Raw genomic sequence first — 56,834 nt, forward strand, 5'->3', positions numbered from 1 at the left:
ACAGGGCCCGGGCCCGTTCTTCAAGCACCGGGTCGTCCAGGACCTCATCGGGGGCAACTGCCAGGGCCGGGCCATTCAACAAGAACACCACAAGCATCAGGCCGGAAAGAAACGTGCGCATGGTCACTACCCTACTCGGCCGGCGCGGGCTGCGCCGACTTGCGCTTCGCCGCGGGTTTCGGCGCGCCGATCCGTAGCCGGCGGTCGGCCATGGAGAACACCGCACCAATCGACATGATCACGCAGCCGATCCATATCAGTGTGATCAGTGGCTTGAAATAGACGCGCACATCCACCGCTCCATCGCCCCGGCTTTCGCCGAGGGAAAGATAAAGCTGCGAGAAACCGAACGTGTGGATCCCCGCTTCCGTCGTTGGCATCTGCCGTGCCGTATAAACCCTCTTGGACGGCTCCATGTTCGTGACGAACGCGCCACCCTGGCGGACGGTGAAATGGCCGACCTCTTCGGTAAAGTTGGGCCCCTGTCTCGGAACCGCTCCATCGAACGTCACGCTGTAGCCATCGACCTCGACCGTATCACCCGGCCGCATCGTTTCGATCCGCTCTTCCTGAAAGGCCGATGCCGTTACAATACCGAGCACCGTGACACCCACACCGAAATGGGCAAGCGCTGTTCCCCAGGCAGACCCGGGCAGTCCGACCAGTCGCGAAAACGCGCGTTTCGGACCGATCTCAAAGAATTTCACCCGCGTCACGATTTCCGAAACCGCACCGGCCATCACCCAGACCGCCAGTCCGACCCCTAAGGGTGCCAGAACCTTTTCCATGCCCCAGAGCCAGAAGGTGAAAAGCGTGAACACCAAAGCGAGACCGAAGGCCGCATAGAGCCGCTGGCATGCCGCAAGGAGATCGCCGCGTTTCCAGGACAGGATCGGACCGAAGGGGATCGCCATCAAAAGCGGGATCATCAACGGGCCGAAGGTCAGATTGAAGAACGGTTCGCCGACAGAGATCTTTTCGCCCGTTACCGCGTCCAGCGCGAGCGGATAGAGCGTGCCCACAAAGACCGCAGTGCAGGCAGCCGTCAGGAACAGATTGTTGAGCACCAACCCGCCTTCACGGCTGATCGGCGCGAACAGTCCACCCTGCTTGAGCATCGGCGCACGCCACGCATAAAGCGCGAGAGAGCCCCCGATGAAGAAACACAGAAGCCCGAGAATGAAAACGCCGCGCGCAGGGTCCGTCGCAAATGCGTGGACCGATGTGAGAACCCCGGAGCGCACCAGAAACGTGCCCAGCAGCGAAAGCGAAAAGGTGAAAATCGCGAGGAGGACGGTCCAGACCTTCAGCGCCTCGCGCTTTTCCATCACGATCGCGGAATGAAGCAATGCGGTTCCGGCGAGCCAGGGCATGAAGCTGGCGTTCTCAACCGGATCCCAGAACCACCAGCCGCCCCATCCGAGTTCGTAATAGGCCCAGTACGACCCCATGGCGATCCCCAGCGTCAGGAAGCACCAGGCGAGCAGGGTCCAGGGCCGCACCCATCGTGCCCAGGCCGCGTCGGTCCGACCGAGGATCAATGCGGCGACCGCAAAGGAGAAAGTGATCGAGAACCCGACATAGCCGACATAGAGAAGCGGCGGATGGATCGCCAGGCCGATGTCCTGAAGGATCGGGTTGAGATCCGCGCCTTCCAGGGGCGGGTTGGGCACGCGCGCGAAGGGATTGGACGTTGCCAGAAGAAAAAGAATGAAACCACCGGTCACCCAGGACTGGACGGCAAGGGTTGCCGCCTTCAGATCCTGAGGCAGGTTGCCGCCAAACAGGCCGACAAGCGCACCGAAAAACACAAGGATGAGCACCCAGAGCAGCATGGAGCCTTCATGGTTGCCCCAAACACCGGTGAACTTGTAGAGCAGCGGTTTTGCCGAATGGGAATTCTGCACCACGTTCAGGACCGAGAAATCAGACGCCAGATATGCAATCGTCAGCGCGACGAACGAGATCAGGATCAGCACGAAAAGCGTGACTGATATCGGCGGCGCGACAGCCATCAGCCTGCTGTCACCCGACAATGCCCCCCACAACGGCAGCACGCACTGAACCAGTGTCAGCGCAAAAGCCAATACAAGTGCGTAGTGTCCCAGCTCTACGATCATGTTCGCGTCCCGTGTTCCCCCTCAGGCCCCAGGTTCCTAGTTCGCTTCCCCTTCACCGCCTTGCCAGTGTCCCTGGTCTTTCAGCGCTTCGGCGACTTCCTTGGGCATGTAGTTCTCGTCATGTTTGGCCAGGACGCTGTCGGCAACGAACACGCCGTCCGTGCCGACAATTCCTTCCGTCACCACGCCCTGCCCCTCGCGAAAGAGGTCGGGTAGTATTCCTTTATAGGTAACGGCAACCGCGTTCGCCATGTCAGTCACCCGAAAACTCACCTCGGCATTGTCCGAACGCACCACGGAGCCTTCTTCCACCAACCCGCCAAGGCGGATCCGCTGTCCGGCGGGGATATCCTTTTCGGTGATGTCGGTGGGGCTCTGAAAGAATACGATCTGGTCATTGAGCGCAAAAAGGATCAAGCCGAGCGCGACTGCGAGCACAGCTCCCGCCGATCCAATCAGGGTCAATCTTCTCTGCTTCCGTGTCATTTTATTGCGTCCACTCATACGCCTGTGCAGACCTCGTCCGTTCAGGCTTTTCTCTCCGTCAGGACCCGCTTAACCCGAGTGCGCTGGCCGTGTCCTTGATCAGTGACAAATCGTCCGGTTTTCCGGCATATGCTGCCTCCGCGGATTTCAGCGCTTCCTGTGCCTTTTGCGGCTCCCCCAGAACCACATAAGCCCGGATCAGGCGGCTCCACTCGGCCGCGCTGCCGCCATCGGACGCCAATCTTTCTGCGAGCCCCGCGACCATTCCCGTGATCATCGCCTGTCGGTCCTCGGACGACATATCCTGCGAGGCGGCAACATCTTCCGCAGACGGACCACTCAGGGAACCCGCCGCAGACGGTTCTTCCAGTCTTGCCAGTTGCTGTCTCGCAGCAGTCACCCAGGGGGCTTCTTCATCCGCGCCCTCAAGAAGCTTGTTCCAAGCCTCGACAGCTTCGTCCCTGTTGCCGTCCTGCCCAAGGGCAATTGCAAGAAAGAAGCGCGGTTTGACGGCGGTTGGTTCGAGCGAGACGGCCTCTTCGAAAGCCCGCTTGGCGTCGGCCGTGACCAGACCCTGGTTCGCCATGGTCAGGGCTTCACCCATATCGGTGAGCCAGTCGGGCCTTGGCCCTAGAATACGCAGCGCATTTGCATAGGCACGCGCGGATGCCTGCGGTTGACCCATCGACAGATAGACCGGTGCGACAACGGCCCAGCCTTCCCCGTCCTGCGGGTTTTCAGACAAGTGGCGCTCTACGCGCGCAACAAGCAACTCGACAGACTGCTCCTCCGCCGGTGCGTTCAGCCGCGTGATCAACGGCTGATCGGGTTTTTCAGGTGAACCGAGCGCAAAATAGGTTGCAAGCGAGACAAGTGGAAGCGCGGCAAGGGCAAGAACCTGGGCCGTTTTCAGCCGGAATCCTGAAGATGAGCCTGTCTGCTTGCCTTCGTTCTTGTCGTGGGCTGCCAGCAACCGCCGCGCGGTTTCCGTCCGGGCTGCCTCTGCGGCTTCGGGGTCGATCAGGCCACGTTCGAGTTCGCTCTCGATCGCGGCAAGCTGTTCCCGGTAAACGGCCTCGTCGGCACTGCCGATCGTCTCAGCCTGCGACCGCCCCGCCCGCGCCAACGGAACGAGGACCGACAACGCGGCGATCCCTGTCATCAGTGCGAGTAAAATCCAGAATATCATGGCCGCACTATAGAGCGTGCAATGCCGGCAATTGCAAGACGAACCGGATGTGACCCGCCGTCGCGCCACTCACAATCGTGTTGGTGCACCCCTTGGAAAAAAGGTGCGCGTCAATATCTGGAGAGGACGCTCGAAACCAGTTTGCGTTCCGGTGCCGGTTCGCTCGGCGTTTCCTGGTTCGAAGCCTTGGCAAACGCAGCCTCCCGGCTGCGGCGCAACTGCGCCGCATAGTCCGCGCCGAAATAGATTTCCGAAAGCTTGATTGCCACGTCGGCGGCCGATGCATGCGCCGCGACCTGGTGACCTTCGGCTTTGCCGAGGTCGGTGATCAGCGACCGCGTCACGATTTCAAGCGTCTGCTCGACCGCCTGGCGCGTCTGCTTGCCGATTTCATTCACGGCAAACGTTTCCGAAGCCGTGCGCGCCATCGTTACGACGCGAAGTGTCCTCACCGCATCGTCTACGGCTGTCTGATCCGTCTTCAACACGCCATCCGCATCGAATTTGGGGACCTGCAGCGCCCGGCGGATCGCGCCGCTCGCCCCTTTCAGTTCCCGCGTGACTTCACCGGAAATATTGCGTTTGGTGTCTGCAAGCCGCTTGTGCCACCGCCCTGACATCGACAGGTCCATATCGCGTTCAACCCCGCGTACAAGCGCATGGTAGTCGGACAAGGCTTCCGAAAAGGCGGCAGGGTCGTTGCTGTTGTGACGGTGATCCAGTGCCCGGATCTGAAGGCGCTCGGCTTCGCTCATCACAATGTCCACGAAGGGAGCAAATTGCGACCCGGCGATTGTTCTCGGATCCTCATCGCCGGCCAGCCGACCGGCGAATGTGCACAAGGCTGAAGGCGTATCGGACCGATCCACCAGGGCGGCAGCGATGATCGGAACGTGATCGGGAAAGCGGTTCGAACACTTGTCCACCAGACGCAGCACGTCGTGATCCTGCTTGAGACGATGCTCGTTGACACGTTCGGGAATGCTCTGGAGAAAAGGGGCAAGCCAGCGCTCGGCAGCAAAGACTTTCTGGATGTCCTTCAATTCGGCGATGCCGCGTTCGCCGCCGAGTTCAACACCGATAATGCGCCTTTTCTTTTCGGAGATTTCGCTCGCTTCCAGGGCTTCTCCGAACGCTTCGACCGCGCGGGTCCTGAGCGCCTGTACAAGTGCATCGACCCTTTCACCGCTGACGGCCGCGTTGCCGGCCTGGTCGAGAACGGTCTTGACCTCGTTCGGCATTACATCGCGGGCAAACCACTTCCAGACCCTGTCGAGCATTGGACGATGGATGCGGCCTTCCTGCCGTAGCGGCAAGGCTTCATCGATCAGGAAGTCTTCGAGCGGCGAGAAAAATTGTTTGTGAACCTGTGCGCGTCTCAGCTCGGCGTTCGGTGCGTCGATCGCGGCCGGTTGAGGCTTTTGCACCAAAGCAGCGGCGGCCGTCAGGATCAGATCGAGATGCGGTTCGGTGCTTTCCTTGCGCTTGGAATTTTCCAAGTTTCTGACCAGCGACCCCAGCGCTTTCGGACTGAGACTGCTCAGATAAGTTCTTATTTTGATTTCAAGCTCGTTTGAACGGGTCATCCAAGGGTTCAGCGCAAAATCTCGATCCGGCCAATAATACCCGCACAAGGATTAAGCAATTATTGAAAGAAAACGCAGCGCCATCAACGGTTTTGGGGCTCGAAACCTATCCGATTACCAGCCAGTTGCCGCGGTCTGTTTCGCAGGCGGTTCCCCGTGCCTGAAGCGTACGTCCACGCAACACCATTTCATGCGTGAACTCCCTGCACCTGGTGTCATTGACCGTGTAGACCGGCCCGGGGCGAACCTGACCGCTGCGGCCTGTACGCTCGTTCTGCCAGGCAACCGCCGCACCCAGGCCGCGTGCCCGCAAGGCGCGGTTCTGGGCATCTTCAGCTGCCCGGCGGTCAGAGGGATCGAGAGCATCGCCGAACTCGTTGTTCACAAGAACCGAGATCGCGGTGTTGGCTTCAGAGCCCGCAACGTTCTGGGACGGGTCACCGAAGAAGGAGCCCAGACCTTCCGTGTTCGTTGAGCCGGACGTCATCGAGCATCCGGCCAACGCGGCGGCAAGGGCAACAATGGCGATATCGCGCAGTCGCATGCTCGGAAGCTCCCAGGGTGTTCGGAAGCCGGACTAAACCCGGCGACGAACAATTGATATTTTCAATTTGTGGCCGAACTTGGCCACAAGAATGTCTTTTCGGTGCGGCGTTCGTTCACTTCCTATCACAGCTCTTCGACCTGATTCTTAACAAGAACTTGAAAATTATCAGTCAGGTGACAGGGCGGGAAGGATCAGACTTGCCTTCAGTCCGCCAAGAGGTGAACCGGCGAGCTTTAACCCCCCTCCATAAAGCGCTGCAAGATCAGCAACAATTGACAAACCCAATCCCGTTCCAGGCACGGTCTCATCGAGCCTGCGTCCCCTCTTCACTGCCTCGGCACGTTGCTCGGGAGACAAGCCCGGGCCATCGTCTTCCACAGTCAGGGCGAACATCTCGCGATTGCTGTCCGGCCCGCTCAGAGGCTCGATCCTGACCTTCACGCGCGAAGACGCCCACTTGCAGGCGTTGTCGATCAGATTTCCGCTCATTTCCTCAAGATCCTGGCTTTCTCCCCTGAACCGCAGGTCCCCGCCGGGTTGAAACGAAACCGTGATCCCCTTGTCCTGATAGATCTTTCCCATCGCGCGAATCAATCTGGCAAGCACGGGTTCGGTTTCACAGGAAACACCGATCACCCGTCTTTGCGCCGCCATGCGCGCACGCTCAAGGTGATGCTGTATCTGTGTCGACATGATCGCCGACTGTTCAGCAACCTTGTCCGCCAGGGCCCCATCGGACGCCCGCGCCTCGTTGGAAATGACCGAAAGCGGCGTCTTCAGACCGTGGGCGAGATTTCCCACATGCGTGCGCGCCCGTTCGACGATTTCCTTGTTGGAGACGATAAGGGCGTTCAGTTCGACAGCCAGGGGCGCGATTTCGGTGGGCAAGGCCTCGTCTATCCGGTCCGCCTCGCCCAGGCGGACAGCGGAAAGCGAGGCCCGCAGCCTCGTCAGAGGCTTCAAACCGAACCGGACCTGAAGAAAGATCGCCAGGATGAGACCCAGGCCAACGATGCAAAGCGTGAGTGTCACCATTCGGGAAAACTCGGCAACGTCTGCCCAGAACCCTGCCGTGGCCGCGCCGACGGCGATCACATAAGGCGTGTCTCCGATCGAAATACGCTGCTGCAGGACACGTACTTCATCACCGGTCGGGCCGGCAATGAAGCCGACGCTGTCATCCATGTCGGCGATTGGCGGGGTGTTCAGGGGATCGCCCACCAGGGATTCAGATGCGTAAAGGATGCTTGGACTGTCCGCGCGCCGCACGGTCCAGTACCAGCCGGACAAAGGCAGCGAGAACCTCGGATCGCCGCGGTAAACCGGTTCCCTGACGCTTTGAACCCGAGGCTGTTCGTCGCCGCTGTTGCCTTGCCCGGTGTCGAGCATCTCGGCGATGAGTGCCTTGATGTGGATTTCAAGCTGGGCGTCGAAGGCGCGCTCGCTGGCATTGCGGTAAAGGCCGACGAGAAAGATCCCGGCAAGGGCAAGCGTTATCGCAGACCAGAGCGCGGCAACGAACACAAGGCGTGTTGCAAGGGACCGCTGCGGTTTGGCGGTTGCCTGCGCCGCCGGGCCGGCACCGGTCTCAGTCGTCACCTGCTGCTCCAAGGCGATAGCCGAGACCCCGGATCGTCTCGATCATGTCCGAGCCGATTTTCTTGCGCAGCCTGCCGACGAAAACCTCGACCGTGTTGGAATCGCGATCGAAATCCTGATCATAAAGATGCTCGGTCAATTCAGTGCGGGAAATCACCTTTCCCTGATGGTGCAGAAGATAGGACAGCAGGCGATATTCGTGCGAGGTCAGCTTTATCGGGCTGCCGTCCACGGTCACCCGCCCGGCCCTCAGATCCAGCCTGACTGGTCCGCAGGTCAACTCGTTGGAGGCGTGGCCCGCTGCCCTGCGTACAAGCGCGCGTACACGTGCGAGCACTTCTTCCATGTGAAAGGGCTTGGCGACATAGTCGTCGGCACCTGCGTCAATGCCCGCAACCTTGTCGGACCAGCGGTCGCGAGCCGTCAGGATCAGGACAGGCATCGTGCGGCCATCGCGCCGCCAGCTTTCCAGAACCGAAAGGCCATCGAGGGTCGGCAGGCCCAGATCGAGCACCACGGCATCATAGGGTTCGGTGTCACCGAGAAAGTGGCCATCTTCGCCATCGGTCGCACTGTCCACCACGTAGCCCGCCTCTTCGAGAGCGGTCACGAGCTGACGGTTCAGATCTGTATCGTCTTCAACTACGAGAATGCGCATGTTGGCCAACTTCCTGGATGATCGGGCATTGCCTCGGCAACCGGCAAAATGGTTCGTGACTTTCGGCGGCTATATCAGTTACCGGTTGGCGTTGACTGTGACCTTTGTCACCTTGCCACCTTTCAGGACGGACAGAACATAGACATAGCCGCCCCCCTGCTGACACAGCTGCGCCTTGACGATCTCGCCACCGGCCCTGCCGGCGACGGAGCCGAGCGGTGCGGCCTTGCCGCTGGCGACCGCCTGCCGCGCCTGGGACTGGGACAGGCAGGCTGCATGAGCGGGCTGGACCATCGTGAGGGTCAGCAGCAATATCGCAAATATCCGTGTCACAGTGCCTGTTCCGGGTTTGTGTTTCGCTTTCATGCGCAAGGTGTAATCAATTTTTCCTGAACGCAAGCTGAACCCGGCGTTTAGAAACGTTTTTGACAGGTTCGGGAAGCCGAAGCCGATTGCTCTGAGAATTCGACCTGCTAATCTCTCTCAATGTTCAGGTCACAACGATTGCCAGCGGTTGATGCACTTGTTTCAGCAGGGCTGCCTCGTTTTATCGAGCTTCTGCGGGCTGCCGCCGTCTGCCTGGGACTGGCAGCCGTGCCCGCGCCCGCAGCGGCCTGTTCGCTGTCACTCGTTCTCGCGATGGACGCATCATCCAGCGTCGATCATCTTGAACACGACCTGCAACTGAACGGGCTGGCGAATGCGCTCAGCGATCCTGAAGTGGTTCAGGCGATCGAAGCCGTCGGCGGGATCTGGATCATGAGCTTTGAGTGGAGCGGCCAGCGCCAGCACTTTTTGCAGTTCGGCTGGCGTTACCTTGAGGGCGCAGCCGACGCCGAAAAAGCCGCTGAAGAACTGCGTTCGTCCCACAGGGGTTTCATCGGTTTTCCAACCGCGATCGGTTACGCCCTGGGCTATGCTGCTGTGCAGATGGGCCGGGCACCGGCCAACTGTGCCCGCAAGGTCATCGACGTGGCCGGAGACGGCATCAACAATGACGGCTTTCCCCCTTCCAGCGCCTACAAGGCATTCGATTTCGAGGGCGTCACCGTCAACGGGCTCGTGATTGCGGACCAGGACACGACAACGATCAACTACTACCGGGAACACGTCATCAGTGGACCCGGTGCCTTTATCGAGGTCGCTGCCGACTATGAGGACTATGCCCGCGCGATGAAGCGCAAGCTCATTCGCGAAATCATCGGCAACGGCTACGCGTCGGCAGAGTGAACGCTTATGCCTGGCGCCGTGCCGACTGCACCGCGAGCGCCTTTGCAAACTCTTCCGGGGACATCTCCGCGCGAAGTGCTTTCAGAAACAGCTGTTTCTGCGTTTCCGGCGCGAGACCTCCGATCGGAGGATCCGTATCGAGGCTGGTCGGGAACGAATAGCCTTCAGCGCAGGCAGAGACTGCCGCCTCGATTTCGGCCCTGCTCCAGACGCCGGAGCGGGTCTTTTCCAAAAGGACCGGGTAGAGCAGCCTGGACATTCCCTCCCGGTCGATATTTTCCATGGCGCGGCAGAACGCGGACGATATCTGAAGCAGGTTGGCCATGCGTTGAATGTCCGCGCTCCTGTTCTCGCCGGCGGCGTGAAACAGCGCGGGATTGAAGAAGATCGCGTCGCCTTTCTTCAATGGCAACTGCACATAGGCACTTTCAAAAAAGTCCTGAAACACCTGCTGGCGGTAGGCCATGTAACCGGGCCGGTAAAGCTGCGAAAAAGGCAGCAGCTTGGTCGGGCCGCTCTCAACGGGCATGTCGGCATGGGCGATCCCCCCCTGCAGGGTCATGACCGGAGACAGATTGTGGACATGAGTGGGATAACCGGCGCAGGTTTCCGCGTCCTGAAATCCGAGATGATAATCCCTGTGCGCCTGCTGGGCCGCGCCCCCCGGCCGCACGACATTGACCTGCGCCGTCATCTGGTAGTTCGGCCCGAGCCATGCCTCGCAAACCGCGTCGACAAACGGATTGGCAAAGCAGGCGGCAAACGTTTCCGGATCGCGAAAACACAGTTTTTGCAGCGAGTTCCAGATCCTGTCATTGGCACCTGCCGCCGCGAAGTGGTCCGCGCCACCGCCTGAGGCGGCCTTTTCTTCCTGGATGATATCCTGGAAAACGCGCGATGCAGCGTCGAGGGGAGCGGTGTCGGCAAAGGCGCCGTCAAGCACCAGAACGCCCGAGCGATGCATCAGAACGTGCGCCCACTCCGCCATGAGCCGGCGCTTGCCCTCTTCACCGGAAACAAGGCGGCCGAGTTCGCTCACCTTGTAGACGGGCACATTCGATACGATGCGTTCGGCAAGCGGCACCTCGCTCTCGTCGAGCTTCTGGTCAACCAGAGCCCTGAAATCATCAATGCTGCAGCTTCCGGCATCGAAATAGCCATTGGAGACGACCTGGCGATCCATCTTTCCCTCCCAATTTTCTGTTGCCCCAAGACTACGCAAGAACAGGGTTGCCGTGCGATTGAAAATCCATCAAGAATCCATCAATGACCCATCGTTTTCCCATCAAGGAAATTGCCACGCAGTCCGGACTGAGCACGGCAACGGTCGACCGCGTGCTGAACGAGCGCGCCCATGTCAGCCCGCAGACACGCAGGCGCGTAAAGGACGCGATCGAGGAACTGACGCGGCAGGAGAGCCAGCTTGCGGCCAGGGGGCGCCGGTTTTTCATCGACGTTGTCGCGGAAGCGCCCCAGAGATTCACCAGGCAGATCCAACAGGCAACGGAAGCTGTTCTGCCCGATTTCAAACCTGCAGCACTCAGGCCCCGCTTTACGTTCGCCGAGACCATGAGCGCGGCGGAGACCGCCGCGATCGTCGACAGGATCCATCGCCGCGGAAGTCAGGGACTTTGCCTCAAGGCACGAAACACCGGGGAAACCAGAGAGGCCGTTCGCAGGCTCAAGAGCAAGGGCATTCCGGTCGTCACCCTCTTTACCGACATTCCGAATATCGAACGGCTCGCCTATGTGGGGCTGGACAACGAAAGAGCCGGGCGGACGGCTGCCTACCTGATGCTGAAACTGCTGAAAGACGATGACAGGACGATCCTGACAACGCTCAGCCAGCACAGCTTCCAGGGCGAGGAAGACCGCTTCAGGGCGTTTCGTTCAGAGCTTTTGAGAGTACGCCCGGAGCTTGAACTGATCGATGCCAGCGGCGGTGGCGGGCTCAGTCCGGCAACCGCACTCGAAGTGGGCGACAAACTCCAGGGCATCACGGACATTGCCGGCGTCTATTCGATGGGCGGTGGAAACCTGGCGATCCTCAGAACGCTGGAGGCTGCGGCGATCGACCCGGGTGTCTTCATCGCCCACGATCTGGATGAGGACAATCTCGACCTTCTGCGCGCTGAAAAACTGTCGCTGGTTCTTTATCACGACCTTCGTGCAGACATGCGGCTGGCCCTCCGGCATCTTCTCGCCTTTCACGGTGTCGGCGAACCGCCGCGATGGTCCGAGAGCGACATTCAGGTGGTCACGCCCCTGAACATTCCCCGGGACCCGTAACCTTTGACGCTCAGGCGTCGGGCCGCCCGTGTCCCTGCGCTTCCATGGAGCGGTAGAAGTCCTTGAGCGTTTTGCCCGGCTCCGGCCGGAAGACATCGCCGGTGTCCTTCACATCGGACATGCGATCCAGGCGGAACATGCGAAAATCCTGACGCAGTTCGCACCACGCCACGAGGGTCCAGACCTTGCCCCAGAACCAGAGGCCCAACGGCCGGATCACGCGCGCAGACGCATCACCCTTGCCGTCCATGTAGGAAATGGAAAGGCTCTTGCGCGCATCCGCCGACATTTCAAGGAAGTCGATCAGCCCGCGCACCTCCGGTGTCATTTCCGGAGCGAAGGCGTGAATTTCGATCTCGTTCTGGCGCACGCGCATCTTGTCCGGCATGACGGCGTCGATCTTGATCATCGCCTCTTCGGCAGCGCGTGCCATTGCGGCGCCACCCCAGGCACGGATCAGCCGGGCACCTGCCAGAAGGGCAACGATTTCATCTCGGGTAAACATGAGCGGGGGAAGGTCATAGCCATCGCGCATGATGTAGCCGACACCCGCCGCCCCCTCGATGGGAACACCGGACGCCTGAAGATCGGCGACGTCGCGATAGATCGTGCGCTCCGATACTTCCAGCCATTCGGACAACTGCCGTGCCCGGACAAGCCGCCCCCCGCGCAGATACTGCACGATCTGGAACAGGCGGTCAGCGCGTCTCATGCACAGGGGCCCTTTTGAAGAGCAGGTTTCAAAACGTCACTCCACATTCTCCAAAAGGGCACCTTTCATGACCTAGCCTGCGTTGAACGCGAACATTCCGATCGAATTGCCGTCCGGGTCAATGCCATAGGCGAATCGACCGGCCGGAATGGGGATCGGATCGGATACTACCTCGCCGCCAGCTTTCGCGAAGCGTTCCATCGTGGCTTCGAGCGCATCGGGACACAGAATATGGATCGTCGGGCCGGTTCCCTTTGCCGCCGGTTGACCAGGGTAAAGATGCCCCGCAACGCCGTTGTCGGTCTTCGTCGGGAACATGGCAATGTGGTTCGGCCCCATATCGGTGATCAGGTTCAGTTCGGTCTGAAAAACCTCATTGTAAAACTGGATCGCCTTGTCGAGGTCCGTAACCGGGATTTCCATCCAGACATTGAAATTGTCAGGAACGAAGGTCATGAAATGTCTCCTGTTGTGCTGCGATGGGAGACCTTTAGCAGCCCCCTCCTGACAGCCTTCTGTCAGGAGAGATTCCGTTTCTCTTCCTCAACTGGCCCCGGTCTTGTCCGCCCCTCGTGACGGTTTTCAGACCATGTGACAGCGCGTGCAGCCGCTTTGATGCAAAACTTTAACGTGATAGACAATCAATCGTCACCAAAGCCGTTGAAACTCGGCTCCGGCTGGCACAGCAGCCGTATTTTCGGAGGCTCTCATGAAAAAACTGACCCTGACCCTGCTTCTGGCAGGCACAAGCGCGTTTGCATCCGGCGCAACCGCCAAAGATGCAAGTTATGTTGGAAGCGTGGACGTGGTCCGCGGCGATCAGGCGGCGGAAATGGCGAGCGGCACGGTATTTGTCGACACCAACCGCAACTCCAGGCTCGATGAAGGCGAGACCGGTCTCGCCGGCGTGCTGGTGTCGAACGGCAAGGAAGTCGTGATCACCGGTCCGGACGGCACTTATGAGCTTCCCTCCTACGACGATATGAACCTCTTCATCACCAAACCGGCCGGGTACGCGACACCGGTCAGCGAAGACATGGTTCCCCAGTTCAACTACGTGCATAAGGTCGCCGGCTCGCCGGACCTGCGCTTCGGAGGGATCGATCCGACCGGACCACTGCCCCAGGCCGTGAACTTTCCGCTGATCGAGGACAATGTCGGTGATGATTTCCAATGCCTGGTCTTCGGCGACACCCAGCCCTACAGCAACGCCGAAATCTCCTACGTGCGCAAGACGGTCGGCAACATGCTGACCAACCGCGACAACTCCAGGACGGAATGCCTTCTGTTCGAAGGCGATGTCATGGGGGACGACCTGTCGCTTTATCCCCGGTTCAAGAAGATCGTCGCAACGGGCGGCGTGCCGCAATACTACGTCGCCGGCAACCATGACCTCGATTTCGACGCGAAGAGCGATGCTGACAGTTTTGATACCTTCCGCCGTGAATTCGGCCCGGAATACTATTCCTTCGACATCGGTCAGGTGCATTTCGTCGTTCTCGATGACGTGCGCTATCCGTGCAACGGTGTCGATGCCCATGCGTTCTGCGACCTTTCGGCCAAGCCGTCCTATAACGGCGTCATATCCGAGCGCCAGCTGGAATGGCTGAAGAACGATCTGGCCAATGTGCCGGCAGACAAGCTGATCGTCCTGAATGCGCATATCCCGTTCGTGACCTACACGGACGCAAGCGCCCAGAAGCACCAGGTCGACAACCTGGACAAGCTTTACGACCTCATCGGCGACCGTCCGGCGCTTGGCCTTTCAGGCCACACCCACACGACCGAACAGATCCTGCCGGGCGAATTTTTCGCGGGCTGGGAGGAAGCGACGAAGACCGGTCCGGCGAAGTTCCACCAGATCGTGACCGGCGCGGTTTCCGGCAGCTGGTGGGCAGGCGATCTGAACAATTCCGGCGTCCCGCATGGCACGCAACGCCTCGGTTCGCCGCGCGGATACTACGTTCTGGATTTCTCCGGCCCGGACTATGTCGACACCTACATGACATTTGAAGGGACAAAAGACGACCAGATGCATGTCTCCTTCAACACACCGCGTTTTCGCAGCTGGGCGGAAAAGCTGGTCGGCTACACCGAGCTCTATGACGTGCCGAGCGACGTTGTGCCGCCGGTTACCGTCAATGATCTCGGCGACATGGACATGCTGACGAAAGACGATCTCGCCGATACGACCTATGTCGCCATCAATGTCTGGAACGGCTCCAAGGACTCCAAGGTTTCGTTCACGATCAGTGGCGGTCCGGCGACCGAGGCCAAGCGCACTCAAAAGGGCCAAGGCGAAGAGGTTCTCGACGGCCCGGACTATGCCGACCCTTTTGCCCTGGCGAAACAGTCGACCAACGGCCGGATTGCGGTGAAGAGCACCGAAGGCGGCGATGCGACGGCCGGGTTCTACACCTGGCAAGGCACACACTGGACAGGCGTCGCGGGTCCGTTCCAGGGTTGGATGCTTTCAACCAAATCCAGCCATTTGTGGCGCGCGGAACTGCCGAAGGACCTGCCCGCCGGTGTTCATACGCTTGAAGTGACGACGACAGACCGCCACGGCCGGACCTTCACTCTTTCGAAAACGTTCGAGATCGTTGACGAACTGCCGCAGATGACCTGGCAGGAAAAGTTCTGGCAATAGCGTTGCGGCTTTGCCGAATGCACGAATGAAGCGTTATCCCGGGCACCGAACGTGCCCGGGACCACCTGGAAGAAGACCATGATCCTGGCTTGCGTGCGCGTCCAACGTGCCATCGAAATCATCCTGTTCTGCGCGGCCGCTGTGCTACTGGCATGCGTCCCCTCGTACGCCCATTTCGCCCAAGGCACAAAAGTGCGGACGATCCTTGTTGCCGAGGACGGTGGCGGTCTCGTTGCATATGTGCGCGTTCCCGCCCCGCTGGTCTTTTCCGATCTGGTCGGCAGGGCACAGGTCGATCAGGTTCCGTTGACCTCGCCCTTCCTGCGCGCGGAGACCACCGGAACCGGTGTCCGCTACAGGATCGACATGGAAGCCGTCAGCCGGGACCGGGCCGGTTTTGAAGACAGACTTCAGGCGGCGCTCATCTTCGCGCAGGCCGGTCTGGATCTGCCGGCTTCCCTCACCGGCTTCACGGTGCATGCACGCCGGCCCGCGCAGGTTCTGGACGGCGTCGAGGCGGCGCAGGCGGCCCTTGCAGAAGACAGCACGGCTCTCGACCCGGTTTTCGGCGCAGCGGTCATAGACTATGCCGTGCGCATCGACAGCCCGGATCCGGCAAGCGATATCGAGATCAGGTCCGGATACGCCCCCCTGCTTCCGGGACCGGGGGTCGAGATCGAAAACCATCTTGTGGACGCGCGCGTTCAGCCGCCGCTGTCGTCAACCGTGCCCGGGCAACTGGAAGCGCCAGCGGTTCTTGACGGCTCCCGGCTTTCGATCTTCCTGCATTTTGTCTATCAGGGCATGCTTCACATACTGGAAGGCCTTGATCATGTTCTTCTGGTCATTGCCCTTGCCCTCGGCGTTGGTGCGACCCGCAAGCTCATCTTTCTGGTTACCGCCTTCACGCTCGGCCATTCCGTCACGCTGATCGCGAGCTTCCTGGGCGCAACGCCCACCTGGCCCTGGTTCATTCCGGCCGTGGAGGCGGCGATTGCGGCCTCGGTTCTTTATGCCGCGGTCGCCGCGATGGTCAGAAAATCAGGGTCCGTCCTGGTGTTTGCCGGCATCGGTCTGCTCCACGGTCTCGGTTTTTCGTTCGTGCTCGGCGACATCCTGGGACGGGACGCACCGGGTCTCGTAGCCGCGCTGCTCGCCTTCAACATCGGCATCGAGGTCGGGCAGCTGCTGATCCTCGCGGTGACCCTTGCAATCCTGTTCTGCCTCGAACACCTGGCGACACCTGCCCTGCGGCCAGCAAGGCTCGGGACGCTTGCCGCCATCGCGATCCTGTCGTCCTGGTGGGTCGCGGAACGACTGGGTGGCATCGTCTCAGCCGTCTGAGAAATCAGTCGTGATTGCGGCCTCGTTCTGACTGGAGTTTCGATCGGGACCTATCGAACGGGACAAAGCTGTGCGCATCGCCTTGTCGGGCGCCACGTCTGACATGGAATTGCCGCCTGATTGATCTGCCTCAAGGTCGGCGACGCGGCGAGGCGTCACCTTGTGCTTCTAAAAAGGAGGCATGAATGAGCCACGTTCCGCACGAACTGCACGAAGAATTCCCTGAAGCCGCTGACGCCATCCACGCACTGAAGACCAACGATGCCCACTTTTCGCGTCTTGCGGACGAGTATCACACCATCAATCGAGAAGTGCATCGCATTGAAACCAATGTGGAACCTGCTGCCGATGAGGTTTTGGAAGACCTCAAGAAAAAGCGTCTTCACCTGAAGGACCAGATAGCCGCGATGTTGACGGCTGCGGCAAACACCGCGACCTGAGCCCCTCCTTTTCAGGCCGGTGTGAGTGCCCGCGCCGTCCCCGTCCGACGGTGCGGGCCGCCCTTCCCGGGAGCCGCAATCCCTGTTTTTCCAATCCCGGCGGACCTTTCCGCTCCCCGCTCCGCCTGCGTCAGCGCCAAAAACGGAGCGCGCATGTTCTTGCGGCGGATGCGCCAGATGTTTCGCTAATTTCATAACGCTGCGGCAGTTTCTTTTGTAGTCTGCCCAAATGATTTTGGGAAACCCCTTAAAGGTCCGATGTTTGCGTGTCATTGACAGCAACTTCGCTGTCGACACTCAGGCGGACGCAGCATCGACCGATCGTGAGTTCGGGCGAAACAACCGCCTTGATGACGCTTTGCGGCTTGTCCGATCTCCCAGACGGTCTGAAGCCTGCTTTGGGCCACCTTTGCTTTCGCGTCCAGAGTCGCCACTGACCTGGCACATGCACCCTCTGCTGTCCTCGCGGAGATCCGCTGCTTGCACCGTCACCCCGGCGACGCTCTCCAAGAACGCGATGCCTCCCCCCGCTCTCGTTGCGGCAGAAAGGATCTGCCATGAAACATGAATCGGTGCGGGTCACGGTTCACTCATCCTTCGAAACCGAAGACAGGGCACAGGATCGGGCCGCGCGTTTCGCGTTTTTTTTTGTGATCGAGGTCGATGACTTCAGCATCGCCTTGCCGGTTACCATCGAAGAAACGGACCCCGGCCAGTTGGAGACCGTCAGGCAAGCGGCGATCCGGGACTTCCGGTCGCTTCTACACCAGATCGCCGACGCGCCCGTTGCCATCGGCGTGGCAACGATTCCCGAACTGGAGGACAGCGGTGCCGGAGTTTGAGCCGGGCACCCGGTTCGCAAAACAGAAGCCGGGCTGCGACAGGACCGCGTTTCGGTGTGCCCGCTGATCGAGCACAGCGCCCGCCCCTACTCGGGAACGGCCGTATCCGAAATCGACCCGGCAAACTTGGCGAAATCGTCCATCGACATGAGCTGGACGCCCTGCCGCTGCATGGCGACAAGTCCGCCCGGGTAAACCTGCGTGATCGCCTCCGGAACGGCTCCAACGCGGTAGTGGTGATCGGTCGCACCGTATTGTGTCGCCCGCACGCAATTGGGAAAAGTCATGCCGATGAACACGACGCTGTCGATATCCTTCGCCTTCAAAAACGCATTCAGGCTGCTGCGGTCAAAACCGTTGTAATGCGGTTTGTAGATGACGTATTCATTCGGCCCGATCTGCTGTACACCGAGGTTCAGCAGCGTCTTGTAGTCCAGCGTGACGTCACCTGGCGTTGTCGAGGCGACCAGCTCAGAGCCCCACGTCCCGGGCACCGCCATGGTGAACTGGCCCTTTTCCATCTGCCATCTGCGCGCCATATCTGCGTCGCTTCCATCCGCGTAATACATGCGAACGATGTGAACGATCAGCGATCCGGTCTCCCGCCAGAGCTTGGTCTGTTGCGCGATGTTGGGAACGACGGTTTCGATATCCGTTTCCGGAGCGGAGCCTTTCGCGGTTCCCCAATCATTTTGGGTGTCGATGATCAGGAGCGCTGTCTTATCCCGGTGAAGTTCCGTATCAGGCGTCCGGAGATTGTGCTGCAACAATTCGTCGAAGGTTTTCTTCTGCGTTACGGTCCAGGGGATCTTGGTGTAAAAAGTCTTGTCGTAGTAACTGGCGCTGGTGTCGTCGAAATCAGCCACGGCTCTTGAAACCGTCAGGGCGATAAGCGTGAATGACAGAATGGCGACAGGCGCAGCCTTCAGTGCTTTCCACATGGGTTTTCCCTTCACAAGCAACGCAAAACTTTTGCGTGCTTTTTTAGTTTTTCAAACTTTAACTTTAGTCCCGCTGCGTAAAGACTGGTATGCAGAATGCGCAGAAATTTCACTTGAGCGTTGGAAGCGGGGGCATATCCGGTGACTGCTGCCCGGTTTTGAAAGTATGGCTCGCCAGCGTTTCGAGCATGGCGGGCATAAAGTCTTCGATCGCCGAAACCGCCGGCGCTGCCAGATAAGGGCAGACGGATTGTTCGTTACACGCCTGATCCGAAGGTCGACATCCGCTTCCAAACACCCCTCGACTCTTGGTTGCGTTTTTGATTGTATGCAGGTGGGGGACCGGAAAGGTCTGAGATGGAAGTGACGTTCGCGGCTGCGATGGCAGCCTGCGGAGGCTGGTTCAGGCAGAAGGTGCTCACGAGACTGGACCCCGTGCGCGACAGTCCAGCGCCCACGGAAACTGCCGAACCCTTTACCCGCTACTACGGTCCCGAAGAATTTCTGGAGCTCAGGGAACCTTATCGCGATGCGCGGCACCGGCTCAGGGCCAAAATCGCGAAAAGGCGCTGGAAAATGAAGCCGGCAGCCATTGGCTGGCCGCGCCTTGCAGAACTCGACGCAGTCGTGTCAGAAGCGAGGGAAACCCGCACGGAGTTTGCGGTGTTCTGGAACCATGAGCGCGTGAAAGACGACGAACTTCATAACCTCGTGACACAGGAATACGCCAAGCTTGTCAGGCTCGTAATGGACGCCGAAGATGCCCGGTTTGAATGGCTTGACCAAACCGCTCACTGGCTTGACGATATTGGTGCGCTTACGCTCGCTGACATCAATGCTCTTGAGCCGGAAGACTGGTCCGGCGCAGTCCGGCAAGCCCTTCACCGCCAGATAAACGGTTCACCGCAGGTATCTCAGAAAAACACATTGCCTGAAGAAACCGTCCTTGCGCCGGGCGATCGGTCTTTTGATCCTGGATTGCGGTATTCGGCTTGACACCGCCCACAAGGGCTGCGGGGGATCGGACAGAGATAAAATGAGACATTTCGGCCTGGACGAAGCTCTCCGGGAGGGGCCGGCCTTTTCGGCACGAGCAGAAAACCGCTGCATTCCCCCAAAAAAATGGCGCCAGGACTTTATCGAAAGCCCGGCGCCAGTCTGGGGAGGAACGACCCTCATCGTTCGAGTAAAATGTGGGATTTCCGGGTCAAACTTACAAGGAAATAAAGTGTGAGATAAGTGTGAGGAAAGTCTCCTCTTCTTTCACTTTGATATGGTTTTACAAAAGCTTATCCCGGACCTTGACGAAGCGGAATGAGTGCTGTTTCCTCCCAAAGACCTTCAATTCCGGGGCGATTAATGGCCAGATTCCTTCTCTCCTTCTCCTGCTTCCTGCTGCTCGTGCCGGGGCTTGCCCTGGCCGCCGACTATTGTGTTGATGTCAATTCGAAAAAGGGCTGGCAGGGCGTCACCATTCCCAATGGCCAGATCACGCGCGTGAGTTTTTCAGGCAGCTGGAGCGTGATAAACGGGATCTACAAACCGGTCGGTCCGCGCGGCTATTCCGGCAAGGACGCCAAGAGCCTTGGGCCGCTTTACGGCTACAAATTCGACCAGTCTTATGCCTTTGGCGAGATGCTGGTCCGGGATCAGGCGGGCCGGATCGTGCCCTTTGCGGAATTCAGCGCCCTCGCCGTCAACACCCGTGATCCGGCGGGGAATTACGCATTCCGCATCAACGATCTCGACAAGGCCCTATGGGACAATGCAGGGGTCATAAAGGTCTGCATATCCATGCGCTGAGGCGTGTTTCAGGAGAAAAACGGCGACATGAGCCAGAAAACAGCACTCGTCACCGGTGCCGCGCGCGGCATCGGCCTGGCCACTTCCAAACTGATGATCGAGCGCGGCTGGCAGGTTGCCATGCTGGACCGGGACAAAGCGGAACTGGAAAAGGTCTCGGCCGAACTCCAGCACGCCACAGCTTTCTATTGCGATGTGTCGATCCCGAGCGAGATTGACCAGACGGTTCCCGCCATCCTGGAAAGGTTCGGGCGGCTCGATGCGGTGGTCAACAATGCCGGCGTTGCCCATTTCGGGCCGATCGAAGGCACCGATTTCGAAACCTGGCGCACCGTGATGGACACCAATCTGGACGGGGTTTTCCTGGTTTCGCAGGCCACGGCTGAAGCCCTCAAGAAAACACGCGGCGCGATCGTGAACATTGCCTCGATCTCCGGTCTGCGTGCCTCGACACTGCGCGTCGCCTATGGCACCTCCAAGGCCGCCGTGATCCATCTGACCAAGCAGCAGGCTGCTGAATTCGGCGAATTCGGCGTCCGTGTGAATTGCGTCTGCCCGGGCCCTGTGCGCACGAAGCTTGCCATGGCTGTCCACAGCCAGGACATCATCGACGCCTATCACGACGCCATTCCGCTCAACCGGTATGGCAGCGAGCAGGAGATCGCCGAGGTCATTGAGTTCCTCTGCTCCGAGCGCGCGAGCTATGTCACCGGCCAGATCATCGCGTCGGACGGCGGCTTTGAAAGCACCGGGATCGGCCTTCCGTCGCTGCGGAGCTGAGTTCGCTAACCGGCAGAGGTAAGAAACTGCGCCGCGACCTGCCGGTGATGCGGACGGTCACGGTGTTCGAAGAGATAGATCCCCTGCCAGGTTCCCAGCACCATCTCGCCGCCAACGACCGGAATGGACAAGGAGACCGGCAGCAGCGACGCCTTGATATGGGCCGGCATGTCATCCGGCCCTTCATAGGTGTGGATCAGGTACTGCATGCTCGGATGGTTCGAGTTTGGCACGAGGCGTTCGAAAAAGGCTTTCAGGTCGACCTGCACGTCCGGGTCCGCGTTTTCCTGGATCAACAGGGAACAGGACGTGTGCCGGACAAAGAGTGTCAGCAGCCCCTCGCCCGCACCGTCTTCCCGGAGCCATGACGACACTGTGCGCGTGAACTCGTAAAGGCCCGGCCCCCCGGTTCTCAAGGAAAAAACAGTGTGCATTTCAGTCCCGTTTCCCGTGTCCAAAACATCGCCGGATCTCACCTATGCGTAAAGCGCGATGGTTGCAATTACCAGGGTGCACCGCCATGTAGAGGCGTGAGTAGAGCGGGCTTTATGCCCGGTCAAGCGCGGTGACGCTGCGAGATACAGCCAATTTGCCGTCCTTCGGATTTGGCCGTTTCGGCCATCTGCATCGTCGCGAAAGGCTTGAAAATGAACCACATTTACTGCGCTTTCGCTTCTCGCAGCTGGTCAAAACGATCCAAACCAAATTGACTTCATTTATGAGACCGTACCCTAGACCCAAAATTCTGATCGCGACGCTCGGAACGCGCGGTGATGTCCAGCCCTATGTTGCTCTGGCGGAAGAACTGACCCTCCAGGGGGCCGATGTGATTTTGAGCACTGGCGAGGGTTTTGAGGACATGATCGAGCACGCCGGTGCACGCGCGCGCCCGGTATCGGTCAATTATCAGGCGCTCCTGCAACAAGAGGACATCAGGGCTGCGCTTCACTCGCTGAAAGGCATGCTCCGCGCCGCGCGGCAGAACTATGCGCTACAGCAGAGGATCGTGAAGGAACTCTGGCGGATCGGACTGGAGGAAGAACCGGATCTGGTGCTGTTCAACCTGAAAGCGACCGTGATGACGCTCGTGGGACGCAGGCTGGGCGTGCCGGCGCTGCCGACCAGCCTGCAGCCTGTCCTGGCTCCAACAGCGGACTTTCCGCTGGCGCTGTTCGGGCTGCCCGACATGGGCGCTTTTTTCAATCGCCGAAGTTACGGGTTCGGGCGCCTCTTGATGAAGGCGGGACTCGGCTCGCTGTTCAAACCTCTCAAGCAGGAGGCAGCACGTGAGCTTTCCGTCGCCGGTTCCACGATCGACGGGTTTCAGCCGGACGGCAGCAAGGCGCTTTCGCTGCAGGCATTTTCGCGCGCGCTGGTGCCGACACCGGCAGACTGGCCCTCGCAGTTCCGGCAATGCGGATACTGGTTCACGCTGCCACCGGCCGACTACGAACCGCCGGATGACCTCAGGAATTTTCTCGCCGCAGGCGCGCCACCGGTCTATCTCGGCTTCGGATCCATGCCGAGCAAGAACCCGCAAGAGCTGACGAATACCGTGCTGTCCGCGCTGATGCAGACCGGTCAGCGCGCGATCCTTGCCACGGGCTGGGGCGGGCTTACCGGGGATAGATTGCCTGACGGCCTCGCCGAAACCCTTTTCCTCATCGACAAGGCACCGCACAGCTGGCTGTTTCCTAGATGCGCGGGCGTCGTGCACCACGGCGGCGCCGGGACCACGCATGAGGCACTGCGCTGGGGCCGGCCGTCGCTGGTCTGCCCGGTATTTGGTGACCAGCCCTTTTGGGGACAGCGGGTACACGGGATTGGCGCAGGGCCGGAACCGATCCCCCAGAAGAAGCTGAGGGTAGACAATCTGGCCCGCGCCCTGAAAGAGCTTGAGCATCCCGATCATAGAGATGCAGCCGGCAAAGCCGCGCAGGTGATGGCAGGCGAACCCGGTGCAAAAGGTACGGCAGAGCAGATCCTGGCCCTGGCCGCACCCGACTGAACCCGTTGAATGTCAGCGGGGCGGAGGGCGATGATGTTCATGCCCCCCGCATACACAGGCCGGCAAATCAGGCTTCGAGCGCCTTGCTGATTTCCTGATTGGTAACCCAGCCGATGATCGGCTCGGCGGCGCTGCCGTTTGCCGTGATGAACACGTCCTGGCAATCGTCCCTGCTTTCCATGCGCATTTTCGCATCGGCCAGCGTCGCCCCAGCCCGCGCAAAGGCGATGGAATGCGTGATGAAATTGCCGAATTTTTCAGGAGCGCGGGTCTCGCTTTCAAGGTCATGCACCTTGTCCAACGTGTCGGTGTTGGCCGCTTCGTTCTTGAAGTTGACGGTCGCACCGGAAGTGGCCACCACGGCTCGCATCTCGCTCCAGATGCTCCTGTGAATGATGCCGATGCAGGCATTGTTCGCTGCCAGAATCACGACCCTGGAAATCGGCCTGCCGCTCGGCAACGTCTTTTCCATGGCCTCGGCAACCTTCTGCAGCGGCACGTCGCGCAGCTTGTCATTGGGAGCCTTGACAATCCCGACGATGGAACCGAGCGGGATCATCGCTTCCTCGATCGATACGGAGCGGAGCTTTTGCACCGACATCTTGACAAGACTTTCCGTTGCCTTGCTCGCCGCCTCGAAATTCTGCTTGCTGAAATAATAGGCCAGAACGGTACCGATCCATGTGCCGAAAAGGGGCAGCAAGGCGGCAAATACATACTGGCTGTTTTCGACGGCCTCTTCGCCCTCTGCAGCCAGTATCCCGATCGCGACGACGATCAGCGACACACCCAGCAGGGCGACAATCGACAGTCTGACGATGTTTTCGGCGAGCAGATCCCTGAAGTTGCCATTTCCGGCCGGCTGCGCGTCAGCAGTCACGTCGTCCTGCTTCCACACGGCGTGATAAATCTTGTAACACACAAAAATTATCAGCAAAATCAACAATATGCCAACAAGATCAGTGACCGATACAGGCGTTTCGAACAGGTTCTGATCGAAAAATCCCGGGTCGTTCGCGGCGCCTCCAGGCGTACCAGCACCGTTGGATTGCGCAGCAGGAGTTTCCGCAGCGTCATTAGCGGCAGCTGTCGGAGTATCGGTGTTGTCTGTATTAGTAGCCATTCCACCCTCCATAAAAATTTCAAAATCAATCAAAGTAAAATCTGAAAAACTCTATCCGAATATTGCAGAGCATCTACGCAATATACGCAATTACTGATTGAAGTGCTACACTATTTTTTTCTATCTGTAATTGTATCTGCAGGTGTAGAATGTTCGGCAGAACGCGGATCGCGCACCATGCCTCCAAGCTCCCCGCCAAAAGGGGCTGTATTGGTGCGTTTTGCCCTGTCAGGGTTTTGCAATCGTAACCGGTGCGGGAAGACTGTTTTCAGGTCTTTGTCTCCCGGCCTCCCTTTCCTTTTGCGCCCCGGCCTGACACAACTGTGGAAGCCAGTTTCCGAAGAGGGGTCAGCTATCGTGTTTCCTGCCCGCTATATTGTTTTTGCCATTTGCCTTGCCCTGACGCTCGTCACCTTTGTCCTGATGTTCGCGGTAAACGTCCATTTCATATGGCCCTTCGTGATTGCCGCAGCTCTGTCGCTGGTGGGCCTCTATGATCTTCAGCAAAGCAAGCACGCAGTCCTCAGGAACTACCCGGTTTCCGGTCATTTCCGGTACATGTTCGAAGCGATCAGACCGGAAATCAGACAGTATTTCTTTGAAAGCAACCAGGATGGAAAACCGTTTTCGCGCGAGCGCCGCTCGATGGTTTACGACCGCGCCAAGAACATCGAGGACGTGCTGCCGTTCGGCACGGAACTTGACGTCTATAACGATCACTACGGCTGGGTGAATCACTCCGTCACGCCAAAGCACGAGAACCATGAAGAGCTGCGCGTGACCATTGGCGGTCCGGACTGCAAACAGCCCTATTCCGCGTCGCTCTACAACATCTCGGCAATGAGCTTCGGCTCGCTGTCAGGCAATGCCATTCTCGCCTTGAACAAGGGCGCAAAAGCCGGGCATTTCTATCACGACACCGGCGAAGGCAGCGTCTCGCGTTATCACCGGGAAGGCGGCGGAGATCTGGTCTGGGAACTCGGCAGCGGTTATTTCGGATGCCGCTCGGAGGACGGAAAATTCGATCCGGAAAAGTTCGAGAAACAGGCGGCCGATCCGCAAATCAAGATGATCGAAATCAAGATGAGCCAGGGCGCGAAACCCGGACATGGCGGTGTGCTGCCAGGCGCTAAGGTGACGGAGGAAATTGCCGAAGCCCGCGGCATTCCGATTGGCAAGGATTGCGTTTCGCCGGCGTCCCATTCCGCCTTCTCAACGCCGATCGAACTTCTGGAGTTCATCAAGACGCTGCGGGATCTGTCCGGCGGCAAGCCCGTCGGCTTCAAACTCTGTATCGGTCACCGGTGGGAATTCATGGCAATCGTCAAGGCGATGCTGAAAACCGGGATCAAACCGGACTTCATCGTCGTGGATGGTGCCGAAGGCGGCACCGGGGCTGCGCCTATCGAGTTTGCCAACAGGCTCGGCACGCCTTTGCTTCAGGGCCTGCTCTTTGTTCACAACAGTCTCGTCGCCACGGGGATACGCGACGACATCAAGCTGGGTGCGAGCGGCAAGCTCATCAGCGCCTTCGACATCTCCGGCACCATGTGTCTGGGCGCGGACTGGGTGAATTCGGCGCGCGGTTTCATGTTCGCCGTCGGCTGTATCCAGTCGCAGAGCTGCCACACGAACCGCTGCCCGACCGGCGTCGCCACACAGGATCCCAAACGCCAGCAGGCGCTCGTTGTTCCGGACAAGGCCGAGCGCGTTGCGAATTTCCACCGAAACACACTGAAATCCCTGATGGCCTTCACGGCCGCGGCAGGCCTCGATCACCCGAGCGAGTTCAAGCCGGAGCACTTCTTCCTGCGCGGCGGGCCGCGTGAAGTCATGTCGGCGAATGCCGCCTTCACCTGGCTGAAAAAAGGTGCCTTGCTGGATGACGTACACGACATACCGGGCTACTCGGCGTTCTGGGCCATGGCCGAGCCGGACAGCTTCCAGCCGTCGAGATCTCTCGATGCGGCCAGAACGCTGAACCACCACCGGTCACATCACTGAGACCGGATTTGCGAAAAAACGGCTGCGAGCAAGCAGCCTGTTCGAACACACACCAGATCAAAATTTTTGGCCCGGCGGTAAACCGCCGGGCCAATGCTTTCTGCGAGCGACGTCCCTTGTCAGGAGGCCGGCTTGTCTTTGCCCTTTTCCGCCTTGCCGGTATCGGCAATCTGGGCGGCAGGGGGTGTAGCCGCAGGCATCGCCAGTTCCACTCCGTCTCCTGAAGTTTCGCCGGTTTCACCTGCGCCCGCTTCCTTGGCCGGTGCCTCAGACAAGCCGTTGGTGAGGCCCGCCAGACCGGACCCGTCCAGACCGACTTCCTTCATCATGGCATCCAGAAGCGGTGCCTGGGAGCGGTACTTCAGTGCGGACGAGACCATCTGGTCGGCGAGGTTTCCACCACCGCTACCGTTCGGAGCCGCGCTGACGGCGGCCCCACCGGCACCTCCGGTCATGCCATCGACCTGGATGATCTTGATGCCGTCGATCTGCTCCATCGGCTTGACGCTTTCAGCAATGATCTCAGGCAGCTGCTCCAGAAGCTTGACACGCACCTGCATCGCAATCTGATCCGGCGACAACAGATTGGCCGCTTCGTTGATCGCGCGCTGACCGGCGGCTTCCACCTCGTAAAGAGCCTTCTCGGCTTCCGCCCGGAGCTTGTCGGCCTCCGCGGAGCCCTGCGCTTCGATGCGGAGCTTTGCAGCTTCGGCTTCCGCCGAAATCCGGACCGCCTCGGCGTGGTCTGCCGCCGCCTGCTTCTGGGCTTCCGCACCGACAGTGACCGCGACCGCATCCATTTCGGCCGCCTTGCGGGCTTCGATCAGTTCGATCTGCTTGTCACGCTCGGCCACCTCGGTTTCCCGCGCGGTCGCAACCTGTTCTGCAGCACGTGCCGCAATTGCCCTTGCCTCGTCTGCCTCGGCCTCCGCCTCGGACTTTTCACGTGACTTGGCGGCAACGGCAATATCGCGATCCTGCTCGGCAAGTTCGATCAGCTTCTGCTTGTCGACATTGGCTGCCTCGACAGTGCGCTCCTTGGAGATCTCCCGCTCACGGACCTGCTGGTCCATCGCGATCTGTCGCTCGGTGACGGCCTGGTTGGACTCAATGTCCTTTTCCTTGACCTTCTGGCTTGCCAGGATCTTGGCTTCTTCGGCCTCACGCTCGCGCTCTGCCTGCTGCTTGGCAATCAGCGAGGATTGCTCCGCCCGGCGGATCTCGATTTCACGCTGCTGCTCGAGCTTGGCAAATTCTTCCTCCCGGGTGATCTGCAGGCGCTCCTGCTCCGCTTCAAGGTTCTTGCGCTGGATCAGGACCTCGGTCTCCTGTTCGATGTCATTGCGCTTCTTGCGGCGCTCCTCGATCTCCTGGGTGAGCTTGGTCAGACCTTCGGCATCGAAGGCATTTTCCGGGTTGAAGTATTCCCGGTTGGTCTGGTCCAGGCCGGTGAGAGACACCGACTCAAGCTCGAGACCGTTCTTCAGGATGTCTTCAGACACGGCAGCCTGCACCTTCTGGACGAAATTCACGCGCTGCTCATGCAGTTCTTCCATCGCCATTTCGGCGGCAACCGCACGCAGGGCGTCGACAAACTTGCCTTCGACCAGTTCGCGCAGAGCCTCCGGTTTCATGGTCCGCTGGCCCAACGTCTGTGCGGCATTGGCGATGGATTCGATGGTCGGCTGTACGCGGACGTAGAATTCCGCAAGAACATCCACGCGCATACGGTCCCTGGTGATCAGGGCCTGGTCATTCGAACGGCGCACTTCAAGGCGCAAAGTGTTCATGTTGACGGGAATGACGTCGTGCAAGACCGGAAGCACGAGCGTTCCGCCATTCATGATCACGCGCTGGCCGCCGAAACCGGTCCGCACGAAAGAGACTTCCTTCGACGACCTGCGGTAGAGCCTGGAAATGATCAAACCAATGGCCAGCAGGGCAACAAAGCCGATACCGACAAGAATCAAAATGGTTATGAGTTGGTCCATAACTTACAACTCCCTTTGTCTTTGTTGAAAATTGAGTGCCCGGCGCCGGCATCAGCCGTCGGCGCCGGTCAAAGTCGCGTTGGTGTTCCTGATCGCGGTGAAGTGCGATCCCTGCTGACGGACGATGATGATGTCCGCCCCCTGTTCAAGCACCTCGCCCTCGACGTCCGGCTCGACCAGCACGTAGTGCGACTGCCCGGTCGGATCGCTGAGGCGTGCCTGCGCAGGAAGTCCCCGCCTGGCGTGCCCCTGTACGATGACGGCCGGTTTGCCGACGAAGGTCTGCCGGGAGACGGCGTCGCTCTCGTCCTTGGGCATCACTTTCGACAACCCAAGCGCAGTCACCCGCGTGAATGGCAAGGCTCCTGCAAACGCTCCGGCCGATGCCAGGATACCCGGTAGCAGGAAACCGCTCACCGATTGCACCAGACCCTGGAGCACGTAGCCGACGAGGCCAAATCCGGTGAGAAAGAGCACCAGGATGATCAGCGCCGGCACCCTGCCGAAACAGAGCCAGCCGAGTATCTGGCTGAAGAGCCCCTGCCCCGGTCCGGCAACGTCCGTTCCGGCGGCGACCGTGTCCAGATCTCCCGGCAGCGCGCCTCCCTGGATGTCCGCATCGAAGTCCGGCGCGTCGATTTCGGGGAGGTCCGCGTCCGGCAGGTCCACTTCCGGGAGCAGGCTGTCGATCATGCTCGACAAACCCAGTCCCATGAGCGTGCCCACACCTTCAGCAAGCGCGATCGCAATCATCAGGCCAAGAGCGACCGCAAAAGGCGTGTTCGGCCCGGCTAGGATGAACTCGATCATGTTCAACCGTCTTTCGCCGACGCCTTCAATGCTGCAAGGCGTTCTGAAACCCTGTTCTTGCGCGCCAGATCCTCAAGCTCGGCAAGTTTGGTCGCGTCAGCCCTGTCGGCTGTCTGCATCCCCGGCAAACCGGTCGCGCTCTGCATGACACGGTCAAAGGCTTCTTCCGCCTTGCGTGTCTTGCCCTCGACGCTGTCCTTGGGCGCAGATGCGCCCGAGGCAGCACCATCCGATGCGCTTTGCTGCTGGGACCGGCGGAAATTTTCAAGCTCGGCCTGCATTTCCCGCTTGCGCGCCTGAAGCGCGCCTATGTATCCCTCCAGTTCCTTCTCCTCGCGGCTGGCATCAGCGACAGCGGATTCCAGCACCGGGATCTGAACTTCGAGATCGAGCTGACGTGCGATCGCCGCCTCGGCGAGATCATCACGCCCCTCCTTGACCGCGAGGGCGATCTGACCCTGCAGCTCCTCATGACGCGAGGTTGTTTCCCCCAGCCGCGTGTTGGCAAGATGCTTGTTCGCCAGAACACCGGCCAATTCGTCGCGAACCTGGTCGACCGCCCGGTCGACTTCACGGATCGCCTCCGCCATCACGGTTTCGGGGGAAGTGTTTTCAATGGAGTCCACCAACTGGTTCACACCGCCGGAGACCAAGCGCGTTACGCGCGCCACAAGACCTTCTGCCATCCTTATCCTTCCTTTCCGTTCGTTTTCTTCAACAAAATCAAGAACCAATTCATCCAGCGCACCGGGCCTTCCGGCGCACGCAAAGTCCATGGCGCGCCGCATCGGCACTTCCTCCCGCTCCTGCTGCGCCCAAATTCCAAAAAACTTCGTTCAATTCCGAGCGGCGCGCCTTTGTTGCAGCAGGCGTGCAACTTCAAGGATCGGCTCCAGCCGCCTGTCCATCAGGCCCGGATCGTAGGTCCGGCTCGGCGTCGTCAGTCCGAGGTCGAAAATTTCCTCGATCACGGAAAACAATTCTGCGGACAAGGCCGCTTCGAACTTTACCAGATCCTGCTCGCCCTGCTCAGGCCCGGGTGCCGACGCGATGAGCTCTGCCAGCATTTCGGGCAATCGCTCATACAGTTTCATGACAAGGTCGGACCTAATTCCGGTTTCCCTCTGCAATTGCCGCAAGCCCCGTTCGGCAGGCCGGACCATCGAGCGAAGCAGGTCTTCACAAGCCGCCACGTCCTGAACACCTTCTTCACGCTCGCGTGCCGCTTTCAGGATTTCGCGCATCTTGTCGCTCGGGGTTCGCGCCCCCTGAACCTCGTAGCCGGCAAGAAATGCGACGTCGTCATCGCTGAGCCTGACACTGATCGGAATACTCTTCGGCATGGGCGCTACCAATTGTCTTCGTTTGTCTCATTATGTTTACATATGTACACATACGTTTTCGATTGTCAAGAAAAATCGACCATCAGATGTAGATCTGGCGACTGCACGCATCAGGTTCAAGAAGATTTTGAGGGCAAACCGCGTATCGAAATACGGGATATCCAGCCAAAGCACGGCTGCCGGAACGGCGTAGAGCCTCCACCGCGCATCTGAAAATTGTCCTTATCTGATGTCAGGCGAAATCGTGGAAATGGTGGTGTGTCGGCTGCTCAGACATCCTCGGAAAGACGCGACACGAACGCACCTGCCTCGTGCGACCTGACGACAGCATGCCTGACAAGGTCGTCGAAATGGCTGGCGAAAAGCTGAATGTGGCGGGTGTTGGAAAAGGCGAGATAGCGTTGACCCAGATAGAGCGCCGCCCACTTCTGACCAAAGACGGTGAAGGGCGAAGAATAGCGGTCCGTCGCGCCAAACAGATGCAGGCGCAAGGAGGGATAGAGATCCGAGAGGCTCTTTCCCATTACCTCAAGCTGCTCCCTGCGTTCATCGGAGGAAAGACCGGACCAGAGCCCCTCGCCGCGCGCAAACGCTTCGAGGGCTTCCTTGGAAAGCGCGATCTCCATATCGGACTCCGCGCGGCCAAGCAGAGCGCGCTGGTCCCGCGTGCCGGTAATGGCCTGATCCGCGGTGCGCAGGGTTTCGCCGGCATATTCATAGGCCAGCACCGCGTCCGTCTTCAGAACGTCGGGAAGGTTTGCCGGAACGTGACGGATCTTCGCCCCGACGGCGTCGCGGTACCAGGCCAGAAGATGCTCGTCGACCGGATGCCGGTCGGTTTCGGCAATCTGAACCGCCTGATCAAGGATCTCCGCTGCCGCACCCCGGTGTGTCGACAGGCCGAGGAGCCAGTCCGCGGACACGCCCAGTGCCGACGAGATCGATGCCAGTGCCTGGCCGTTCGGCAGACGCGGAGCCTCCTCCGACAGGAGCTGAGACACCGTGGACCGATCCAGGTTTGCACCGCGCGCCAGATCGCTGCGGTTCATGTCGCGGCTGCGGATGGCATCCGAAAGCCGCTCGCGGAAGAGTTCTGCGCGTTCTCGCTTGTCCATGGGTGAGTATTGTCCGCCGGATTTCGGGAAATCAACAGAACGTTGAACAAAGTCCGCATCTTTCGAATGTTCTCTTCACGCTTTCTGCCGGTATTCCCCTTGCACCAGCCCCGTCTTCACGCAACCGGATTGAGGTCTTCACGCCGCCGTCAAAGTAAGCAATCCTGATCGCGGCTCCGTTGGCCACTGCTACCGGGCAAATTGGGGGATTTGAGATGCCGGAAAATGACGAAACAACGCCTTCAACCGAAGGGATGGTCGATTATGACGCCAACTCACTTGCCCAAAAAGAACACGCACTCGGCAACTCGGCTGTCATCGCAGACCTTGCCCGTCGCGTTGCAGATCTCCCGTTCGACCTGAATTTTACCGATTACGGATGCGGTCCGGGACAAAGCGCCATCGAGACCGTGCGGCCGGCACTTGACACCTGGAGCACACTGAAACCGCAAAAATCTGTTTCCGTCTGTCACGCAGACCAGCCCGGCAATGACTGGAATACGCTCATGGGTCTTGCCACCGGGAAGAACGGTTATCTGAACCGCGCGCACCCGCCCCTCGTTTCAGCGGCTGTCGGTTCCTTTTATGAGCGCTTGGTTCCGGATAGCTCGGTGTCTCTGGGCACCTGCTTCTTCGCGAGCCACTGGCTCAGATCGACCGCACACCTCAACGCCCCTAACACGCTCTGGTTTGCTGATCTGACCGGCGACGCGCGGCACGTGATGTGGCAAAAGGCAAAGGACGACTGGACCCGGTTTTTGCACCTGCGCGCCGAAGAACTTCATCCGGGCGGGTTTCTGTTCGTTTCGACAATCGGTGCCGTTCCGGAGGCCGGTGAAATCAACGACACGGCGGCTTCCGGACGCGGTATCTATCGCGCGATGCAGGCCGTGACGGTTTCTATGGCCGAAGAAGGCCTGCTCGACCGCAGCGTTGCCGACAAATTCGTTTTCGGACTTTGGTTCCTCACGGCGTCTGAAGCCCGAGAACCCTTTGAAGACGGATCGGGCCTTGCCGATCTCTACGATGTCGACACGATTGATGTCGTTGGTGTAGAGGGCGGCGGCGACGTTTTTTCGTCGCACGTCGATAGTCCTGCGGAATACGCCAAAGAATACGCTGGGTATACCAAAGCCTTTGCGGCAAGTTCCCTGCGGACCGGGTTATTCGAACCGACGCTTGGGGAAGGCAAAGACACGACGTGGCTCGAAGACGAATTCTTCAGGCGGTTCGAGGAACTTTACCGTGAGAAAACGACGGCCTACGCCCTTGAGCAGTGGCATCTGAAAGTTATCCTTCGCCGCAAACCGGGCTAAGCGGGCGGCAAAGGGGGTGGGGCCAAACTACGCTGACAAGGTCGCCTATTCGGCGGCATGTGCCAGGAAGCCGCCGGACTGGCGCTCCCAAAGCGCAGCATAGAGGCCACCGCGCGACAGCAAATCACGGTGGCTGCCCTCCTCGATGATCCTGCCGCCATCCATGACCAGGAGCCTGTCCATTGCCGCAATGGTCGACAAGCGGTGCGCGACGGCAAGCGTGGTTCTGCCTTCCATCATCGTTGCAAGATTTTGCTGAATGGCGAGTTCTGCCTCGCTGTCGAGCGCGGATGTGGCTTCGTCAAGGATCAGGACCGGTGCATCCTTCAGAAGGACCCTGGCGATCGTGATCCGTTGTCGTTGACCGCCCGACAGTTTCACGCCCCTGTCGCCGACATGCGCGTCGAGGCCAGTCCGATCCTTGCTGTCCTTTTGCTCTGCAATGAAAGCCTCGGCCTCGGAGGCCCTTGCCGCAGTCATCACCTCGGCATCGCTGGCTGTCGGTTTTCCGTAGCGAATGTTGTCGCGGATCGACCGGTTGAGCAGAGAGATGTCCTGGGTGACGACCCCGATCTGCCTGCGCAGCGATTCCTGCGTGACATCCCTGATGTCCTGATCATCGATGGTGATGCTGCCGCTCGAAACATCCCGGAGCCGCATCAACAGCGAGATGACCGTCGACTTTCCCGCGCCCGACAGGCCGACGAGGCCGACCCGCTCTCCAGGCGCGATGGTGAGGTTGAAATTCTCAAGAACCGGTTTGCGGTCCTTTTGGTAGGCAAACGAGACAGCGTCGAAGCGGATCTGCCCCTTTGTCACGGTCAGTTCACCGGCACCCTCCTCGTCCTTGATCTCTGGCCGGCTGGTCATGATCGGCATCGCGTCCTTGATGGTGCCCAGCGTGCTGGTGATGGACTGACCAACGCTTATGAAGTTGGAGGATGCCGCCGACAGCGACCTGGTCACCGTCAGTCCCGCGACGAAGTCGCCAAGCGTGACCCAGCCGCCAACCAATCCCCAGAAGCCGATGACAACAACGGCCAGCATCAGGAGCACGTTGAGGAAATAGACGCTGCTGTCGGTCAGGATGTAAGAGCGGTTTTCGCTGTGCCTGGTATCGATCGTTTCGCCGATCACTTTGCGGATCGCGCCTGCCTCTGAATCCTCCGCCGCGAACAGCTTCACCATGGCGATGTTGGAATAGACATCGGTCATGGCCCCCGTGGCACGGGAGTTGGCCGCGGCGACCTTGGCGGAGCGCTGCATGTAGGTCGGGATTGCCAGCCAGGCGACGAGACAGTTGGCCGCGATCCAGAAGAAAACCGGAATGGCCAGGGGCCAGGCCAGCGCCAGGAGCAACAGGAACGAACCGCCAAACTGGATGATGAGAAAAGGGATCGTCTCGATCGCCAGCATCATCTGTCGATGGACCGACATCGTCACCTGGGCAATGCGCGAGGCAACCTGCCCCGCGAAGGTATCTTCGAAAAAGGCAAGATCCTGCATCTCGACGGCCTTGTGCGCCTGCCAGCGCATTGCAGCGGGCAACAGGATACGGACCGTCTGAAACGCGAATGTCTGACGCAACAGAAAGACCAGCGGGCTGACGATAACGAACAGAAAGAAGAAAGCGGCAAGGATCGAGATATGACCGAGAAGGAATGCCCGTGCTCCCTCTGCCGTCACGCCGTCGACAACAAATGCGATCGCCCAGATCCCGAGAAGCCCGAGCAGCGACGATATCATTGCCAGAAGGGAAACGATGACGAGTTGCCGGCGGAACATCCTGGCAAAATGCCAGACCAGTTTCAACGGCCCCTGGTCGGGCATCGGACTGACCGGCAGGTCAAGCGGCTTCAAGTGGGTTTCGAACGGACGGAAGTAACGGTCGATCAAGCCAGCAAAAATCGGTCTGGCAAAAGCCACGTCTCCACCTCCTGAATTGTCAACCAAGCCCGGCAGTTCACGGGACGCAAACCTTGTCCGGAACCATCTTCAAACACCGGCCAGCCTTGTCGCCCCGCACGCACGTGCGTGCCAGTCTGTTTACCTGACCGTTTCACCTTCGCGCGCGCGGTGTGATCCTGTACATGCACCGGCGGTCACCGGAAAGCAGATGCTCGATCCGTTCAACCGTGGCGTCCGACCCAAGGACATCCTTGAACAGACTGAGTTCCGACCGGCAGAACCCCTGGCAGGCGGTTGCTGCGGCGCAGATCGAACAATGGTTCTCGACCAGCAGAAAACCGTCATCCTCGCGTATGACCTCCGCCATGTATCCTTCCCGGCTGCGCAGGTCCGCGAGCACTTCCACCCGGCTGCCCAGGTCCGTCGTCCCGCGCATGGCGTCCTTGTAGAGCTTACCTGCCTTTGCTTCCCGGTGCGCAATCAGGCTTTCCAGGCCATCGTTCCCGTAGAGATCCGACAGACCTTCCAGCAAGCCTACAATCAGGGTCGAATGGCTGTCGGGAAACTGCTGGTGCCCGGCGGCGGTCAAACCCCAAACCCGTTTTGGACGTCCGACCGAGCCCTTGACGTCCTCGAAGTCGACCAGTCCCTCGCCATACATTCCGTCAAGGTGCTGCCGGACCGCTACCGATGTCACGCGCAGGTCGCCCGCAAGATCGGCGGCCGTTTGAGGACCTGATGACTTGAGTGCGTTTAACAGACGGGTTCGTGTGCGGTCGGCCATGGCATCAATATAGGGCTTGCGGCGCATTAAAAAATAGTTCCCTTATCAAATCATAATGCTTTGATGGAGAAAACAGAGATGCAATTTTCAACAGTCAACCACTTCCGAATTTGATTCTGCATCTCTGCATAAGTCACTGCACTTCATGAGACTTTTCAAAAACAATGCAGAACCGCCAACATGTGACCAGGCAAGGCGGTGCTGCAAAACTGTTTTACAGGTTGCCGTAAGAAACAATTGTGGCTTTATGAGACTTAACGAAATACAATCGGAAGCAAATCCAACTTTTTATCTAAACTAAAAGTAGGTGTTCTAACCTTTCTTTTAGCTTCTTCCGGTAAGAATAGTCCAGTTGGAGGAGTTGATGGAAAAGATCCGGGTTTTTCTGAGGTGGATGTCGATTGATCCGCGCCATCCGGAAATCGCGCAAGCTCAGTACAATGAACTGAAAACCCAGATCCCCTCCCTTTACGCGCTGCTCATGGTGAACGCGATTGCCGTCGCGTACACCCATTACGACGTCGCTCCCGTTTACCTGACGGTCGGTGTCCTTGTGCCGATGCTCATTCTGACCAGCATTCGCATGGTTGCCTGGATCCGCGCCCGGCATGTCACGCTCGGCCCCGAGGATGCCATTCGAAAGATGCGCCAGACGGTCATTCTGGGCAGCGTGATGGCCGTGATCTACATTTCCTGGTCGCTCAGTCTTGACGGCTATGGCGGCCCGGAAGAGCGCGGCCACGTGGCTCTTTTCATCGCCATCACCGTAATCGGATGCATTTTCTGCCTGATGAACCTGCCTCAGGCTGCGTTTGCCGTGATGTTCATCGTTACCGTGCCCTACCTGGTCTACTATATCGGTCAGGATCAGGACGTTTACTTCGCCATCGCGATGAACATCTTTCTGGTGTGCCTTGTCGTTATGCAGGTCCTCATCAGCGGTTACAGGGGCTTTTGCAAACTCGTGCAGTCGCAGTCCGACCTCGCTGCCAAACAGAAAGAAACCGAACGCCTGAACGCGGAGAACGCGCGCCTTGCCCAGACCGATGCGCTTACCGACCTGCCGAACCGCCGCTATTTCTTCAACCGGCTCGAAACCCTGATCGCAAACCTTGAAGGAAACGAAACGAAATTCGCAGTCGGCGTGGTCGATCTGGACCGTTTCAAGCCAATCAACGACACATACGGACACCAGCTCGGCGACCAGCTTCTGATGGAGGTCGGCAGCCGGCTCCAGAAACTGGGCGCGGAAAGGAACATCGAGGTGTGCCGGCTCGGCGGAGACGAATTCGGTTTCCTCTACCAGGGCAACACCGATGAGGCAGCCGGGACAGGCCAGGCGATTTGCGACCTGATCACCGAACCCTACAAGATCGGAGACCTGACGCTCACGGTCGGCGCATCCTGTGGCATTGCGGTCTATCCCGAAGCCGGCAAGTCAGCACATGCGCTCTTCGACCGCTCCGACTATGCGCTGTACAATTCCAAGACAACATCCCGCGGCCATACGACCGTCTATTCCGAAGAGCACGAGGCGCGGATCCGTTCGGAACGCGCCATCGAAACGGCCTTGCAGAAGGCTGACCTCGACACGGAGTTTCAGGTCTATTTCCAGCCTGTCGTTTCTCTGCCGGACCAGTCCGTTGTCGGGTTCGAAGCCCTGGCAAGGTGGCATAGCCCGGTCCTGAAAAATGTGCCCCCTGACCGGTTTATCGCGGTTGCGGAACGCACAGGCCAGATCAACCGCCTGACCATGTCGCTCTTCGACAAGGCTGTGCGCCAGATCAAAGAACTGCCCGGAGACCTCAGCCTCTCCTTCAACCTGTCCGCCCAGGACATCACGTCGGCGGTCACCGTTCATGCGCTGCTTGATGCCATCGAACGCCACGGTGTCAATCCAAGGCTGATCACTTTCGAAATCACTGAAACCTCGGTTATCGGCAGCTACGAGGTGGCCGAAGAGTGCCTGCAGACACTGCGCGGTGCAGGCGTCAAACTGGCTCTGGATGATTTCGGCACCGGTTATTCGAGCCTGGGCTACCTTCACCGCCTGCCGATCGACTGCGTCAAGGTCGACCGCAGCTTTGTCGCCGGCATTCACGAACCGGTGGCGAGCGGAGTGATCACGTCCATCATTAATCTCTGCCGCTCGATGGAAATGCTCTGTGTCGTGGAAGGTGTCGAGGACCGGACACAGCTCGAGCTTTTGTCGGCATTGCGCTGCAATCTGGTGCAGGGTTATCACTTCGCGCCGCCGCTGCCTTTCGACCGGATCATGGAAAGCGCCCGTGCCAACGGTACGGTCGAAGGCCTGTCCCTTTCCAGCGCGGACGGCATGGAAGAACTGAGACTGTCCAGCGCCTGACCGCGCGGCCGTTCTCACTGTCGGCGATCACCGGGAGATCCATTCTTGAGCGGCGGCACAAAGCGGCAGAAGGAGATGCGCAAGGCCCTGCGCACGCTCGCGCCCAGGATTCCCATGAGTGATGCGGAAGCAATACTCGGCATTGCCCTTGCCGGGCATCTGCGCCATCTGCCGCCGTCGATCGCGCTCTGGCAGGCGACCACCAGTCACATCCGGCATGAGCTGACCGAGTACGACACCTTGCTCGACGAAGGCTATGAGCGGGATGCGGCCCGCTATTTCGTTGTCCAGACCATGAACGACATCCTCAGCGGCTGGGGCTGCACCAGGCAAGTCACCGGCGAGGGAGACGAGGCTTAGGGAATGTATCCTATGGCCTTTTGACGACCAGATCGATTTCAACAAGCGCGTCCACCGCGAGGCCTGAAACACCCACGCAGGTGCGCCCCGGCAGCCTGTCGGGCGGGAAGAACGACCGGTATGTCTCGTTCATTTTCGCATAGTCACGTTTGAAATCAGTGAGATAAACGCGTGCGAAGACAACGTTCTCAAGACCGAGACCGACGCCCGCCAAGACGATCTTCAGATTCTCCATAACCCGGCGTGTCTGCGCTTCGATGCCGTCCGGCAGGGGCGCTTCCGGGTCGTCCGGAAAGGTTGGCATCTGACCGGTGACATAAACCCAGCCGTCGGCCTCGACGGCATGCGAAAACGGGGCGACGGGCTGGGGCGCGTCGCCAACCATGTGATGAATTGGAAGCATGAAGGTCTCCGGTGATTCTCAGTCTCGAACCGGAGCCAGACTGGAGCTTTTTCCGACCAATTTGGATCATTTGATGAGGATATCCGGTTCACTCGGCTAGGCGGGTCACGAAGCGCGATGCGGTGCATCGTGCAAGAGGTGCAACGCAGCCGATGGGCTGGATATTCTCACCCGTTCCGGGACGCGTTCAAGCGAAAAAAATTAAAGTTGGCCGGGCCCTTTTTCGCTCTGGCATCGTTGATCCACCCTTGCGGCGGGAAACACCGCGGCGGGCGAACCGTCTCGCCAGCGCGAAAAAGAGCCTCGGTCAATTCATCCGAATTGGTCGGAAAAAGCTCCAGAACTTTTTCCGGTCAAATGGACCAGATTGATCGGAGAAACGCCAACGCTTTACGTGCGCGGGTAAATCCACTGTTCGGGGATGTGCGCCGTCACCGTCTCACCGGGTTTGATCACACCTGGTTTTTCGACATAACCGACCAGCCCGCGCAATCCGCGCGCCACCTTTGGGAACAAAAGGTCAAGGCCTTCACGATCGGGATAATTGGCGGCAATCGCCGCACCAGCAAAGCGGCAGGGGGCGTTGTCGCCGTCGACGCGGATCACCGTTCCACCTTCGAAGACGAGCCTGGTGCGCGGCGGAACCCGGGTCAGGTTCGCAATTGCGGAAACAAGGATATTGCCGCCGATCCATTCAGACTTCAGATCGTCAATCTCCATTCTGCGGGCGACTTCACAAAGTTCATCCACCGCCAGGATCGATACCTGGCGCTCGTTGCACATCTCAGTGCCGCGCTCGTACCAGGGTTCCCTCCCCCCGGATTTGCGGGTGAACCCTGCGTGCCTGTCTCCCGGAACACCCTCAAAGGTCAGTTCGAGGCTTTCAGCAGCCGTTGTCTGGAAATCGTCCGGCGACGCGGTCCGGAAAACGCCCTCGACCTTCCCGTCCACCTTGAATTTCGGTGCAATCCGGAACTCTTCCGGGATCAATGCGGGCTGGTCTGTCATGGTCTGCTCCTGTCTTGTGGCATCGGGAGATGTAAGCCCGGCAGAACAAAGACACCAGCAAATCAAATTGATCGACGCATCAAACGTGTTGATCTTTGACGGTGCGGGCAAACAAAAGGCCCGCAGCAATGTGCGGGCCCTTCACCAAGTTTCTCCGGTTACTGGAGTTTCACAGTGCACACCATCTGCGTGTGCTGCGAGTTGATCCAGCAGTTGGGCGGCAATGGACCGGTCGGGATCGGATAGTAGTAGTAGGTCGGCTGGTTCGCCGCGTTGGCGATCGCAGCGCCGGTTGCCACACCGGCAGCATAGGCACCCGGATGATAGTAAGGCCCATAGGGCGGGTAGTACGGGTGATACGGCGGATAGTAAGGGTGATACGGGTGATAGGGATGGTGCCACGCGCGGCAGCGCGGGTCCTGTGGTGAGTGATAGCAATAGGGCCCGTAGGGCTCGAAACCGACCGATCCGGGAGCCGTTGCCGTTGCCCTGCCATGATGGTGGCGCGGTTGACGGGCGCTCCGGTCAATGAACAGCGCAACACCCGTTGCGGTTTCCGGCAGGTCGCCACGCAGCACCGTCACGCCATAGACCATCGACGACCCGTCGGATTTGGCCGACGTCAATTCAACCAGAGCAGGTGCCTTTCCGGTTTCGCCCAGCACCGAGACAACCGCGTTGGGCGGATCGCCCTTGAAACCGTCATCTGTGTTCCAGTAGTCAGCGAAATCGGCATTCGAGATCTGACCGCCGACGCGGTAGGGCCGGTCTGAGAAAAACAGGACACCCGAGTTGGCGTCGGAAAGTGTCAGGGACGTGCCGTCGTAGGACATCGCGCCCGCCTGCTGAACGAAGTCATAGGCTGGCGGCGGTGTCGGATCGGCGTTGACCGGCTGCATTGACTGCGCGCTTGCCGCTCCGGCAGCGAACATAGCCAACAGGCCGGCGCAGACCGTGAAGCCGCGCGGAAATTTTTTGAATTGCATTTGGTCTTCCTCCTCCGGGCCAAGCGGGGTGCCCGATTGCTGACAGTCAAATCTTGCACAAAGCGCCGGTTGAAATTGTGACATGAAACACAGTCTTCGTCGTCAATTGCAGCCGGAAAGTGGCTTTGAAATTAAGAATTGGTAAGTCTCAGGTATCCGGTGCCGCTTCAGCCAGGTCCGAAGTCGAACTCCAGATGTGTTCCTGCCGCAGGCCTTGCAGGCAGCGCACGACCTTACGGGCATAGTAGAGCGTTGCGACCCAATCCGTCATGAGGCCGATGTCGGCCGATTCCGGCTCGGGCATGGCGGCGAGCCACTCTTCCGCCAGGCCGGGCACGGTCTGCTGCGCCCGGTTCTGCAATACCGTATCGAATTCCTGCAACACACGTTTGTCCATGCGGTCCAGTAGATCTCCGACCGACGGGTCCTTCCGCCTTTCGTCTGTTTCTGTCTGAACGGCGGTGCGGGCCTGCCTGTAGAGGATGACATAGTCGGCCAGAACAATCACAAGCACATCAAGATCTCCGCTTGTGCGCGCGCTTGAGGCCCAGGGGATCTGCTCCGCACGGTAGTTCTGCGCGGCGGAAATCAGTTCCCGGGCCTTGTCCTTCAGCTGCGAATACGCGGCCTGATCCGATGCCGGTGTGCCTTCATCCGCGCGCAGAAAGTCCTTGCATGAGACCAGGTAGGCGCTCGCCAGACCCTTCACACCCTCGCCGCTGCGCCGCGGGAACAACAGCCAGGCGGCGGCAAGACCGGCGCCGGCTCCGATCAGCGTATCATAGAGCCGCTCCCAGAACTCGGAGACCGGCAGGCCGGTCAATGCTTCCAGCCCGATCAGAACCAGGAAACTGATAATGCCGACGGCGATGCCGTAGTTGCGTTCGAACAGGATGATGATCGGCGGCAGCAGAGCCACGATCAGGAACAGCCTGAACTCCGGCACCTGCGAAAGCAGCGGTTCCAGCAGCAGCGCCACGACGAACCCGGCAAGCGTCCCCGCGGTCCGCTGCACCGTCTTGTGGATCGTCGCGCCGAGGCTGCTGCAAAGAACCACGATGACGGTGATCGTGATCCAGTAGGCGTGGCCAAGCTGCAAGACATGGCCGATACCGTACCCGACGGCTGCGGCTACACTTGCCTGCAAGGAAAGCCGCCAGGAAATCCGGCTCCAAAAACCGGACGCCTTCACGTTTTCGGACGCGCCACGCGCCGATGCCTCGATCACATCATCGCCTTCGGCAAGGTGCCACAACCGGTCGAAGGCCTGCGCAATACGGAGAACCTGGAACGTGTCCTTCCTGCCGCCTCTGCTGCTGCCGCGCGCCCACTCCAGGTCGGGCCGACTCACGCCCTCTTTGTCCTTACCGGTTCGAACCCGCCGCAAAACCTCCTTCAGGGACGACTGGAAGGCTTCACTGGCCAGTAGATCCCTGCGCCTGTCGTCAGAGAGCGCTTCAACGGCGTTGCGAACCACCTCCAGCGCCAATCGCATCATCGCCACGGCCTCGGCGGAAAGGCCGCGCAGTTTTCCTTGCGCCGCCGCAAGCTCCGCCGTCAATTCGAGTTCGGCGCGCAGCCCGGCAAGATCGTGGAGCGCGGCCCTGCTCGCTTTTTCGCTGCGCGTGCCGGTGCTGGCGGCGCGCTCAAGATAGCCCGCAATCGCCTCGCGGTTGGCGGCCTCGACCCGTTCATAGGTTTTGCGCACCGAAGGTCGCCACAGCCCGATCCGGACAAGACCTGCTATTGCAACCCCCAGTGCGGTCGTGAGCGGCAGCCAGAGACCCGGCGAATGTGGCGTGCTGGACATGATCACGAACAGCCAGAATATCGAGATCATCCGCCCTGCCCGCAGCCAGAACGGACCAAGCCCGTCCAGTGCGAATCCGAGTGCGATCACCCCGATCCAGATCACTTGGAGAACAAGGGGGGCCCTGGCGCCGGACACCACACCGATCAGGGCCCCCAAGGCGGCCAGACCGGTCAATACCAAGCCAAAGCGCACAAGCTCGCCAAGTTCGCGCGTCTTGACGGAAACCGGGGTGAACATCAGCACATGCGCGGCCGCCGAGGCGCAGATAACGGCCAGGGCAAAGTCCGGCACGCCCTGCGCAAGATGGCCGAGGTGGCCGGCGACCAGACCGGCAATGACAACGGCCAGCGTCAGGTGCAGTCCCCGTACCAGACGCAAGGCGCCCGGGTCGTATCGATAGATGCGGGACAGGATGCGGGAAACGGCTTGAAGCATCGGCTGAACTTGAATCACTTTCGCCAAGGATCTGATTTCATTTCGAAGAATGCCCTTGATCTCATACTGCCGTAAAGCAAAAGCCTCGCGCCGCAAGCCTTTGGCGATCGCGTATTCCTTCCAGGGGAATTGAGACGTTTCCGGTTTTGCCGTTGTGTTGTTCAAGATCGGCATAGAGAGAAAACGACATGAAAACACTTTACCTTGCAGCCGCTGTCGCCGGGACTGTCGTGCCCTGGATCTTCTTTGGCGGCTTTATCCTTGAAAACGGGATCGACCTGCCACTGTTTGTTGCCATGATTTTTGCAACGAAACCGGCTGGCGGATTTGCAGCCGACCTTCTGATCTGCTGCGCCGTCTTCTGGATCTGGTCGTGGCACGATGCGCGTGCAGCCGGTGTGCGCGGCTGGTGGCTCACGATCCCCGCGGTCTGGCTCGTCGGCCTGTCGCTTGCCCTGCCGCTTTACCTGTGGCTGCGGGAGGGTGAAAAGTAGCTCTTCCTCCTTGCGTGATTGTCCTGTTTGTCTGTGATTTGGAACCGGTGCGCGGCTTGATCGGGTCTCCAGATATAAGTGTGAGCGTCGCGATCAGGCAGGTTGCGGGTCGTTCCATGGCCTGACCATGGCATCCATGCCGCTGCCTTTCCGGTCGCACGGCCTTTCAGAGCCGAGAGGCAAGGGCATGGAGTGCCGGATCAAGTCCGGCGATGACGGAGGGGGAAGATTGCGCATTGGCACAGCCGCTTCCAAACGTAACATTGTAGATACTCAGCCTCATCCTGAGGAAGGCCGCAGGCCTGTCTCGAAGGATCGGCGGCAGTCTCGGCAATTCCTGCGAGACAGCGCTGCGCGCTTCCTCAGGATGAGGTTTTAGACGTGCGCGGCTCAATGCCCACCATCGTCGCTCCGGCCAACCGGGACGCGGGGCGGAACCGGAGAACCCGGCGTTGCCGTTGAACAGACTTGCTTCCGGCTCTCCGATCCCGGATCTCCGCTCCGCTGCGTCCGGGATGACGCAAATAAATGCCGTTCGGACAGACCGATCCCTGTTTCGGCTGACATCTCAGTCAGCACCGGGTCCGGTGAGTATCAGCTCCGACATGATCGGCCAATGATCCGACCACAGAAACGAACCGAGCCTGCACGTCTTCGCCCCTACCGCGCCCTTGATGAAGATATGATCCAGCTCCAGGCCGACACCAGGTACCGGGGCAAGCCATGTCGGGCTCCAGCGCGCACCGCACGCAACTTTCCGGACGCCGCCCTGAACCTGAAACGCTGTCATGAGAGGCGACCAGGAGACCGCGTTGAAGTCTCCTGCAACCAGTGCAGCGCCCTTGGTCTCGTCAAGCTCGCGGGCGACCGCTTCGAGGATTGTCTTCTGACGCTTGTAGTGATCTGGGCTGATCGGTGGAAGTGGATGTATCGCAAAAACGCTCAGGCAGGACGGCTGGTTCTCAAGGCAGTATTTTGCCTTCGAGATTGCGTGCCTGTTCCTGTGGACCCCTAAAATTTCAACGCTGCGCGGTGCTGAGCGGGACAGGATGACGGCGCTCGGCCGGCCGAAACGCGCCTGCCGCGGCGAACCGGCTATGTGCTTCATTTCCGGAAACCTGGAGAGAAGCGCATCGGCTGACAGGACCGGCAATTCCGTCAGGACCAGAATATCGAATGCTTCGCGGCTGTGGGCCTCTGCCAGGCGATCGAGCGCGCCGGGTCTGCCAAAGAGGTTTGCGGCGACCACCTTGAGACCGGCGCCATCGGACGTGGACGCTTCGGCAAAGCGCACGCCACTCAAGATATCCATTTTCCAGACGGAGAAGGCGCAAAGCACAGCGGCCAGAAGAGCGAGCGCCCGTCTCCGGAGCGCGCATAGCAGAACGAGCAATACGGCAGCCAAAAGAGCGGTCTGGGCCTGGAATTGGGCCAACAGGTCAAGAGGCCATCCGACATGCGCCAGAGCGGATCCGGCGCTTGCGCACGCACAGGCCAGAAGCCCCAGACAAACAAATCTTTCAAACGAAGTCATGCAACGACGCATAAATGCAAAAAGGGCAGTCCATTGACCACCCTTTCAGCATTTTTTGTGCAAATTTCTCAGCGCGTCAGCGGCTTGTACTTGATCCGGCGCGGGTCGGCGGCGTGGGCGCCGAGGCGGCGGACCTTGTCCTTTTCGTAGTCCTCGAAGTTGCCTTCGAACCACTCAACGTGGCTGTCGCCCTCAAAGGCGAGCATGTGCGTGGCCAGACGGTCGAGGAACATGCGATCGTGGCTGATGACCACGGCGCAGCCGGCGTAGTTTTCCAGCGCATCTTCCAGGGCCGCCAGCGTCTCGGTGTCGAGGTCGTTGGTCGGCTCATCGAGCAGGAGAACGTTGGCGCCCTTTTTCAGGACCTTCGCCAGGTGAACGCGGTTGCGCTGACCACCGGAGAGGTCGCCGACCTTGGCCTGCTGCGCCGGGCCCTTGAAGTTGAAGGACGAGCAATAGGCGCGGGAGTTGATTTCCTTGTCGTCGAGATAGATCACCTCGGCGCCGCCGGAGATTTCTTCCCAGACGGTCTTGTCCGGGTCGAGCGCATCGCGTGACTGGTCGACATAGCCGAGCTGGACGCTGTCGCCGATGGTGACATTGCCGCCGTCCGGCTTTTCCTGCCCTGTCAACATCTTGAAGAGCGTCGACTTGCCGGCACCGTTCGGGCCGATCACGCCAACGATACCGCCGCGCGGCAGCTTGAAGGAGAGATCCTCGATCAGAAGGCGGTCGCCGAAGCCCTTGGAGACGCCTTCCAGGTCGATGACGTTGGCCCCGAGACGCTCGCCCACAGGAATGAGGATCTGCTCGATGGAGGGCTGACGCTCCTCCTGCATGGCGACGAGATCCTGATAGGCACGGATACGGGCCTTGGACTTGGTCTGGCGGCCTTTCGGGCTCATGCCCATCCACTCGCGCTCGCGGGCAATCGCCTTGGAGCGGGCCATGTTCTCGCGGCCTTCCTGCTCCATGCGCTTGGTCTTCTTTTCCAGATAGACCGAGTAGTTGCCCTCGTAGGGAATGCCCTGGCCCCGGTCGAGTTCCAGGATCCAGCCGGTGACGTTGTCGAGGAAGTAGCGATCGTGGGTGATGATCAGGACGGAGCCCTTGAACTCGCGCAGGTGACGCTCCAGCCAGTGAACGGTTTCCGCGTCCAGGTGGTTGGTCGGTTCGTCGAGCAGAAGCAGATCCGGCTCCGACAGGAGCAGCTTGCACAGCGCCACGCGGCGGCGCTCACCGCCGGACAGGTTGTCTACGGCGCTGTTGGACGGCGGGCAGCGCAGGGCTTCCATCGCCATTTCAACCTGGCTTTCCAGGTTCCACAAATCCTGGGCGTCGATCTCGTCCTGAAGCGATGCGGCTTCGTCAGCGGTCTCGTCCGAATAGTCCATCATCAGCTCGTTGTAGCGGTCGAGCTTGGCCTGCTTATGGGCAACACCTTCCATGACGTTTTCCATGACCGTCTTGGAATTGTCGAGCTGCGGCTCCTGTGGCAGGTAACCGACCTTGGCGCCCTCGGCGGCCCAGGCTTCGCCGGAATATTCCTTGTCGATGCCGGCCATGATCTTCAGAAGCGTCGACTTGCCCGCCCCGTTCGGGCCCAGAATGCCGATCTTGGCGTCCGGGTAGAAGGAGAGATGGATGTTGTCGAGGACTTTCTTGTCGTTATAGGCCTTGGAGAGGCCATGCATGTGATAGATGAACTGGCGCGCCATGGGGCTCCGCTTCTCCACTTTCGAAAACTGACGGGATTCTTAGGAATTCTGCCGCGTCTTTTAGGGGAAATGCGCGCCGGGGGCAATGGGGGGAAATATTCAATTGGCGTCATTTCCAGAATGGCGCAAACTTCGCTGCGGGAACAGTGCAATCGCCACATTAAGCTTGCAACGCATCGCCAACCGGGTTGGCATTGGATGATGAAGCCTTACTCCTCGCTTTTCCTCTTTCCTGAGGCGCGATTTCTTGTAAAGTCCGGCGGTTGAAACAACGCATCTCAATGCTTCCTTCCCGCCGGATACCCCATGCAAAAACCAGATATTCTCATGACCAAACCCATGCTTCCCGTGGTCGAGGAGCAACTGGACGAGGCCTTCACCGTGCACCGGCTCCATGCAGCGGAGGATCCGGACGCCATGCTTGCCGAGGTTGGCCCGAAGGTCCGTGGCATCGCGCTCTCATGGGCGGAGGTCAACGACGCGTTTCTGGCGAAGTTCCCGAACCTTGAGATCGTCTCCAGCTTCGGCGTCGGCTACGACCATGTGGATACCGATGCCTGCCTCAGGGCGAAGGTGATGGTCACGCATACGCCCGATGTGTTGACGGACGAGGTGGCGGATACGGCCATTGGCCTGATGATCATGACGGTGCGCGAACTTGGACAGGCCGAAACCTGGCTCAGGGACGGCAACTGGACGAAAAAGGGCGGTTATCCGCTCAGCCAGGCAACGCTTCAGGGTCGCACGCTCGGCATTTTCGGCCTCGGGCGCATCGGCAAGGCGATCGCGAAGCGCGCCGAGAGCTTCGGGCTCAAGATCGCCTATTACGGCCGTTCGCAGCAGGCCGGGGTCGACTATCCCTATCACGCCAGCCTTGTCTCGCTGGCGGAGGCCTGCGACACGCTTATGGTGGTTGCGCCGGGCGGTGCGGAAACCCAGCATGCGGTCAACGCGGAGGTGCTCTCAGCGCTTGGCCCCAACGGCATCGTCATCAATATCGGCCGGGGGTCGGTGATCGATGAGGCGGCCCTTGCCGATGCGCTGGAAAGCGGCACGATCTACGGGGCCGGACTGGATGTCTTCGAACAGGAGCCGTGCACGCCGGAGCGGCTGATGAAACTGCCCCGCGTCACGCTGCTGCCCCATGTCGGCTCGGCGTCGCAGGCAACCCGCAACGCCATGGGCCAGCTCGTGGTCGACAATCTGAAAAGCTGGTTTGAAACCGGCAAACCGCTGACGGCGGTTCCGGAAATGAAGTAACAGTCACGCGCCGGAGGACACACCCCGGCGCATGGTTTGGCTCCATCTTCAGTCGATGCTCTTGGCCAGTGCGGCCCCGATATCGGCGATCGCCTTGTTGCGTGTCTGGAAAGCAGCGGTCGTCTGGGTGATGTAGATCGCAATGACCAGCGGCGCGCGGCCCTCGGGCCAGATGACGGCAATGTTGTTGCGCGATCCGTTGGCCCCTGCCCCGGTCTTGTCGGCAATGCGCCAGCTTTTCGGGATACCGGCGCGCAGAGTGGCCTTGCCCACCTTGTTGCCTTCCAGCCAGGCGGTGAGCGTTGTCCTCGCTTCGGGATCCAGGGCATCACCCAGAACCAGTTTGCGGAGCGTTTCAGCGGCCGCCCTCGGCGTGGTTGTGTCCCTCACATCACCTGGAATGCCTGTGTTCGAGTCCGGTTCCCAGCGGTCAATGCGGGTCTTGTCATCGCCGATCTGGCGCATGTATTCCGTCACGCTTTCCGGTCCGCCGAGTTCCGCCATGACAAGGTTCGCGGCCGCATTGTCGCTGATCGTGACCGTGACTTCGCACAGCTCCGCGATCGAGAAACTCTGACCGCCGACGCGCTTTTCCGTGACGGGTGAATAGGAAACAATATCGCTCTCCTTGACCACCACCTCGCGCTCCGGATCCGCGGTTCCCTTTGCCGCTGCATCCAGCAGAGCGGCGCACAGGAACGCCTTGAAAGTGCTGTTAAGCGGAAAACGCTCGTCGCCCTTATTCAACCAGGTCTTGCCCGTTTGCGTGTCTATGACCGCAACACCGACCCTCGCAGAGAGGCGGGCCTCGATATCCTCGACGGCCCTGGCAACCGGCGCGGGGTCAAATTCGGCTGCGCTTGCAGGAACAACAGACAGGAGGGGAATCAACGCACCCAGGAGGGCAAAACTGCGACTGCTCAAAATCATCATCGTCTCCAGAAGTTCAGAAAAACTGCCTGCTGCGTCCGGCCCCCCTTGGCGGATCGCTTCTGGCGCGACAGACATTGCGCTTGCCTTTCTCATAAGACAAATGATGATTGATGACGTCAGACATGAGAAAAACTTGGTCATAGTTCATGGATCTTTCAAGAATACCGCTCAACGCGCTGCGGGCGTTTGAAGCGTCGGCAAGACTGCAGAGTTTCACGCGTGCCGGGCTGGAGCTTCGCGTGTCGCAAACCGCCGTTAGCCATCAGGTGAAGTCGCTTGAAGAAACGCTGCGCGTGTCGCTGTTCAAACGGGGGGCGCGGGGGGTCACGCTCACCGATGAAGGCCAGGCGCTGCTGCCCGTTCTTTCGGATGCCTTCCGTCGCATGAGCGATGCGCTGAGCCGGTTCGAAGACGGGAATTTCCGAGACGTTCTGACGGTCGGTGTCGTCAACAGCCTAGCGACCGGATGGCTCCTGCCCCGGCTTGAAGCCTTTTCGACCCTGCATCCGGAGATCGACATCCGGCTGAAAACCAACAACAACCGTGCCGACCTCCTGGAAGACGGACTGGACTGCTTCCTGCGCTTCGGCGACGGGGCCTGGCATGGAACGGAAGCGGTTGAGTTGTTCGAGGCAATCCTCTCGCCCGTCTGCGCACCCCGAACGGCAACGCAACTGAACGAACCTGCCGATCTCCTGCATGAAACCCTGCTTCGCTCCTACCGCTTGAACGAATGGACGCTCTGGTTCCAGGCGGCCGGCGTGCAGCCGCCCAGAAGCCGTGGCTGGATCTTCGATTCATCGCTCTCCATCGTGGAGGCGGCAGCACAGGGCGCCGGGGTCGGTCTCGTGCCTGTTTGCCTGTTTCAGCGTGACCTTGAGACCAGGCGGATCGTCAAACCCTTCGACACGGGCGTTGTTACAGGCAGTTACTGGCTGACCTGGCTGAAGTCGCGTCAGGAAACCGGTGCCATGCGTGCTTTCCGCGATTGGCTGGAGACAACGACGCGGTCCGGAGCGTGAGCGGTTTCAGGTCTTCCACCCGACGATCATCTCGCGCTTTCCGGCAAACCCCGGTTTCTTTTCGACTGTGAACCCCGCGGCCTGAAGATTGCGGCGGACCCAGCCAGCGGCGGTATAGGTGGCAAAAGTCCCGGCGGGCGCTGTCAGCTCTGCCGCTTTCGCCAAGAGATCCGGGGCCCAGAGTTCCGGGTTCTTTGCAGGGCTGAACCCGTCCAGATACCAGGCGTCAACCGCGGGAATGGCAGTGCGGCCGATTGTTTTCGACCCCGTTTCCACAACGAGATCCGATATCATCTCCCGTGCGTCGCCGATGCCGAGCAGTAAGTCCGCACCTGCGATCTGCATCCGGTTCCAGCCGGGTACCGGGGCCCAGGCGCGAAGCAACTCGTCAAAGTAGCCTGAAAGCGCCGGAAACGCGGCCAGCGCCCGTTCAAGTTGATCAGCGGAAAGCGGGTAAAGTTCGAAGGACAGGAACGTCAGGTCCGGAGCCTTTTCAACGGTGGCCATCATGTCCAGCGTTGTCAGGAAATTCAGTCCGGTGCCAAAGCCGAACTCGGCAATGGTGAAGCCCGTCCTGCCCGGCAAACGCTCCGGCAGCCGGTTGCCGCCGATGAACACATGGCGTGTTTCTTCAAGCCCCCCCGCTTTTGAAAAATAGGTGTCGCCGAAACCTGTTGCATGCGGGACATCGCCATCCAGCCATTCAAGTTCGGGTTCCCGTTTCGCCATGAAGTCCGCCTTGCCCGGTTCCCGCATCTTTCCGCGCTTGTTCGGCGCAGGCATGCGGTAAAGTCTTTGCCAAATCCGATCTGTTCTCATAAGAGAGCCGTCCATCGCTTTCAATCCTGGGACCTTGCCTGACCATGACATCGCCGTCCGAAGCCTCTTTCGACATAGCGGTTGCCGGTGCCGGCATTTTTGGTCTTTCGATTGCGCACCGGGCAATCAAGCGCGGCCTGCGAACGGTCGTTCTGGAGGCTGCATACGTCGGGGCCGGCTCGAGCGGCGGCGTGCTTGGCGCGCTGATGCCGCATATGCCGGCGCGCTGGAACCCGAAGAAGGAATTCCAGTTTCAGGCCCTTCGTTCGCTTGAAGGCCATATCCGGCAGCTTGAGGAAGAGACCGGTCTGAGCTGCGGGTATGCGCGCTGCGGCCGCATCCTGCCACTGACAACACAGGACAAGCTGGACCACCACCTGGAACGCGCCGAGGAGAGCAAGCTCCGCTGGCATCCGCAAGAGACGGGTTTCACCTATGAGGTCGAACCGGTGGGACGCCGGTCGGACTGGCTGGAAGCGTCGGCGGCCCCGTTCGGTATAGTCTATGAAACACTCGCGGCACGCACCTCGCCGCGCGGCTATCTCGCCGCGCTTGCGGCCTTTGTCCGCCGGCATGCGACCCTGATGGAAAACACGGAAGTCGTGGATTTCGACGAGGCTTCGTCGACAGTCCGTTTTGCCGATGGTGAAACGCTAACGTCCAGGACCCTGGTTCTGGCGGGCGGATTTTCCGCATTTGGCCTGATCGAACGCTTCACCGGTGAGCGAATCGGCCGCGGGGAAAAGGGACAGGCGCTGCTGATGGACGGACAGGGTCTTGAGGACAAGCCGGCCATTTATTGCGACGGGCTCTACGTTGTGCCGCACGAAAACGGAACAATTGCCATCGGCAGCACGTCCGACCGCGAATTCACCGATGCGGCCACCTCCCCTGCGCGCAGCGCCGAACTTGCCGAACGAGCGACCCGGTTTTGTCCCCAGCTTGCAGGACGGAAGGTTCTGTCGGATTGGGCGGGCATCAGGCCGCGCTGCCACAAGCGAGATCCTCTGGTGGGCCGTCTTCCCGGCTCTCGCTCCCTCTACGCAGCCACCGGCGGCTACAAGATTTCCTTTGGGATCGCCCATCTCGTAGCGGACAGTCTCATCGCCGGAATCATGCAGGAAAGCCCCCGCCAGGAACTTCCGCAAACCTTTGACCCGAAACATCATTTCGGTGAAAACCGTCTAGACTCGGACGGCTTCTGAATACCAGGGAAAGAGAATTTGCAGCACTCCGGAAAGGCGCAGATTTCCGTACACAGGCAAATGCAGCTTGCCGGGCGACCTACGTCAGATAATCTTTCGGGTAATCAGAAAAGCGTTGCAACAGTGTAGATGCCATAGAGGCTCAGTGAGATCGACCCCCAGAACAGGAGATTCTTGGCAAGCAGGAATGGAAGCGTTGCAACTCCGCCGCGATCTTGCAAAACGGCAGCCTTTTCACGCCCACCCAATTTGGGGTTGTGAACTTCTCCGGCAGCTGTCATCGCTCTGGCCATATGCGCATTCCTCGAACTTCGCGCCTTCAAGACGCCTTCACGTATTTCTCCGTCACATTATCAATAAGCATTATGGAGCAAGTGTTTAACTCTCGTTTAAATTCAGTATGAACGCATTGTTAATTTAGAACAGGTGAATTTTAATTTAATTCACAAGTAGTTTTCGTCTTGTTGATTGTTCTTAGGCCTTAATAGTGTCAATTTTTACGATCTCGTTACTAACAAGGGATGCCCGAAACAAATGAGCCTTGCCAGCGTACGCCGACACCTTGAAATTGCAGCGCCGGAGCTGACCATCATCGAAACGGACCAAAGCAGCGCAACCGTGGAGCTGGCGGCTGAAGCGCATGGCGTGGCACCCGGTCAAATTGCAAAGACGCTGTCGTTTCAGCTGAAGGACACGATCTTTCTTGTCGTCGCGCGCGGAGATGCCCGCATGGACAACAAGAAGGCGAAGGCAGCCTTTGGCGGAAAGATAAAGATGCTCGGGCTAGAAGACGTGGAGAAGCTGACCGGGCACCCCGTTGGCGGCGTCTGCCCGTTTGGCCTTGCGCAACCGCTCCCGGTTTACTGCGATGTTTCCCTGAAGGCGTTTGACATCGTCATCCCTGCTGCAGGGGCGACCAACGCTGCCGTCAGGATCAGTCCCGAGCGTCTTGCGGACATCACGGATGCACAGTGGGTCGATGTGTGCCAGCCGCCACCGGAAGAAGGCTGAAGCTTAGGGTAAGAACAATATAAATGAAGTCAATTTGGTTTGGATCGTTTTGACCAACTGCAAGGAGCGAAAGCGCAGGAAATGTGGTTCATTTTCAAGCCTTTCGCGACGCTGCAGATGGCTGAAACGGCCAAATCCGAAGGACGACAAAATGGCCTCACCTCGCAGCGTCACCGCGCTTGACCGGGCATAAAGCCCGCTCTACTCACGCTTCCTCGCGAGATTTTGCCATTTCTGCCGCCAAATCGGCTTCATTAATGAGTCCGTACCCTAGGGTACGGACCCTAGACCTGATAATATTCCCTGTACCAGGCAACAAATTTGGCAATGCCCTCGCGAACGGAGGTTTTCGGCGTGTATCCGGTGAGCTTTTGCAGCAGATCGGCATCCGCCCACGTCGCAACAACATCGCCGGGCTGCATCGGCATCAGGTTACGCTCGGCGGTCTTTCCGGTTGCCTCTTCGATTGCGTCGATAAACTCGGTCAGCTGGACACAGGTCGAGTTGCCGATGTTGACGATGCGCCACGGGGCAACCGGTGACAGGCTGTCTCCCTCGGGAACCGCTTCCCCTTCGGCCGGGCGAACCGGAATCGCGTCCATGAGCAGACGGATGCCCTCGACAAGGTCTTCGACATAGGTGAAGTCCCGCTTCATGTCGCCATAGTTATAGACGTCGATCGGCCGTCCCTCGAGAATGGCCTTGGCAAACTTGTGATGCGCCATGTCAGGCCGGGCCCAGGGCCCGTAGACGGTGAAGAAGCGGAACATGGTGATCGGAAGATCGTAAAGATGGGCATAGGAATGCGCCATCGACTCCGTGGCCTTCTTGGTCGCGGCATAAAATGACACCTGATGATCGGCCTTGTCCGTTTCCCTGTAGGGCATCGCCTCATTGGCGCCGTAGGCGGACGAGGTCGATGCCAGCAGCATGTGCTCGGGCGGATACGCTCTTGCTGCCTCAAGCAGCTCGAACGTGCCGCAAATGTTGCTTTCCAGGTAGGAGCGCGGGTTTTCAATCGAGTAGCGAACCCCGGCCTGCGCAGCCAGGTGAATGACGAAATCGGGCGTTTCGGTCCGGAACAGCGACATCAGAAGGTCTGCCGTCTCGACCCGATCGTTCAATGCCTGGAAATGCTCGTGCTGAAGCAGCATCTGCTGCCTGCGCTCTTTCAACCGGACATCGTAATAGTCGGTCATGGCGTCCAGACCGATGACCCTGAACCCATCCTTCAACAGACGCGTGCACAAGAAGTATCCGATAAATCCGGCCGAACCGGTTACCAAAACGGTTTTCATCTGCACGCGCCGCCCTTTAGCCGAGAGGGAAAAATTGTTGCCCGGGTCTTATAGGGCTTCGTCGCCCCGGGCAACGGCAAACTCCGTCTCCGGCACCAACGGCACTGGTACTGGTGCAAAGAGAAAACGCGGCCCCACAAGGTGAGGCCGCGTCTTGAAAGTTCTTCCTGCAGTCCCGCGATCCGGTGATCAGGTACCCAGGAAGCCGTTTTTCCTGAGGTATCCGATGATCTCCTCGGCGACGTCTTCCGGATCCCGGTCGACATTGCGAATACGGATTTCCGGGTTTTCCGGGGCTTCATACGGGCTGTCGATGCCAGTGAAGTTCTTGATCTCGCCCCGGTCCGCCTTCTCGTAAAGACCTTTCGGATCACGCTGACGGCAGACCTCGATCGGGGTATCGACAAACACTTCAACAAATTCGCCCTCGCCCAACAAGTCGCGTGCCATCCGGCGCTCGGAAATGAACGGCGAGATGAACGAGACAAGCGTGATCAGGCCCGCATCCGCGAACAGCTTGGCGACCTCGCCCACGCGGCGGATATTCTCCACCCGGTCCGCGTCGGTGAAGCCCAGGTCCTTGTTGAGACCGTGGCGGACATTGTCGCCGTCGAGCGTGTAGGTGTGCTTGCCGTCGATATGCAGTTTTTTCTCCACGATCGAGGCGATGGTGGATTTGCCCGACCCGGACAGGCCGGTGAACCACAGAACGGCCGGCTTCTGACCCAGCTTTTCAGAGCGTGCGGTCTTGTCGACATCCAGCGCCTGCCAGTGAATGTTGCTGGCGCGTCTGAGCGCGAACCAGACCATTCCCGCGCCGACGGTGGCGTTGGACATGCGGTCGATCAGAATGAACGACCCTGTCGACCGGTTGGCTTCATAAGGATCAAAGGGAACCGCCGATGACAAGGCGAAGTTACAAAACGCGATCTCGTTCAGCTCAAGCGTTTTGCCCGCGACATGCTCGAACGTGTTCACGTTGATCTTGTGCTTGATCTCCGACACGGTGGCCGTGACCGTGCGCGTCCCGATCTTCAGAAGATACGGGCGCCCGGGCAGCAGCGGTTCGTCGCTCATCCAGATGACATGCGCAGCAAACTGGTCCGCGACATCCGGGCGGTGGGCCGCGGACGACAAAAGATCTCCGCGCGAGATATCGATTTCATCCTCAAGCGTCAGCGTGACCGCCTCACCCGCGCTGGCTTCTGCAACCTCTCCGCCCGCACCGATGATGTTTTGAACCTTCGACGTCTTCGCCGGACCGGCGACAACGAGTTCATCGCCGACCGAAACACGGCCGCTGGCGATCGTTCCCGTGTAACCCCGGAAATCAAGATTGGGCCGGTTGACCCATTGCACCGGAAACCGGAACGGCGCCTCGAGCGCATGTTCGCCGACTTCGACACTTTCCAGATGCTCCAGAAGGGTCGGACCGGTGTACCAGTCCATGTGCTCGCCCTTGGCGGTGATGTTGTCACCAAAGCGCGCGGACATCGGGATCGCCTCAAGGGTCTCGAAGTCGAAGCCGTTGGCGAACACCTCGAATTCCTTGCGGATCTCGTCGAACCGCGTCTGCGAATACTCGACAAGGTCAATCTTGTTGACGGCAAGCACCACGTGGCGAATGCCAAGCAGAGAGGCGATGAAGGCGTGCCGGCGGGTCTGCACCAGCAATCCGTTGCGGGCATCCACAAGAAGCACCGCAAGGTCTGCCGTGGAAGCGCCTGTCGCCATGTTGCGCGTGTACTGTTCGTGTCCTGGCGTGTCGGCCACGATGAACTTGCGCTTGTCGGTCGCAAAGAACCTGTAGGCAACGTCGATGGTGATCCCCTGCTCTCGCTCGGCCTCGAGGCCGTCGACCAGAAGCGCAAGATCGATATCCTCGCCAACGGTTCCGTGTTTCTTGGAGTCCCGTTCCAGCGCCGCGAGCTGATCCTCGAAAATCAGCTTGGTGTCGTAAAGCAGGCGGCCGATCAGCGTCGACTTGCCGTCATCGACCGAACCACAGGTGAGAAAGCGGAGCTGATCCTTGGTTTCCTGCGCAAGGATATAGTCCGTTACGGCTGCCTCTGCAGCTTCCGTGACATCTGCAGTCATCTTAGAAATACCCTTCCCGCTTCTTCTTTTCCATGGACGCACTTTCGTCCTTGTCGATCAGCCGCCCCTGACGTTCTGATGTGCGGGCGATCAGCATTTCGCGGACGATCGCGGGAAGTGTGTCGGCCTCCGATTCAATGGCGCCGGTCAGCGGGTAACAGCCGAGCGTGCGGAACCGCACCTTCTTTTCCTGGATGATTTCGCCGGGCTGAAGCTTCATGCGCTCATCGTCGACCATGATCAGCATGCCGTCGCGTTCGACCACCGGCCGCTTTGCCGCCAGATAGAGCGGGACCATCGGAATATTCTCCGTCAGGATGTACTGCCAGATATCCAGCTCGGTCCAGTTGGACAGCGGGAACGCCCGGATGCTCTCGCCTTTCGCGACGCGGGCATTGTAGAGGTTCCAGAGTTCGGGCCGCTGGTTTTTCGGATCCCAGCCATGGTTGGAATTG

The 56,834-nt window shown here is 59.6% G+C and carries 53 protein-coding genes (2 of these 53 cut by a window edge); 19 read left to right on the plus strand and 34 right to left on the minus strand.

Going from position 1 to position 56,834, the window contains the following annotated elements; genetic code table 11:
- The 9 genes from RBB49_RS12885 to RBB49_RS12925 form a co-directional block, all read right to left on the minus strand.
- A protein-coding gene (locus RBB49_RS12885; protein ID WP_306143212.1) for a cytochrome c-type biogenesis protein crosses the window boundary here: on the minus strand, positions 1–121 show its 5' portion. Its footprint begins 377 nt before the window's first position; only the first 121 of its 498 coding nucleotides appear in the window; the start codon lies at positions 119–121; its stop codon lies beyond the left edge, outside the window.
- 10 nt (positions 122–131) lie between these two features.
- Positions 132–2,120 carry a heme lyase CcmF/NrfE family subunit gene (locus RBB49_RS12890; protein WP_306143213.1) on the minus strand — a complete coding sequence of 663 codons (1,989 nt, stop codon included), beginning with the start codon at positions 2,118–2,120 and terminating at the stop codon, positions 132–134.
- 36 nt (positions 2,121–2,156) lie between these two features.
- Complete coding sequence (gene ccmE / locus RBB49_RS12895; RefSeq protein WP_306143214.1) at positions 2,157–2,606, minus strand: cytochrome c maturation protein CcmE; 450 nt, start codon at positions 2,604–2,606, stop codon at positions 2,157–2,159.
- A gap of 58 nt (positions 2,607–2,664) precedes the next feature.
- Entirely contained in the window at positions 2,665–3,795 is a 1,131-nt protein-coding gene (gene ccmI, locus RBB49_RS12900) for a c-type cytochrome biogenesis protein CcmI (protein ID WP_306143215.1), read from the minus strand.
- A 110-nt stretch (positions 3,796–3,905) separates the two neighbouring features.
- A complete protein-coding gene (locus RBB49_RS12905; protein WP_306143216.1) occupies positions 3,906–5,381 on the minus strand; it encodes a hypothetical protein in 1,476 nt (491 codons plus the stop codon).
- Positions 5,382–5,487: 106 nt separating this feature from the next.
- Positions 5,488–5,925 (minus strand): RT0821/Lpp0805 family surface protein, encoded by a 438-nt coding sequence (locus tag RBB49_RS12910; RefSeq protein ID WP_306143217.1) that lies wholly within the window; start codon positions 5,923–5,925, stop codon positions 5,488–5,490.
- Positions 5,926–6,093: 168 nt separating this feature from the next.
- Positions 6,094–7,527 (minus strand): sensor histidine kinase, encoded by a 1,434-nt coding sequence (locus RBB49_RS12915; RefSeq protein WP_306143218.1) that lies wholly within the window; start codon positions 7,525–7,527, stop codon positions 6,094–6,096.
- Positions 7,517–8,185: a response regulator transcription factor gene (locus tag RBB49_RS12920; protein ID WP_306143219.1), complete on the minus strand. Its 669-nt coding sequence runs from the start codon at positions 8,183–8,185 to the stop codon at positions 7,517–7,519. Before RBB49_RS12920 ends, RBB49_RS12915 begins: the two co-directional genes overlap by 11 nt.
- Before the next feature lie 78 nt (positions 8,186–8,263).
- Positions 8,264–8,518, minus strand: coding sequence for a PepSY domain-containing protein (locus RBB49_RS12925; protein WP_306143220.1), 255 nt, complete (start codon positions 8,516–8,518; stop codon positions 8,264–8,266).
- Positions 8,519–8,689: 171 nt separating this feature from the next.
- Between RBB49_RS12925 and RBB49_RS12930 the strand changes: the two genes are divergently transcribed.
- A complete protein-coding gene (locus RBB49_RS12930) occupies positions 8,690–9,415 on the plus strand; it encodes a DUF1194 domain-containing protein (RefSeq protein ID WP_306143221.1) in 726 nt (241 codons plus the stop codon).
- Positions 9,416–9,419: 4 nt separating this feature from the next.
- On the opposite strand, the gene RBB49_RS12935 is transcribed toward RBB49_RS12930, so the two are convergent.
- The gene (locus RBB49_RS12935) at positions 9,420–10,598 is read right to left on the minus strand and encodes a phytanoyl-CoA dioxygenase family protein (protein ID WP_306143222.1); all 1,179 of its coding nucleotides are present in this window, start codon (positions 10,596–10,598) and stop codon (positions 9,420–9,422) included.
- A gap of 83 nt (positions 10,599–10,681) precedes the next feature.
- Here RBB49_RS12935 and RBB49_RS12940 point away from each other — a divergent pair, with 83 nt between their 5' ends.
- Positions 10,682–11,704, plus strand: a complete 1,023-nt coding sequence (locus tag RBB49_RS12940) for a LacI family DNA-binding transcriptional regulator (RefSeq protein WP_306143223.1) — start codon at positions 10,682–10,684, stop codon at positions 11,702–11,704.
- Positions 11,705–11,714: 10 nt separating this feature from the next.
- Here RBB49_RS12940 and RBB49_RS12945 read toward each other — a convergent pair whose 3' ends face one another.
- Together RBB49_RS12945 and RBB49_RS12950 are read right to left on the minus strand one after the other, a co-directional pair.
- Positions 11,715–12,416, minus strand: a complete 702-nt coding sequence (locus RBB49_RS12945) for a YafY family protein (RefSeq protein ID WP_306143224.1) — start codon at positions 12,414–12,416, stop codon at positions 11,715–11,717.
- Between the two features lie 72 nt (positions 12,417–12,488).
- On the minus strand, positions 12,489–12,872 hold the full coding sequence (locus RBB49_RS12950) for a VOC family protein (protein WP_306143225.1): 384 nt from the start codon (positions 12,870–12,872) through the stop codon (positions 12,489–12,491).
- 253 nt (positions 12,873–13,125) lie between these two features.
- Here RBB49_RS12950 and RBB49_RS12955 point away from each other — a divergent pair, with 253 nt between their 5' ends.
- The 4 genes from RBB49_RS12955 to RBB49_RS12970 all read left to right on the plus strand — a co-directional run bounded on the left by RBB49_RS12955 (position 13,126) and on the right by RBB49_RS12970 (position 17,692).
- A complete protein-coding gene (locus RBB49_RS12955; protein WP_306143226.1) occupies positions 13,126–15,066 on the plus strand; it encodes a calcineurin-like phosphoesterase family protein in 1,941 nt (646 codons plus the stop codon).
- 78 nt (positions 15,067–15,144) lie between these two features.
- A complete protein-coding gene (locus RBB49_RS12960; RefSeq protein WP_306143227.1) occupies positions 15,145–16,410 on the plus strand; it encodes a HupE/UreJ family protein in 1,266 nt (421 codons plus the stop codon).
- A 185-nt stretch (positions 16,411–16,595) separates the two neighbouring features.
- A complete protein-coding gene (locus RBB49_RS12965; protein ID WP_306143228.1) occupies positions 16,596–16,850 on the plus strand; it encodes a YdcH family protein in 255 nt (84 codons plus the stop codon).
- Between the two features lie 557 nt (positions 16,851–17,407).
- A complete protein-coding gene (locus RBB49_RS12970; RefSeq protein WP_306143229.1) occupies positions 17,408–17,692 on the plus strand; it encodes a hypothetical protein in 285 nt (94 codons plus the stop codon).
- An 86-nt stretch (positions 17,693–17,778) separates the two neighbouring features.
- Here the strand turns inward: RBB49_RS12970 and RBB49_RS12975 are convergent, their stop codons facing one another.
- Positions 17,779–18,633: a cysteine hydrolase family protein gene (locus tag RBB49_RS12975; protein ID WP_306143230.1), complete on the minus strand. Its 855-nt coding sequence runs from the start codon at positions 18,631–18,633 to the stop codon at positions 17,779–17,781.
- Between the two features lie 357 nt (positions 18,634–18,990).
- Here RBB49_RS12975 and RBB49_RS12980 point away from each other — a divergent pair, with 357 nt between their 5' ends.
- The 3 genes from RBB49_RS12980 (at position 18,991) to RBB49_RS12990 (ending at position 21,216) form a co-directional block, all read left to right on the plus strand.
- Positions 18,991–19,629 (plus strand): hypothetical protein, encoded by a 639-nt coding sequence (locus RBB49_RS12980; RefSeq protein ID WP_306143231.1) that lies wholly within the window; start codon positions 18,991–18,993, stop codon positions 19,627–19,629.
- A 363-nt stretch (positions 19,630–19,992) separates the two neighbouring features.
- Entirely contained in the window at positions 19,993–20,436 is a 444-nt protein-coding gene (locus tag RBB49_RS12985) for a hypothetical protein (RefSeq protein WP_306143232.1), read from the plus strand.
- Between the two features lie 27 nt (positions 20,437–20,463).
- On the plus strand, positions 20,464–21,216 hold the full coding sequence (locus tag RBB49_RS12990; RefSeq protein WP_306143233.1) for an SDR family NAD(P)-dependent oxidoreductase: 753 nt from the start codon (positions 20,464–20,466) through the stop codon (positions 21,214–21,216).
- A gap of 5 nt (positions 21,217–21,221) precedes the next feature.
- Here RBB49_RS12990 and RBB49_RS12995 read toward each other — a convergent pair whose 3' ends face one another.
- The gene (locus RBB49_RS12995) at positions 21,222–21,650 is read right to left on the minus strand and encodes a secondary thiamine-phosphate synthase enzyme YjbQ (protein WP_306143234.1); all 429 of its coding nucleotides are present in this window, start codon (positions 21,648–21,650) and stop codon (positions 21,222–21,224) included.
- A 284-nt stretch (positions 21,651–21,934) separates the two neighbouring features.
- Here RBB49_RS12995 and RBB49_RS13000 point away from each other — a divergent pair, with 284 nt between their 5' ends.
- Entirely contained in the window at positions 21,935–23,224 is a 1,290-nt protein-coding gene (locus RBB49_RS13000; protein ID WP_306143235.1) for a glycosyltransferase, read from the plus strand.
- Positions 23,225–23,291: 67 nt separating this feature from the next.
- Here RBB49_RS13000 and RBB49_RS13005 read toward each other — a convergent pair whose 3' ends face one another.
- A complete protein-coding gene (locus RBB49_RS13005; RefSeq protein WP_306143236.1) occupies positions 23,292–24,347 on the minus strand; it encodes a hypothetical protein in 1,056 nt (351 codons plus the stop codon).
- Between the two features lie 357 nt (positions 24,348–24,704).
- On the opposite strand from RBB49_RS13005, the gene RBB49_RS13010 reads away from it, so the two are divergent.
- Positions 24,705–26,351, plus strand: a complete 1,647-nt coding sequence (locus tag RBB49_RS13010) for an FMN-binding glutamate synthase family protein (RefSeq protein WP_306143237.1) — start codon at positions 24,705–24,707, stop codon at positions 26,349–26,351.
- 119 nt (positions 26,352–26,470) lie between these two features.
- Here RBB49_RS13010 and RBB49_RS13015 read toward each other — a convergent pair whose 3' ends face one another.
- The 5 genes from RBB49_RS13015 to RBB49_RS13035 form a co-directional block, all read right to left on the minus strand.
- Entirely contained in the window at positions 26,471–28,342 is a 1,872-nt protein-coding gene (locus RBB49_RS13015) for a flotillin family protein (RefSeq protein WP_306143238.1), read from the minus strand.
- A gap of 51 nt (positions 28,343–28,393) precedes the next feature.
- A complete protein-coding gene (locus tag RBB49_RS13020; protein WP_306143239.1) occupies positions 28,394–29,152 on the minus strand; it encodes a YqiJ family protein in 759 nt (252 codons plus the stop codon).
- 2 nt (positions 29,153–29,154) lie between these two features.
- The gene (locus RBB49_RS13025) at positions 29,155–29,838 is read right to left on the minus strand and encodes a PspA/IM30 family protein (RefSeq protein WP_306143240.1); all 684 of its coding nucleotides are present in this window, start codon (positions 29,836–29,838) and stop codon (positions 29,155–29,157) included.
- 150 nt (positions 29,839–29,988) lie between these two features.
- Entirely contained in the window at positions 29,989–30,495 is a 507-nt protein-coding gene (locus RBB49_RS13030; protein WP_306143241.1) for a hypothetical protein, read from the minus strand.
- A gap of 269 nt (positions 30,496–30,764) precedes the next feature.
- Positions 30,765–31,610 carry a helix-turn-helix domain-containing protein gene (locus RBB49_RS13035; RefSeq protein WP_306143242.1) on the minus strand — a complete coding sequence of 282 codons (846 nt, stop codon included), beginning with the start codon at positions 31,608–31,610 and terminating at the stop codon, positions 30,765–30,767.
- 215 nt (positions 31,611–31,825) lie between these two features.
- On the opposite strand from RBB49_RS13035, the gene RBB49_RS13040 reads away from it, so the two are divergent.
- Entirely contained in the window at positions 31,826–32,926 is a 1,101-nt protein-coding gene (locus RBB49_RS13040) for a hypothetical protein (protein WP_306143243.1), read from the plus strand.
- Between the two features lie 45 nt (positions 32,927–32,971).
- On the opposite strand, the gene RBB49_RS13045 is transcribed toward RBB49_RS13040, so the two are convergent.
- Positions 32,972–34,852, minus strand: coding sequence for an ABC transporter ATP-binding protein (locus RBB49_RS13045; RefSeq protein WP_306143244.1), 1,881 nt, complete (start codon positions 34,850–34,852; stop codon positions 32,972–32,974).
- A 133-nt stretch (positions 34,853–34,985) separates the two neighbouring features.
- A complete protein-coding gene (locus tag RBB49_RS13050; RefSeq protein WP_306143421.1) occupies positions 34,986–35,618 on the minus strand; it encodes a metalloregulator ArsR/SmtB family transcription factor in 633 nt (210 codons plus the stop codon).
- Positions 35,619–35,982: 364 nt separating this feature from the next.
- On the opposite strand from RBB49_RS13050, the gene RBB49_RS13055 reads away from it, so the two are divergent.
- Both RBB49_RS13055 and RBB49_RS13060 read left to right on the plus strand, forming a co-directional pair.
- Positions 35,983–37,983, plus strand: a complete 2,001-nt coding sequence (locus tag RBB49_RS13055) for a bifunctional diguanylate cyclase/phosphodiesterase (protein WP_306143245.1) — start codon at positions 35,983–35,985, stop codon at positions 37,981–37,983.
- 45 nt (positions 37,984–38,028) lie between these two features.
- Positions 38,029–38,343 (plus strand): DUF2293 domain-containing protein, encoded by a 315-nt coding sequence (locus tag RBB49_RS13060; protein WP_306143246.1) that lies wholly within the window; start codon positions 38,029–38,031, stop codon positions 38,341–38,343.
- 10 nt (positions 38,344–38,353) lie between these two features.
- On the opposite strand, the gene RBB49_RS13065 is transcribed toward RBB49_RS13060, so the two are convergent.
- The 4 genes from RBB49_RS13065 to RBB49_RS13080 all read right to left on the minus strand — a co-directional run bounded on the left by RBB49_RS13065 (position 38,354) and on the right by RBB49_RS13080 (position 43,006).
- Positions 38,354–38,746, minus strand: a complete 393-nt coding sequence (locus RBB49_RS13065) for a RidA family protein (protein ID WP_306143247.1) — start codon at positions 38,744–38,746, stop codon at positions 38,354–38,356.
- A gap of 390 nt (positions 38,747–39,136) precedes the next feature.
- Positions 39,137–39,754, minus strand: coding sequence for a molybdenum cofactor sulfurase (locus RBB49_RS13070; RefSeq protein WP_306143249.1), 618 nt, complete (start codon positions 39,752–39,754; stop codon positions 39,137–39,139).
- 158 nt (positions 39,755–39,912) lie between these two features.
- Positions 39,913–40,740, minus strand: a complete 828-nt coding sequence (locus tag RBB49_RS13075) for a hypothetical protein (protein WP_306143251.1) — start codon at positions 40,738–40,740, stop codon at positions 39,913–39,915.
- 148 nt (positions 40,741–40,888) lie between these two features.
- A complete protein-coding gene (locus RBB49_RS13080; RefSeq protein ID WP_306143422.1) occupies positions 40,889–43,006 on the minus strand; it encodes an FUSC family protein in 2,118 nt (705 codons plus the stop codon).
- Positions 43,007–43,176: 170 nt separating this feature from the next.
- Between RBB49_RS13080 and RBB49_RS13085 the strand changes: the two genes are divergently transcribed.
- Positions 43,177–43,482: a DUF2834 domain-containing protein gene (locus tag RBB49_RS13085; protein ID WP_306143252.1), complete on the plus strand. Its 306-nt coding sequence runs from the start codon at positions 43,177–43,179 to the stop codon at positions 43,480–43,482.
- 568 nt (positions 43,483–44,050) lie between these two features.
- Here the strand turns inward: RBB49_RS13085 and RBB49_RS13090 are convergent.
- On the minus strand, positions 44,051–45,016 hold the full coding sequence (locus RBB49_RS13090) for an endonuclease/exonuclease/phosphatase family protein (protein WP_306143253.1): 966 nt from the start codon (positions 45,014–45,016) through the stop codon (positions 44,051–44,053).
- Positions 45,017–45,084: 68 nt separating this feature from the next.
- Positions 45,085–46,734, minus strand: coding sequence for an energy-dependent translational throttle protein EttA (ettA, locus tag RBB49_RS13095; protein WP_306143254.1), 1,650 nt, complete (start codon positions 46,732–46,734; stop codon positions 45,085–45,087).
- Positions 46,735–47,040: 306 nt separating this feature from the next.
- On the opposite strand from ettA, the gene RBB49_RS13100 reads away from it, so the two are divergent.
- Positions 47,041–47,994 (plus strand): 2-hydroxyacid dehydrogenase, encoded by a 954-nt coding sequence (locus RBB49_RS13100; RefSeq protein WP_306143255.1) that lies wholly within the window; start codon positions 47,041–47,043, stop codon positions 47,992–47,994.
- A 48-nt stretch (positions 47,995–48,042) separates the two neighbouring features.
- On the opposite strand, the gene bla is transcribed toward RBB49_RS13100, so the two are convergent.
- The gene (gene bla / locus RBB49_RS13105) at positions 48,043–48,924 is read right to left on the minus strand and encodes a class A beta-lactamase (RefSeq protein WP_306143256.1); all 882 of its coding nucleotides are present in this window, start codon (positions 48,922–48,924) and stop codon (positions 48,043–48,045) included.
- 149 nt (positions 48,925–49,073) lie between these two features.
- Between bla and RBB49_RS13110 the strand changes: the two genes are divergently transcribed.
- Positions 49,074–49,949, plus strand: a complete 876-nt coding sequence (locus RBB49_RS13110) for a LysR family transcriptional regulator (RefSeq protein ID WP_306143257.1) — start codon at positions 49,074–49,076, stop codon at positions 49,947–49,949.
- Between the two features lie 6 nt (positions 49,950–49,955).
- Here the strand turns inward: RBB49_RS13110 and mnmD are convergent, their stop codons facing one another.
- Positions 49,956–50,732: a tRNA (5-methylaminomethyl-2-thiouridine)(34)-methyltransferase MnmD gene (mnmD, locus tag RBB49_RS13115; protein ID WP_336623422.1), complete on the minus strand. Its 777-nt coding sequence runs from the start codon at positions 50,730–50,732 to the stop codon at positions 49,956–49,958.
- An 80-nt stretch (positions 50,733–50,812) separates the two neighbouring features.
- Here mnmD and RBB49_RS13120 point away from each other — a divergent pair, with 80 nt between their 5' ends.
- Positions 50,813–51,973: an FAD-binding oxidoreductase gene (locus RBB49_RS13120; protein ID WP_306143258.1), complete on the plus strand. Its 1,161-nt coding sequence runs from the start codon at positions 50,813–50,815 to the stop codon at positions 51,971–51,973.
- A 104-nt stretch (positions 51,974–52,077) separates the two neighbouring features.
- Here RBB49_RS13120 and RBB49_RS13125 read toward each other — a convergent pair whose 3' ends face one another.
- Entirely contained in the window at positions 52,078–52,266 is a 189-nt protein-coding gene (locus RBB49_RS13125) for a hypothetical protein (protein WP_306143259.1), read from the minus strand.
- A gap of 241 nt (positions 52,267–52,507) precedes the next feature.
- Between RBB49_RS13125 and RBB49_RS13130 the strand changes: the two genes are divergently transcribed.
- Positions 52,508–52,984 carry a YbaK/EbsC family protein gene (locus RBB49_RS13130; protein ID WP_306143260.1) on the plus strand — a complete coding sequence of 159 codons (477 nt, stop codon included), beginning with the start codon at positions 52,508–52,510 and terminating at the stop codon, positions 52,982–52,984.
- A gap of 284 nt (positions 52,985–53,268) precedes the next feature.
- Here RBB49_RS13130 and RBB49_RS13135 read toward each other — a convergent pair whose 3' ends face one another.
- The 3 genes from RBB49_RS13135 to cysD form a co-directional block, all read right to left on the minus strand.
- Entirely contained in the window at positions 53,269–54,282 is a 1,014-nt protein-coding gene (locus RBB49_RS13135; protein ID WP_306143261.1) for a GDP-mannose 4,6-dehydratase, read from the minus strand.
- A 189-nt stretch (positions 54,283–54,471) separates the two neighbouring features.
- Entirely contained in the window at positions 54,472–56,379 is a 1,908-nt protein-coding gene (gene cysN, locus RBB49_RS13140; protein WP_306143262.1) for a sulfate adenylyltransferase subunit CysN, read from the minus strand.
- Between the two features lies 1 nt (position 56,380).
- Positions 56,381–56,834 carry the 3' end of a sulfate adenylyltransferase subunit CysD gene (gene cysD, locus RBB49_RS13145; protein WP_306143263.1) on the minus strand. It continues 476 nt past the right edge of the window, so only the last 454 of its 930 coding nucleotides appear in the window; its start codon lies off the right edge, out of view — the gene reads right to left on this strand; it ends in the stop codon at positions 56,381–56,383.

The organism is Roseibium sp. MMSF_3412 (assembly GCF_030733265.1).
Taxonomy (GTDB): Bacteria; Pseudomonadota; Alphaproteobacteria; order Rhizobiales; family Stappiaceae; genus Roseibium.

Excerpts from the sequence above, each read along its gene's own strand:
- RBB49_RS13130 (WP_306143260.1), top strand. The coding sequence starts at position 52,508 with ATGAGCCTTGCCAGCGTACGCCGACACCTTGAAATTGCAGCGCCGGAG.
- RBB49_RS12960 (WP_306143227.1), top strand. The coding sequence starts at position 15,145 with ATGATCCTGGCTTGCGTGCGCGTCCAACGTGCCATCGAAATCATCCTG.
- RBB49_RS13055 (WP_306143245.1), top strand. The coding sequence starts at position 35,983 with ATGGAAAAGATCCGGGTTTTTCTGAGGTGGATGTCGATTGATCCGCGC.
- RBB49_RS13120 (WP_306143258.1), top strand. The coding sequence starts at position 50,813 with ATGACATCGCCGTCCGAAGCCTCTTTCGACATAGCGGTTGCCGGTGCC.
- RBB49_RS12975 (WP_306143230.1), bottom strand. The coding sequence starts at position 18,633 with ATGTGGAAAGCACTGAAGGCTGCGCCTGTCGCCATTCTGTCATTCACG.
- RBB49_RS13065 (WP_306143247.1), bottom strand. The coding sequence starts at position 38,746 with ATGCTTCCAATTCATCACATGGTTGGCGACGCGCCCCAGCCCGTCGCC.
- RBB49_RS13000 (WP_306143235.1), top strand. The coding sequence starts at position 21,935 with ATGAGACCGTACCCTAGACCCAAAATTCTGATCGCGACGCTCGGAACG.
- RBB49_RS13100 (WP_306143255.1), top strand. The coding sequence starts at position 47,041 with ATGCAAAAACCAGATATTCTCATGACCAAACCCATGCTTCCCGTGGTC.
- RBB49_RS13090 (WP_306143253.1), bottom strand. The coding sequence starts at position 45,016 with ATGACTTCGTTTGAAAGATTTGTTTGTCTGGGGCTTCTGGCCTGTGCG.
- RBB49_RS12950 (WP_306143225.1), bottom strand. The coding sequence starts at position 12,872 with ATGACCTTCGTTCCTGACAATTTCAATGTCTGGATGGAAATCCCGGTT.
- RBB49_RS13110 (WP_306143257.1), top strand. The coding sequence starts at position 49,074 with ATGGATCTTTCAAGAATACCGCTCAACGCGCTGCGGGCGTTTGAAGCG.
- RBB49_RS13005 (WP_306143236.1), bottom strand. The coding sequence starts at position 24,347 with ATGGCTACTAATACAGACAACACCGATACTCCGACAGCTGCCGCTAAT.
- RBB49_RS12945 (WP_306143224.1), bottom strand. The coding sequence starts at position 12,416 with ATGAGACGCGCTGACCGCCTGTTCCAGATCGTGCAGTATCTGCGCGGG.
- RBB49_RS13085 (WP_306143252.1), top strand. The coding sequence starts at position 43,177 with ATGAAAACACTTTACCTTGCAGCCGCTGTCGCCGGGACTGTCGTGCCC.
- ccmI (WP_306143215.1), bottom strand. The coding sequence starts at position 3,795 with ATGATATTCTGGATTTTACTCGCACTGATGACAGGGATCGCCGCGTTG.
- RBB49_RS13050 (WP_306143421.1), bottom strand. The coding sequence starts at position 35,618 with ATGGCCGACCGCACACGAACCCGTCTGTTAAACGCACTCAAGTCATCA.
- RBB49_RS12920 (WP_306143219.1), bottom strand. The coding sequence starts at position 8,185 with ATGCGCATTCTCGTAGTTGAAGACGATACAGATCTGAACCGTCAGCTC.
- RBB49_RS13020 (WP_306143239.1), bottom strand. The coding sequence starts at position 29,152 with ATGATCGAGTTCATCCTAGCCGGGCCGAACACGCCTTTTGCGGTCGCT.
- bla (WP_306143256.1), bottom strand. The coding sequence starts at position 48,924 with ATGATTTTGAGCAGTCGCAGTTTTGCCCTCCTGGGTGCGTTGATTCCC.
- ccmE (WP_306143214.1), bottom strand. The coding sequence starts at position 2,606 with ATGACACGGAAGCAGAGAAGATTGACCCTGATTGGATCGGCGGGAGCT.
- RBB49_RS13135 (WP_306143261.1), bottom strand. The coding sequence starts at position 54,282 with ATGAAAACCGTTTTGGTAACCGGTTCGGCCGGATTTATCGGATACTTC.
- RBB49_RS12995 (WP_306143234.1), bottom strand. The coding sequence starts at position 21,650 with ATGCACACTGTTTTTTCCTTGAGAACCGGGGGGCCGGGCCTTTACGAG.
- RBB49_RS13015 (WP_306143238.1), bottom strand. The coding sequence starts at position 28,342 with ATGGACCAACTCATAACCATTTTGATTCTTGTCGGTATCGGCTTTGTT.
- RBB49_RS13040 (WP_306143243.1), top strand. The coding sequence starts at position 31,826 with ATGCCGGAAAATGACGAAACAACGCCTTCAACCGAAGGGATGGTCGAT.
- RBB49_RS12955 (WP_306143226.1), top strand. The coding sequence starts at position 13,126 with ATGAAAAAACTGACCCTGACCCTGCTTCTGGCAGGCACAAGCGCGTTT.
- RBB49_RS12940 (WP_306143223.1), top strand. The coding sequence starts at position 10,682 with ATGACCCATCGTTTTCCCATCAAGGAAATTGCCACGCAGTCCGGACTG.
- mnmD (WP_336623422.1), bottom strand. The coding sequence starts at position 50,732 with ATGCCTGCGCCGAACAAGCGCGGAAAGATGCGGGAACCGGGCAAGGCG.
- RBB49_RS12980 (WP_306143231.1), top strand. The coding sequence starts at position 18,991 with ATGGAAGTGACGTTCGCGGCTGCGATGGCAGCCTGCGGAGGCTGGTTC.
- RBB49_RS13075 (WP_306143251.1), bottom strand. The coding sequence starts at position 40,740 with ATGCAATTCAAAAAATTTCCGCGCGGCTTCACGGTCTGCGCCGGCCTG.
- RBB49_RS12935 (WP_306143222.1), bottom strand. The coding sequence starts at position 10,598 with ATGGATCGCCAGGTCGTCTCCAATGGCTATTTCGATGCCGGAAGCTGC.
- RBB49_RS12890 (WP_306143213.1), bottom strand. The coding sequence starts at position 2,120 with ATGATCGTAGAGCTGGGACACTACGCACTTGTATTGGCTTTTGCGCTG.
- RBB49_RS12990 (WP_306143233.1), top strand. The coding sequence starts at position 20,464 with ATGAGCCAGAAAACAGCACTCGTCACCGGTGCCGCGCGCGGCATCGGC.
- RBB49_RS12905 (WP_306143216.1), bottom strand. The coding sequence starts at position 5,381 with ATGACCCGTTCAAACGAGCTTGAAATCAAAATAAGAACTTATCTGAGC.
- RBB49_RS12970 (WP_306143229.1), top strand. The coding sequence starts at position 17,408 with ATGAAACATGAATCGGTGCGGGTCACGGTTCACTCATCCTTCGAAACC.
- RBB49_RS13025 (WP_306143240.1), bottom strand. The coding sequence starts at position 29,838 with ATGGCAGAAGGTCTTGTGGCGCGCGTAACGCGCTTGGTCTCCGGCGGT.
- ettA (WP_306143254.1), bottom strand. The coding sequence starts at position 46,734 with ATGGCGCGCCAGTTCATCTATCACATGCATGGCCTCTCCAAGGCCTAT.
- RBB49_RS13070 (WP_306143249.1), bottom strand. The coding sequence starts at position 39,754 with ATGACAGACCAGCCCGCATTGATCCCGGAAGAGTTCCGGATTGCACCG.
- RBB49_RS13035 (WP_306143242.1), bottom strand. The coding sequence starts at position 31,610 with ATGGACAAGCGAGAACGCGCAGAACTCTTCCGCGAGCGGCTTTCGGAT.
- RBB49_RS13125 (WP_306143259.1), bottom strand. The coding sequence starts at position 52,266 with ATGGCCAGAGCGATGACAGCTGCCGGAGAAGTTCACAACCCCAAATTG.
- RBB49_RS12910 (WP_306143217.1), bottom strand. The coding sequence starts at position 5,925 with ATGCGACTGCGCGATATCGCCATTGTTGCCCTTGCCGCCGCGTTGGCC.
- cysN (WP_306143262.1), bottom strand. The coding sequence starts at position 56,379 with ATGACTGCAGATGTCACGGAAGCTGCAGAGGCAGCCGTAACGGACTAT.
- RBB49_RS12985 (WP_306143232.1), top strand. The coding sequence starts at position 19,993 with ATGGCCAGATTCCTTCTCTCCTTCTCCTGCTTCCTGCTGCTCGTGCCG.
- RBB49_RS13030 (WP_306143241.1), bottom strand. The coding sequence starts at position 30,495 with ATGCCGAAGAGTATTCCGATCAGTGTCAGGCTCAGCGATGACGACGTC.
- RBB49_RS12965 (WP_306143228.1), top strand. The coding sequence starts at position 16,596 with ATGAGCCACGTTCCGCACGAACTGCACGAAGAATTCCCTGAAGCCGCT.